Source organism: Vibrio fluminensis (assembly GCF_015278125.1).
Classification (GTDB): Bacteria; Pseudomonadota; Gammaproteobacteria; order Enterobacterales; family Vibrionaceae; genus Vibrio; species Vibrio fluminensis.
The window spans coordinates 115,344-171,214 of record NZ_JADILO010000006.1; the positions used below are offsets into that span (position 1 = coordinate 115,344).

The 55,871-nt window shown below is 45.6% G+C and carries 52 protein-coding genes and 1 pseudogene; 13 read left to right on the forward strand and 40 right to left on the reverse strand.

The genetic code is table 11. The features are described from left to right. Window positions 1-25 precede the first annotated feature (25 nt). Window positions 26-1,501, forward strand: a complete 1,476-nt coding sequence (locus tag IRQ95_RS06755) for a sodium-dependent transporter (RefSeq protein ID WP_194436226.1) — start codon at window positions 26-28, stop codon at window positions 1,499-1,501. After that, complete coding sequence (locus IRQ95_RS06760; protein WP_123783893.1) at window positions 1,498-1,593, forward strand: MetS family NSS transporter small subunit; 96 nt, start codon at window positions 1,498-1,500, stop codon at window positions 1,591-1,593. Before IRQ95_RS06755 ends, IRQ95_RS06760 begins: the two co-directional genes overlap by 4 nt. Before the next feature lie 74 nt (window positions 1,594-1,667). Here the strand turns inward: IRQ95_RS06760 and IRQ95_RS06765 are convergent, their stop codons facing one another. The 15 genes from IRQ95_RS06765 to yceD form a co-directional block, all read right to left on the reverse strand. Next, on the reverse strand, window positions 1,668-2,090 hold the full coding sequence (locus tag IRQ95_RS06765; protein ID WP_194436227.1) for a hypothetical protein: 423 nt from the start codon (window positions 2,088-2,090) through the stop codon (window positions 1,668-1,670). Window positions 2,091-2,330: 240 nt separating this feature from the next. Continuing rightward, window positions 2,331-3,761, reverse strand: a complete 1,431-nt coding sequence (ptsG, locus tag IRQ95_RS06770) for a PTS glucose transporter subunit IIBC (protein WP_194436228.1) — start codon at window positions 3,759-3,761, stop codon at window positions 2,331-2,333. A gap of 443 nt (window positions 3,762-4,204) precedes the next feature. Next, window positions 4,205-4,972 (reverse strand): TatD family hydrolase, encoded by a 768-nt coding sequence (locus tag IRQ95_RS06775; RefSeq protein WP_194436229.1) that lies wholly within the window; start codon window positions 4,970-4,972, stop codon window positions 4,205-4,207. Beyond that, a complete protein-coding gene (gene holB, locus IRQ95_RS06780) occupies window positions 4,963-5,925 on the reverse strand; it encodes a DNA polymerase III subunit delta' (protein WP_194436230.1) in 963 nt (320 codons plus the stop codon). The genes IRQ95_RS06775 and holB overlap by 10 nt, the downstream gene beginning before the upstream one ends. Further along, a complete protein-coding gene (gene tmk / locus IRQ95_RS06785; protein ID WP_194436231.1) occupies window positions 5,925-6,557 on the reverse strand; it encodes a dTMP kinase in 633 nt (210 codons plus the stop codon). The genes holB and tmk overlap by 1 nt, the downstream gene beginning before the upstream one ends. A gap of 5 nt (window positions 6,558-6,562) precedes the next feature. Then, entirely contained in the window at window positions 6,563-7,579 is a 1,017-nt protein-coding gene (gene mltG, locus IRQ95_RS06790) for an endolytic transglycosylase MltG (RefSeq protein WP_194436232.1), read from the reverse strand. Beyond that, window positions 7,576-8,379 carry an aminodeoxychorismate lyase gene (gene pabC / locus IRQ95_RS06795; RefSeq protein WP_194436233.1) on the reverse strand — a complete coding sequence of 268 codons (804 nt, stop codon included), beginning with the start codon at window positions 8,377-8,379 and terminating at the stop codon, window positions 7,576-7,578. The genes mltG and pabC overlap by 4 nt, the downstream gene beginning before the upstream one ends. Window positions 8,380-8,501: 122 nt before the next feature. Continuing rightward, on the reverse strand, window positions 8,502-9,743 hold the full coding sequence (gene fabF, locus IRQ95_RS06800) for a beta-ketoacyl-ACP synthase II (RefSeq protein WP_194436234.1): 1,242 nt from the start codon (window positions 9,741-9,743) through the stop codon (window positions 8,502-8,504). 93 nt (window positions 9,744-9,836) lie between these two features. Next, the gene (acpP, locus tag IRQ95_RS06805) at window positions 9,837-10,070 is read right to left on the reverse strand and encodes an acyl carrier protein (RefSeq protein WP_004406112.1); all 234 of its coding nucleotides are present in this window, start codon (window positions 10,068-10,070) and stop codon (window positions 9,837-9,839) included. Between the two features lie 236 nt (window positions 10,071-10,306). Beyond that, on the reverse strand, window positions 10,307-11,041 hold the full coding sequence (gene fabG / locus IRQ95_RS06810) for a 3-oxoacyl-ACP reductase FabG (protein ID WP_075648780.1): 735 nt from the start codon (window positions 11,039-11,041) through the stop codon (window positions 10,307-10,309). A gap of 36 nt (window positions 11,042-11,077) precedes the next feature. Next, the gene (gene fabD / locus IRQ95_RS06815) at window positions 11,078-12,001 is read right to left on the reverse strand and encodes an ACP S-malonyltransferase (protein WP_194436235.1); all 924 of its coding nucleotides are present in this window, start codon (window positions 11,999-12,001) and stop codon (window positions 11,078-11,080) included. A gap of 70 nt (window positions 12,002-12,071) precedes the next feature. Further along, window positions 12,072-13,022, reverse strand: coding sequence for a beta-ketoacyl-ACP synthase III (locus tag IRQ95_RS06820; RefSeq protein ID WP_075648740.1), 951 nt, complete (start codon window positions 13,020-13,022; stop codon window positions 12,072-12,074). 5 nt (window positions 13,023-13,027) lie between these two features. After that, window positions 13,028-14,053, reverse strand: coding sequence for a phosphate acyltransferase PlsX (plsX, locus tag IRQ95_RS06825; RefSeq protein ID WP_194436236.1), 1,026 nt, complete (start codon window positions 14,051-14,053; stop codon window positions 13,028-13,030). Window positions 14,054-14,062: 9 nt separating this feature from the next. Further along, window positions 14,063-14,233: a 50S ribosomal protein L32 gene (rpmF, locus tag IRQ95_RS06830; protein WP_004414666.1), complete on the reverse strand. Its 171-nt coding sequence runs from the start codon at window positions 14,231-14,233 to the stop codon at window positions 14,063-14,065. A 31-nt stretch (window positions 14,234-14,264) separates the two neighbouring features. Further along, the gene (gene yceD, locus IRQ95_RS06835) at window positions 14,265-14,792 is read right to left on the reverse strand and encodes a 23S rRNA accumulation protein YceD (RefSeq protein WP_194436237.1); all 528 of its coding nucleotides are present in this window, start codon (window positions 14,790-14,792) and stop codon (window positions 14,265-14,267) included. Window positions 14,793-14,940: 148 nt separating this feature from the next. Here yceD and IRQ95_RS06840 point away from each other — a divergent pair, with 148 nt between their 5' ends. Further along, the gene (locus IRQ95_RS06840) at window positions 14,941-15,522 is read left to right on the forward strand and encodes a Maf family protein (RefSeq protein WP_194436238.1); all 582 of its coding nucleotides are present in this window, start codon (window positions 14,941-14,943) and stop codon (window positions 15,520-15,522) included. Window positions 15,523-15,688: 166 nt separating this feature from the next. On the opposite strand, the gene rluC is transcribed toward IRQ95_RS06840, so the two are convergent. Continuing rightward, window positions 15,689-16,636: a 23S rRNA pseudouridine(955/2504/2580) synthase RluC gene (gene rluC / locus IRQ95_RS06845; RefSeq protein WP_194436239.1), complete on the reverse strand. Its 948-nt coding sequence runs from the start codon at window positions 16,634-16,636 to the stop codon at window positions 15,689-15,691. A gap of 553 nt (window positions 16,637-17,189) precedes the next feature. Between rluC and rne the strand changes: the two genes are divergently transcribed. Then, complete coding sequence (rne, locus tag IRQ95_RS06850) at window positions 17,190-20,330, forward strand: ribonuclease E (RefSeq protein WP_194436240.1); 3,141 nt, start codon at window positions 17,190-17,192, stop codon at window positions 20,328-20,330. Between the two features lie 293 nt (window positions 20,331-20,623). Further along, window positions 20,624-22,183 (forward strand): SulP family inorganic anion transporter, encoded by a 1,560-nt coding sequence (locus IRQ95_RS06855; RefSeq protein WP_194436241.1) that lies wholly within the window; start codon window positions 20,624-20,626, stop codon window positions 22,181-22,183. 124 nt (window positions 22,184-22,307) lie between these two features. On the opposite strand, the gene IRQ95_RS06860 is transcribed toward IRQ95_RS06855, so the two are convergent. The 9 genes from IRQ95_RS06860 to IRQ95_RS06900 form a co-directional block, all read right to left on the reverse strand. After that, window positions 22,308-23,852, reverse strand: a complete 1,545-nt coding sequence (locus IRQ95_RS06860) for a DEAD/DEAH box helicase (RefSeq protein WP_194436242.1) — start codon at window positions 23,850-23,852, stop codon at window positions 22,308-22,310. 207 nt (window positions 23,853-24,059) lie between these two features. Next, window positions 24,060-25,178: a ribonuclease D gene (rnd, locus tag IRQ95_RS06865; protein ID WP_194436243.1), complete on the reverse strand. Its 1,119-nt coding sequence runs from the start codon at window positions 25,176-25,178 to the stop codon at window positions 24,060-24,062. 71 nt (window positions 25,179-25,249) lie between these two features. Next, entirely contained in the window at window positions 25,250-26,953 is a 1,704-nt protein-coding gene (fadD, locus tag IRQ95_RS06870) for a long-chain-fatty-acid--CoA ligase FadD (protein ID WP_075648749.1), read from the reverse strand. A 204-nt stretch (window positions 26,954-27,157) separates the two neighbouring features. Continuing rightward, entirely contained in the window at window positions 27,158-28,003 is an 846-nt protein-coding gene (locus IRQ95_RS06875; RefSeq protein WP_194436244.1) for an alpha/beta hydrolase, read from the reverse strand. Then, a complete protein-coding gene (locus IRQ95_RS06880; RefSeq protein ID WP_194436245.1) occupies window positions 28,004-28,561 on the reverse strand; it encodes a Slp family lipoprotein in 558 nt (185 codons plus the stop codon). It abuts the gene before it with no gap. A gap of 73 nt (window positions 28,562-28,634) precedes the next feature. Beyond that, window positions 28,635-28,937 (reverse strand): chromosome partitioning protein ParA, encoded by a 303-nt coding sequence (locus tag IRQ95_RS06885; protein ID WP_194436246.1) that lies wholly within the window; start codon window positions 28,935-28,937, stop codon window positions 28,635-28,637. A gap of 42 nt (window positions 28,938-28,979) precedes the next feature. Beyond that, window positions 28,980-29,681 (reverse strand): tRNA (adenosine(37)-N6)-threonylcarbamoyltransferase complex dimerization subunit type 1 TsaB, encoded by a 702-nt coding sequence (tsaB, locus tag IRQ95_RS06890; RefSeq protein WP_194436247.1) that lies wholly within the window; start codon window positions 29,679-29,681, stop codon window positions 28,980-28,982. Window positions 29,682-29,689: 8 nt separating this feature from the next. Beyond that, window positions 29,690-31,621 (reverse strand): DNA repair helicase YoaA, encoded by a 1,932-nt coding sequence (gene yoaA / locus IRQ95_RS06895; RefSeq protein WP_194436248.1) that lies wholly within the window; start codon window positions 31,619-31,621, stop codon window positions 29,690-29,692. A 104-nt stretch (window positions 31,622-31,725) separates the two neighbouring features. Further along, entirely contained in the window at window positions 31,726-31,926 is a 201-nt protein-coding gene (locus IRQ95_RS06900; RefSeq protein WP_194436249.1) for a hypothetical protein, read from the reverse strand. A gap of 197 nt (window positions 31,927-32,123) precedes the next feature. Between IRQ95_RS06900 and purU the strand changes: the two genes are divergently transcribed. Together purU and IRQ95_RS06910 are read left to right on the forward strand one after the other, a co-directional pair. After that, entirely contained in the window at window positions 32,124-32,957 is an 834-nt protein-coding gene (purU, locus tag IRQ95_RS06905; RefSeq protein ID WP_194436250.1) for a formyltetrahydrofolate deformylase, read from the forward strand. A 231-nt stretch (window positions 32,958-33,188) separates the two neighbouring features. Continuing rightward, window positions 33,189-33,770: a hypothetical protein gene (locus tag IRQ95_RS06910; protein WP_194436251.1), complete on the forward strand. Its 582-nt coding sequence runs from the start codon at window positions 33,189-33,191 to the stop codon at window positions 33,768-33,770. An 85-nt stretch (window positions 33,771-33,855) separates the two neighbouring features. Here IRQ95_RS06910 and IRQ95_RS06915 read toward each other — a convergent pair whose 3' ends face one another. Next, window positions 33,856-35,868, reverse strand: coding sequence for an NADPH-dependent 2,4-dienoyl-CoA reductase (locus IRQ95_RS06915; protein ID WP_194436252.1), 2,013 nt, complete (start codon window positions 35,866-35,868; stop codon window positions 33,856-33,858). A gap of 311 nt (window positions 35,869-36,179) precedes the next feature. Here IRQ95_RS06915 and sppA point away from each other — a divergent pair, with 311 nt between their 5' ends. Next, the gene (gene sppA / locus IRQ95_RS06920; protein WP_194436253.1) at window positions 36,180-38,033 is read left to right on the forward strand and encodes a signal peptide peptidase SppA; all 1,854 of its coding nucleotides are present in this window, start codon (window positions 36,180-36,182) and stop codon (window positions 38,031-38,033) included. A gap of 145 nt (window positions 38,034-38,178) precedes the next feature. Beyond that, on the forward strand, window positions 38,179-39,195 hold the full coding sequence (gene ansA / locus IRQ95_RS06925) for an asparaginase (protein WP_194436254.1): 1,017 nt from the start codon (window positions 38,179-38,181) through the stop codon (window positions 39,193-39,195). An 83-nt stretch (window positions 39,196-39,278) separates the two neighbouring features. Here the strand turns inward: ansA and ompW are convergent, their stop codons facing one another. The 7 genes from ompW to IRQ95_RS06960 all read right to left on the reverse strand — a co-directional run bounded on the left by ompW (window position 39,279) and on the right by IRQ95_RS06960 (window position 46,116). After that, complete coding sequence (ompW, locus tag IRQ95_RS06930) at window positions 39,279-39,890, reverse strand: outer membrane protein OmpW (protein ID WP_194436255.1); 612 nt, start codon at window positions 39,888-39,890, stop codon at window positions 39,279-39,281. Window positions 39,891-40,266: 376 nt separating this feature from the next. Then, entirely contained in the window at window positions 40,267-41,145 is an 879-nt protein-coding gene (locus IRQ95_RS06935) for an EamA family transporter (protein ID WP_194436256.1), read from the reverse strand. Window positions 41,146-41,391: 246 nt separating this feature from the next. Continuing rightward, window positions 41,392-41,952 (reverse strand): sugar O-acetyltransferase, encoded by a 561-nt coding sequence (locus IRQ95_RS06940; RefSeq protein WP_194436257.1) that lies wholly within the window; start codon window positions 41,950-41,952, stop codon window positions 41,392-41,394. Window positions 41,953-42,062: 110 nt separating this feature from the next. Next, window positions 42,063-43,373, reverse strand: coding sequence for a serine--tRNA ligase (gene serS / locus IRQ95_RS06945; protein ID WP_194436258.1), 1,311 nt, complete (start codon window positions 43,371-43,373; stop codon window positions 42,063-42,065). 90 nt (window positions 43,374-43,463) lie between these two features. Then, complete coding sequence (locus IRQ95_RS06950) at window positions 43,464-44,813, reverse strand: AAA family ATPase (RefSeq protein ID WP_194436259.1); 1,350 nt, start codon at window positions 44,811-44,813, stop codon at window positions 43,464-43,466. Window positions 44,814-44,816: 3 nt separating this feature from the next. Further along, a complete protein-coding gene (gene lolA, locus IRQ95_RS06955) occupies window positions 44,817-45,413 on the reverse strand; it encodes an outer membrane lipoprotein periplasmic chaperone LolA (protein WP_194436260.1) in 597 nt (198 codons plus the stop codon). 88 nt (window positions 45,414-45,501) lie between these two features. Further along, on the reverse strand, window positions 45,502-46,116 hold the full coding sequence (locus IRQ95_RS06960; RefSeq protein ID WP_194436261.1) for an SEC-C metal-binding domain-containing protein: 615 nt from the start codon (window positions 46,114-46,116) through the stop codon (window positions 45,502-45,504). A 254-nt stretch (window positions 46,117-46,370) separates the two neighbouring features. On the opposite strand from IRQ95_RS06960, the gene IRQ95_RS06965 reads away from it, so the two are divergent. Both IRQ95_RS06965 and dusC read left to right on the forward strand, forming a co-directional pair. After that, a complete protein-coding gene (locus IRQ95_RS06965) occupies window positions 46,371-46,904 on the forward strand; it encodes a type II secretion system protein (protein ID WP_194436262.1) in 534 nt (177 codons plus the stop codon). Between the two features lie 62 nt (window positions 46,905-46,966). Further along, a complete protein-coding gene (gene dusC / locus IRQ95_RS06970) occupies window positions 46,967-47,920 on the forward strand; it encodes a tRNA dihydrouridine(16) synthase DusC (RefSeq protein WP_194436263.1) in 954 nt (317 codons plus the stop codon). A 55-nt stretch (window positions 47,921-47,975) separates the two neighbouring features. On the opposite strand, the gene IRQ95_RS06975 is transcribed toward dusC, so the two are convergent. The 6 genes from IRQ95_RS06975 to cysB form a co-directional block, all read right to left on the reverse strand. Then, on the reverse strand, window positions 47,976-48,287 hold the full coding sequence (locus tag IRQ95_RS06975; protein WP_194436264.1) for a DUF6506 family protein: 312 nt from the start codon (window positions 48,285-48,287) through the stop codon (window positions 47,976-47,978). 83 nt (window positions 48,288-48,370) lie between these two features. Then, window positions 48,371-49,165: an ABC transporter ATP-binding protein gene (locus IRQ95_RS06980; protein ID WP_194436265.1), complete on the reverse strand. Its 795-nt coding sequence runs from the start codon at window positions 49,163-49,165 to the stop codon at window positions 48,371-48,373. Continuing rightward, window positions 49,162-50,109 (reverse strand): ABC transporter permease, encoded by a 948-nt coding sequence (locus IRQ95_RS06985; RefSeq protein WP_194436266.1) that lies wholly within the window; start codon window positions 50,107-50,109, stop codon window positions 49,162-49,164. The genes IRQ95_RS06980 and IRQ95_RS06985 overlap by 4 nt, the downstream gene beginning before the upstream one ends. Before the next feature lie 64 nt (window positions 50,110-50,173). Continuing rightward, entirely contained in the window at window positions 50,174-51,142 is a 969-nt protein-coding gene (locus tag IRQ95_RS06990; protein ID WP_194436267.1) for an ABC transporter substrate-binding protein, read from the reverse strand. Between the two features lie 330 nt (window positions 51,143-51,472). Further along, window positions 51,473-52,669 (reverse strand): methyltransferase, encoded by a 1,197-nt coding sequence (locus IRQ95_RS06995; protein ID WP_194436268.1) that lies wholly within the window; start codon window positions 52,667-52,669, stop codon window positions 51,473-51,475. Window positions 52,670-52,740: 71 nt separating this feature from the next. Then, the gene (cysB, locus tag IRQ95_RS07000) at window positions 52,741-53,715 is read right to left on the reverse strand and encodes an HTH-type transcriptional regulator CysB (protein ID WP_194436269.1); all 975 of its coding nucleotides are present in this window, start codon (window positions 53,713-53,715) and stop codon (window positions 52,741-52,743) included. Window positions 53,716-54,106: 391 nt separating this feature from the next. Here cysB and IRQ95_RS07005 point away from each other — a divergent pair, with 391 nt between their 5' ends. Both IRQ95_RS07005 and miaE read left to right on the forward strand, forming a co-directional pair. Beyond that, the gene (locus tag IRQ95_RS07005; RefSeq protein WP_194436270.1) at window positions 54,107-54,871 is read left to right on the forward strand and encodes a DNA repair protein; all 765 of its coding nucleotides are present in this window, start codon (window positions 54,107-54,109) and stop codon (window positions 54,869-54,871) included. Between the two features lie 63 nt (window positions 54,872-54,934). Further along, complete coding sequence (miaE, locus tag IRQ95_RS07010) at window positions 54,935-55,705, forward strand: tRNA isopentenyl-2-thiomethyl-A-37 hydroxylase MiaE (RefSeq protein ID WP_194436271.1); 771 nt, start codon at window positions 54,935-54,937, stop codon at window positions 55,703-55,705. A 70-nt stretch (window positions 55,706-55,775) separates the two neighbouring features. Here miaE and IRQ95_RS22385 read toward each other — a convergent pair. Continuing rightward, a pseudogene (locus IRQ95_RS22385) lies at window positions 55,776-55,871 on the reverse strand (group II intron maturase-specific domain-containing protein); the annotation flags it as partial.

The following is a 55,871-nucleotide window of genomic DNA, read 5'->3' on the forward strand; positions in this document are numbered from 1 at the left end:
AGGGAGTTGTATACAGGAGTCAACTATGAAGCGAGAACAATGGGGATCCCGTGCTGGATTTATTCTAGCGGCAGTCGGATCTGCTATCGGGTTGGGTAACATTTGGCGTTTCCCATATATGGCCTACGAGAATGGCGGCGGCGCCTTCTTCATTCCTTATCTATTTGCCATGCTCACTGCTGGTATTCCATTTATGATTTTGGAATTCAGTATGGGGCAAAAATATCGCGGCAGTGCACCAAAAACGCTAGCTAAGATTCACTCTAAATTTGAGTGGCTAGGTTGGTTCCAAGTTGGCGTCGCGGCCGTTATTGCGGTTTACTACGTAGCCGTGATCGGCTGGGCGATTTCATACTTTGGCATGTCGTTTACCCAAAGTTGGGGCAGCGACACCAATGCTTTCTTCTTCAGTGAGTACCTACAATTAGGTGGTGACAACTCGCCAACGGCGCTAGGTAGCATTCAATGGAAAATCGCTATTGCGATGCTCATAGCATGGGCAATCACTTATGCTGCCATTGTCGGGGGCGTAAAAGCCGGTATTGAACGCGCTTCGAAGATCATGATGCCAATACTATTTATTATGGTACTGCTACTCATTGGACGTATGATTTTCCTTCCAGGTGCTCTGGATGGCGTGAACTATATGTTCGAGCCTGACTTTAGCAAGATCTGGGATGTGAAGGTTTGGGCTGCGGCATATGGTCAAATTTTCTTCACGCTCAGTATTGGCTTTGCCATCATGCTGGCTTATTCAAGCTACTTACCTGAAAAGTCAGACATTACGAACAACGCCTTTATGACAGTATTGATCAACTGTGGCTTCTCAATTCTTGCCGGAATCATGATTTTCTCCGTATTGGGGTATATGGCTCAAGAACAAGGTAAACCACTAACAGAAGTTGTATCAGCAGGCGTTGGTCTTGCATTTGTTACCTTGCCGGCGGCAATTAACTTATTACCTGCACCTTATGTCCTTGGTCCGCTGTTTTTCTTTGCGCTTGTTGTGGCAGGTCTAAGCTCACATATCTCAATCATGGAAGCGGTAACGTCAGCTATCATCGACAAGCTTAAGTGGAGCCGCAGAAAAGCTGCGAATATCGTAGTGGGTACTGGAGTCATTGTATCGATGGCGTTTGCGACCAATGGCGGTCTATTGCTTCTCGATCTCGTTGACCACTTTGCTAACAACGTTGGTATCATGGTTGGTGCGCTGATTGAAGTAGTACTCATGGCTTGGCTATTAAATAAAGTACCAAGCGTACGTGAATACGTTAACGCCAAGTCCGACTTTACGATTGGTCAATGGTTTGATGTATGTATCCGCTTTGTTACACCGGTAATGCTAGCCGTCATCCTAGCGACGAAACTACAAACCCTACTAACGGAAGGCTATGGCGGTTATGACCTAACGCTCGGTTGGGTAGTGATTGGCGCCCTATTCGTTTTCGGTTTTATTATCAACAGCACATCAAGCAAGCCACAGGAGGTGCAATCATGACAACAGGTGCAATTATTATGATGGTGATTGGACTAGGGATCACCTGGGGCGGTGCGGCAATCTGCATCAAGCGTGCAATGAACAAACAGTAAAATGTCCCACTAGACAAATGCCAGCAAATCGCTGGCATTTTTATTGCTGATTTCTAGCGCCAACATGTATAAAACTAAAAGTGATACTTTGCGCCAGCCGCAGCACCAATGCCTAACTCCCAACCTTTGTGCATATCGAGCTCTGGTTGAACTTGACCATAGATCTGCCAGCCTTGGCTGACTTGGTAGTTAACACCTAACGGCACACGTACACCAAAGCCATCATCCCACTCTCCCCAAGCCCCTAATCCAACATACCACTCGATCGGTTCTTCAGTATTGAACTGACCTGTTTTAGCGATGTAATCAAAGGCTGCTCCTTGATTACCAATAATAAAGCGATACTGATCATCCAGTTCAACCACCACACTTAATTGCTGGTCAACGGCCAGCCCCACAGCGAGATCGGTTGGCTTATCATTATTACTCGCATGCGCCGCAAAAGTTGCCGCGAGTAACACACTACCGATGGTGAACTTGTTCACTACTGTTTTCATTTATCCTCCAGTTAATCAATATTTCTTTGCTGTCTATTGTGTTGGCTTACAAACAGTGGAGGTCAGAGCAAAGTAAAGCGAGGGCTAAAATCGGGAAAGAAGAGAAGGAAACTTGAACTGATAATATGCAATTAGCTTTACCTTAAAGACGAACGCGAAACTAAACGTAAAGGCAGAACGTGAAAAAGGAGGCCGAAGCCTCCTTTGAATACCTATAGGGGAAGGTATAATTTCAATGTATTAGTGGTTACGAATCCACTCATCCATATCAGTTTTTAGGTTATCAGACTTAGTACCGAAGATTGCCTGAACACCACCAGCTACGACAACAACACCTGCTGCACCTAGCTTTTTAAGTTGGTCTTGGTCAACGGCTGCTGTATCAGCAACTGCTACACGTAGACGTGTAATACATGCGTCTAGACCTGTGATGTTTTCTTTACCGCCGAATGCTGCAACTAGTTCACCAGCCATATCTGAGCCAGAAGTTGCTACTGCTGCATCATCAGATTCATCTTCGCGACCAGGAGTCTTAAGATCAAGAGCTGTGATAACAGTGCGGAATACTACGTAGTAGATCACTGCGTATACTAGACCAACCGCTACCATTAGACCCATCTTCTGAGAGTTACCAGATAGAACTAGGAAGTCGATTAGACCGTGTGAGAATGAAGTACCGTGTACAAAACCTAGAGTGTTAGCAACAACGTATGCAGAACCAGCTAGTAGAGCGTGGATACCGTATAGGATTGGAGCAACGAATAGGAATGAGAATTCGATTGGCTCAGTAATACCTGTTAGGAATGAAGTCAGAGCTGCTGACGCCATGATACCCATTACTTTAGCGCGGTTTTCTGGTTTAGCACAGTGAGCAATAGCGATTGCTGCAGCTGGTAGACCAAACATCTTGAACATGTAACCACCAGCTAGCTGACCGAAACCGTTGCCCGCTGCGCGAGAAGCTTCGTCTGCTACTAGGTAACAAGTTAGTACGCCGTTTTGAGTTTCGCCTGCTGCGTTCACACAAGTACCAGCTTCGAAGAAGAATGGTACGTTCCACACGTGGTGTAGACCGAATGGGATTAGAGAACGCTCAACTACGCCGTAGATACCGAACGCAAGTTGTGGGTTTTGGTGTGCAGCCCAGTCAGAGAATGCAGAGATTGCACCGCCGATTGGTGGCCATACGATAGATAGAACAACACCTAGGATGATTGCAGCAAAACCAGTGATGATTGGCACTGCACGCTTACCAGCGAAGAAGCCTAGGTATTCTGGAAGTTGGATCTTGAAGAAACGGTTGAATGCCCAAGCAGCAACACCACCCACAAGGATACCACCTAGTACACCTGTGTCGATCTTCTCAACGCCCATGATGCCGGCCATAACGCTTAGCGTAGCAACCATGATGCCGTAACCAACGATTGCAGCAAGGCCTGCTACACCGTCGTTATTTGTAAAGCCAAGTGCAACACCCACAGCAAATAGCAGAGCCATTTGGCCGAATACTGAGCCGCCTGCTTGTTCCATTAGGTTAGAAACGATTTCTGGGATGAAGCTAAGGTGAGCTGCACCTACACCTAGTAGGATACCTGCTACCGGTAGCACCGATACTGGAAGCATCAGAGCTTTACCGACTTTCTGCAGGTTTGCAAAAAGGTTCTTAAACATGTTTATGCTCCTGAAAGATATTAGAGTTATCTGGGCTCTAACGGCACACCCCCGTAGCCTAAATGTTAGCACCCATTGAAAATGTAACCACTTGTAACGTTATATTTTCTGCCTCTAAATATATCTTGAGCCCACTCGCATTTGCTAGTGCGCGAGACACTTTAATTGCAAACTAATAGATAGATCACACGCAAAAACTCTATTTTATAAAGAAAAACATGCCATAAGACATTGATATAATTAAAAATAAACCAGCAAAGCATTAATTTCAGCCATCGAATAAAATAAGCTTCAATGTTATTTTTTATTACAAAATTACAAGTGCTTACTTGATGAGCAGATAAGTTAACAATAATGCCCATTGAGTAACATAAAAACGTTTACATCATATTTTGAACAAAAAAAAAGAGACTTTCGCCTCTTTTTTATACTCGAATGCTTTTTTATCTCAAAAAAAGATTTTTGAAGTTTTCGCTGGTTTTTCGCCCAACTTCTGACAGTGCTGCACCTTTGAGTTGCTCTATATATGCCGCAACCTCAACCACATATGCAGGTTGGTTTTGTTTACCGCGATGAGGAACTGGCGCTAGGTAAGGTGAATCTGTCTCAATCAACAAACGCTCGAGTGGCAATGCCTTTACCACTTCTTTCAGTTCAGTCGCCTGTCTAAAGGTGACAATACCGGAAATGGAAATATAAAAGCCAAGTTCCATTGCCGCTTCAGCAAAAGCGAGATCTTCAGTAAAACAGTGAATCACGCCACCACACTTCTCTGCTCCGCCACTGCGGAGGATATCAAGCGTATCTTGACGTGCATTACGAGTGTGAATAATCAGAGGCTTGTTCAACTCTACTGCTAGAGCGACTTGCTGTTCAAAGCGCTGTTGTTGCAGCGGCTTAGTCTCTGGCTGGTAGTGATAGTCTAAACCTGTTTCACCGATCGCGACCACTTTAGGGTGCTGGGCGTACTGACGCATTAAATCAAAACTAAAGTCACTTTCTACATCTAACGGATGAACACCACATGATGCATAAACGTTATCAAATGGTTCAATCATTTCGATCATATTCGGAAAAGCATCAAGAGTGACGCCTACCGACAATAGTTCATTTACGTTAGCTGCTTTTGCTTTAGCAACCACGTCTGCGATCCCTTGATGAAGATCTTGATAGTCCAACTTATCAAGATGGCAGTGAGAATCTACAAACATGCTTCCCCATTAAATTTAAATAACCAGTCTAAAATCAATAGCTCACGGTTAAGACCCGTGTGCTGTGTCAGTTGCTCAATCAACGCTTGCAACGCCTGCGTCTGTTGGTAAAGCAAGTTATACGTAATACGTTCGGCCATGACTTTTGCACCAGGCACCGCCTGTGGAAGTTCCAATCCAAAGTGCACTTTCTGCGTATCGGTAAGCAAATACCAAAGCCATAGCAATGACGTTTCAATATCACCACTCAGTTCTTTCGCTAGTTTTATTGCATCACCACGCTGTGCAGCGACATCGAGTAACTGTTGCTCTATCGTGAGGTAGCGTTTGTGTCCGTCACCTTCAATAAACTTAAGCGTATTAAGCGGCGAATTACCATTAATATGTGCAGCAAAACTCGGCACCGCTTGTTGTGTTTGTGTTGCGAGCCAGCCTGCCAATTGTTCGGCTTCAGGCGGTGCAATATGCCACTGCTGACAACGGCTAGTAATGGTCGGCAACAGTTGGCTCGCCGAGCTACTCACCAATAAAAACAAACAGCTTGGCGATGGCGTTTCTAGTGTTTTGAGCAACGCGTTCGCCGCCGATTCGTTCATCGCATCCGCAGGCTGAATCACAATCACGCGATACCCCGCCAATTGAGAAGACTCTTGAGCGATTCGGTTGCATTGACGAATTTGATCGACAGTAATCGCCTTGCCCTCTTTTTCTGGCTTAATCCAGTGAAAATCAGGGTGACTACTCGACGCCATCAATTGGCAACTGTGGCAAAATCCACAAGGTTCTGACGCAAAGTTGCTGCACATCACGGCACGGCTAAATTGCGTAACTAGCTGATCTTCACCAAAGCCTGGCTTAGCAATCAACAAGGCGGCATTTGGGAAGCGATCCGCTTCTAAATGAGCCTGCCATTGTTGCCACAACGGTGTTAGCCAAGGGTAAAGCTGCGCCATTATAGTGCTTCCAACCATTGTTCTAGTGCTGTCTGAATATCCGCAGCAACTTTGTCCATTGTCTGCTCTGCATTGATAATAACAATACTGTCATCGCTATTGGCAATCTCAAGGTAACGTTCACGAGTACGGTCGAAGAAACTCATGTCCATTTTCTCAATGCGATCGAGCTCACCACGACCACGAGCACGTTCAAGACCGACGCGCGGATCAAGATCAAGATAAAGGGTAAAGTCCGGCTTAAACTCACCTAGAGTGGTCTCACGCAACGCTTGCATAGTTTGGCGTGGAATTTGTCGACCACCACCTTGATAAGCTTGTGAGGACATATCATGACGGTCGCCCACCACCCAAGTATCACTTGCCAATGCCGGTTTAATCACGTTCTCAACCAACTGAACGCGTGAAGCATACATAAGTAGCAGTTCTGTCATATCTTGCAGAACTTCACCTTCATGTTCTTGCTTGACTAACTCGCGCAATTTTTCAGCTAACGCAGTACCGCCTGGCTCACGAGTATGCTTAATAGACTCAATACCTGCGCGCTTTAGTACTTCTAACACTGCGTTGATGGCAGTACTTTTACCAGCGCCTTCAAGACCTTCTACAACGATAAATTTAGCTTGTTTCATAAAAATTATTTGTTACTTCTTAGATGGCGTAAATAAGCACGAACCGCACGGTTATGATCGGCTAAGTTCTTTGAAAAAACGTGACCGCCTTTTCCGCTGGCGACAAAATAGTAATAGTTACTGTCTTCTGGGTTCAGTGCTGCTTTAATCGATGCTTCGCCTGCCATTGCAATTGGTGTTGGCGGCAAACCAAAAATCACATAAGTGTTGTATGGCGTGGCTGTACGCAGATCTTTCTTACGAATATTGCCATCATACTTATCACCCATGCCGTAAATCACGGTGGGGTCAGTTTGCAGGCGCATACGCTTATTCAAACGATTCACAAACACCGAAGCCACGCGTTCGCGTTCAGATTCTACCGCCGTTTCTTTCTCAATAATGGAGGCGAGAATCAAAGCGTCATATGGCGTCTTAAGCGGAAGTTTATCTTGGCGATTTTGCCAAGCCTCATCCAATACCGATTGCAGCTTATCCGCAGAACGCTGGAGAATATCTAAATCAGATGTCCCGTAGGTATAATTGAATGTCTCCGCAAGGAACAAGCCTTCCAGTTTCGTCTGCTCAATACCAAGCGCTTTGGCAATGTCAGCCTCACTCATCTCACTGGTTTTATGCTCAAGATAAGGGGCATTTTCTAAAATGGTACGCCACTCGCTGAAACGAGAACCTTCAACAAAAGTAATCGAGAACTGATGCTCTTTGCCCGTTTTAAATAACGCTAAGGCATCAGTTAAATTCATTTCCGGCGTAATTAAGTAAGTACCTGCGCGCAGCTGAGTAAGTTCAGGGTGGAAATGACGGATCACTTTCACCACATCACTGCTGGTGATCAGTTTCTGCTCATTAAGTTGAGCTAAAACGCGCTGAAAGCTCGAACCCGGTTTGACAGTAAAAATTTGTTCTTGAGTCAACTGCAAAGGCTGAGTAACAAACTGCTCAACTTGCTTAGTTAAATAGAAAAAAGCGCCGGTAGCTAACGCAGCTACCAAAAGCAACAACAAAGTGATCTTCTTAATCACGGGGACAACATCTCCTGAATACTTCTTGTCTGCTTTCCTATCTGGAAAGACTGACCTTCAATCCCCTTAATTGGGGCCACACCTAAAATCGAATTAGTGATAAAAACTTCATCCGCATCCAGTAAGTCCGTCAACGCAAACTCACCAACATGCAGATTAATCTTTTGCTGCTGCGCAATGTCCAAGACTCTTCGTCTTGCGACACCTGCAACACCTGACATAGTCAAATCTGGGGTATACAGTTCTTGCTCTTTCCACCAAAACAGATTCGCCATACTGGTTTCAACGATATGTTCCGATAAATTGAGCACCACACCATCACTCAGTTGGCGTTGGTCGAGCTCCGCTTTCACCAGCACTTGCTCCAAGCGGTTATTGTGTTTGTGCCCAGCGAGCAAAGGATTCAACCCTAAACGCGTCTGACATACCCCAAGCTCAATCCCTTCTTGTTGCCACTGATAATAGTGAGCAGGAAAAGCAAAGTCGCTAATAGTAACATTAGGAGCACTCACTTGAGTAGCGCTATAGCCTCTCCCCCCTTCCCCGCGGCTAATATGAAGTTTAAGCCCTGCGAGTGAGTCGTGATTTGCCGCCTGTTTAAGCCACAATTCGACTTTTTGCCAATCGGGATGAGGTATCGCCAACGCATCTAAACAAGCTTGCATGCGCTGTAAATGATAAGACCAACATTCGACTGCACCATCTCGAGTGAGCATAGTAGTGAAACAACCATCACCATATTGGAAAGAGCGATCGAGTAGAGAGATAGAATCGGTCGGTTGTCCGTTGAGCCAATACACAATTTTTCCCTAGTTAGCTTGCCAAACTGAATGCGTTTTACTGAGTTGTCCCAATTGGCAAAAAAAAGGCCTGATAACAAAGTATCAGGCCGTTTTATCACAGATTCGGATCAGTTTCTTGCTTAAATCTTCTTAAATACAAGAGAACCGTTAGTGCCACCGAAACCAAAAGAGTTACAGATAGCGTATTCCATATCAACTTTTTGCGCCACATGTGGAACAAGGTCGATATCTAGGCCTTCTTCTGGGTTATCTAGGTTGATCGTTGGTGGAACGATTTGGTCAACAAGAGACAGAACAGTAATGATCGCTTCAACTGAGCCCGCTGCACCTAGTAGGTGACCAGTCATAGATTTAGTTGAAGACACTTTAACCTGTTTAGCACCCTCTTCACCAAGAGCACGTTTAACACCTTTGATTTCCGCTACATCGCCCGCTGGAGTCGATGTACCGTGAGCGTTTACGTAACCAACTTGAGTACCAGTGATACCCGCGTCACGCATTGCCGCTTCCATCGCTAGCGCACCACCTGAACCGTCTTCACTTGGTGAAGTCATGTGGTAAGCATCGCCAGACATACCAAAGCCAACAAGCTCTGCGTAAATCTTAGCGCCACGCGCTTTTGCGTGTTCGTACTCTTCAAGTACCATCACGCCGGCACCGTCACCTAGTACGAAACCGTCACGATCTTTGTCCCATGGACGAGAAGCCTTTTGTGGCTCATCGTTACGAGTTGATAGTGCTTTCGCAGCACCGAAACCCGCCATGCCTAGTGGCGTAGAAGCTTTCTCAGAGCCACCCGCTACCATTGCATCAGCATCACCGTAAGCGATCATACGTGCAGCATGACCGATATTGTGTAGACCTGTTGTACACGCTGTTGAGATAGCGATGTTAGGACCACGAAGACCACGCATGATAGATAGGTTACCTGCAACCATGTTGACGATGGTTGATGGTACGAAGAATGGGCTAACTTTACGTGGGCCTTTGCTCACTAGAGCTGTGTGACCAGTTTCGATTAGGTCTAGACCGCCGATGCCAGAACCGATAGCGACGCCGATGCGCGCTGCGTTCTCTTCGTTAACTTGTAAGCCTGAATCGTCTAGAGCTTGAATACCAGCTGCAATGCCGTACTGGATAAATAGATCCATTTTACGAGCATCTTTCTTAGACATGTACTCTTCGCAGTTAAAATCTTTAACAAGACCTGCAAAGCGAGTAGAGAAATTAGTAGCATCAAAGTGTTCGATATTAACGATACCACTTTGACCTTCTAGCAGGGCCTTCCATGATGATTCTACAGTGTTGCCTACCGGTGACAACATACCCATGCCAGTGACAACAACACGACGCTTGGACACGATTTTATTCTCCGGAAATGAAATGATTCTATGAGAGATATAGATGAGTTATAAAAAAACGCAGGCGGCCAGAAGGCCGCCTGGGGGGAGAGATTACTGAGCGCTGTTCACGTAGTCGATTGCAGCTTGAACAGTAGTGATCTTCTCAGCTTCTTCATCTGGAATCTCAGTGTCGAATTCTTCTTCTAGAGCCATTACTAGTTCAACAGTGTCTAGAGAATCAGCACCTAGATCATCAACAAATGAAGCTTCGTTTTTAACTTCTGCTTCGTCTACACCTAGCTGTTCAACAATGATTTTCTTTACGCGTTCTTCGATGTTGCTCATTTTTTCTTTTCCTTTACAGATTTCGCTCAATGCGATGATTCCGTAGTTTATTAGAACTATTGAAAGTTGCAAGGGGGACCTTGCTGGTCAAACCACAATTTTAGCGATTTTAACCGAAATTCAATACATTTTTGACTTATATCATGCACAAATCTTGTGCAAGCTAATAGCAAGTTTTACAGATTTGTCGCGAGAAGCAAGCAAGTTCCTCACGTATCCATGTAGAAACAGTGCTATTAAACCATATACATGCCGCCGTTAACATGCAAAGTTTCACCTGTGATGTATGCCGCTTCTGGCGATGCTAAAAATGCAACAGCCGACGCAATCTCACGAGGGTCACCTAAACGTCCTGCAGGAACGTTCGCTAACGTTGCTGCACGTTGGTCATCATTTAGTGCCTTAGTCATATCAGTTTCGATAAAACCAGGTGCTACTGTGTTAACAGTCACGCCACGTGAAGCCACTTCACGTGCCATAGATTTAGTAAAACCAATCACACCCGCTTTTGCTGCAGCGTAGTTAGTTTGACCAGCGTTACCCATAGTACCCACTACTGAACCTACGTTGATGATGCGACCTGCGCGTTTTTTCATCATGCCACGTAGAACCGCTTTAGACATACGGAAGATTGGCGTTAGGTTAGTATCGATGATGTCATTCCACTCATCATCTTTCATGCGCATCAGTAGGTTATCACGCGTGATACCAGCGTTGTTCACTAGAATATCGATCACACCAAACTCATCATTGATGGTTTTTAGCGTCGCTTCGATAGACTCAACGTCAGTCACGTTTAGTGCAAGACCTTTACCGTTCTCACCCAAGTACTCACTGATTGCAGCTGCGCCGCTTTCAGACGTTGCAGTACCGATTACTGTTGCGCCACGCTCAACCAAAAGCTCAGCGATTGCGCGGCCAATACCACGGCTAGCACCAGTTACTAGGGCAATCTTGCCTTCTAGATTCATCATTATTTACGTTCCTTTTGCTTAATCGACAGCAGATTATTTAGCCGCTTCAAGAGAAGCAATGTCGTTTACTGCTGCTGCATCTAGCGTTTTAACGATACGTTTAGTTAGGCCAGTAAGAACTTTACCAGGACCAACTTCAAGCAGTTTCTCTACGCCTTGCTCGCTCATTAGCTGCACACTCTCAGTCCAGCGTACTGGGCTGTATAGCTGACGAACGAGTGCATGTTTGATCTTAGCCGGATCAGTTTCTGCTGCTACATCAACGTTATTGATAACTGGTAGCTGAGGCGTGTTAAATTCGATCTCTTCTAGTGCAACCGCAAGCTTGTCTGCTGCTGGTTTCATTAGTGCACAGTGAGACGGAACAGAAACAGGAAGTGGTAGCGCACGCTTGGCACCCGCTTCTTTACATAGTGCGCCAGCGCGCTCTACTGCTTCTTTGCTACCTGCAATAACAACTTGACCAGGAGAGTTGAAGTTTACTGGTGAAACAACATCACCTTGAGCCGCTTCTTCACAAGCTTTTGCAATTGACTCATCATCTAGACCGATGATTGCGTACATTGCACCCGTACCTGCAGGTACTGCTTCTTGCATCAGTTGACCACGTAGCTCAACTAATTTGATTGCTTGTTTAAAATCGATAACACCCGCACATACTAGCGCTGAGTATTCACCTAGGCTGTGACCCGCTAGGTTTACAGGCTGCTCAAGACCAAGCTCTTGCCATACACGCCAAATAGCAACAGAAGATGCAAGTAGAGCTGGTTGAGTACGGTGAGTTTGGTTTAGATCTTCTGCTGGACCATTTTGAACCAGCGCCCAAAGGTCGTAACCTAGAGCATCAGAAGCCTCGGCAAAAGTTTGTTTAACTACGTCATATTGTTCGCCAAGCTCTGCAAGCATACCTACTGCTTGAGAACCTTGACCTGGAAATACGATAGCAAACTTGCTCATGTTGTTTTCCTTAAAACAAAGAGAAGAAAGAAAGATGCACCTAAGTGCATCTTAAATTGGAATCCTGTACTTAGAACTTAACCAGTGCTGAGCCCCAAGTGAAACCGCCACCAAACGCTTCTAGTAGAAGAGTTTGACCACGTTTAATACGACCATCACGAACTGCTTCATCCAATGCTGTAGGCACGGTTGCCGCAGAAGTGTTGCCGTGTTTATCAAGGGTTAACACCACTTGATCAAGCGACATAGAAAGCTTCTTCGCTGTCGCAGAAATAATGCGATAGTTCGCTTGGTGTGGCACCAACCAATCTAGCTCAGACTTGTGCATGTTGTTTGCTTCAAGCGTGTCTTTCACTAGTTTAGAAAGCTGAGTTACTGCCACTTTAAACACTTCGTTGCCTGCCATATGCAGCCACTTGTCCGCGTCTTTGCCACGCTCAGGAACAGGAAGACTTAGCAGATCACCAAAGGCGCCATCCGCATAAATATGCGTAGAGATAATGCCTGGCTCTTCACTTGCACCTAGCACGACTGCGCCCGCAGCGTCACCAAACAAGATAATGGTTGAGCGGTCCGTTGGATCGCACGTTTTCGACAGAGCATCAGCACCAATCACTAGTACATTTTTACACATACCCGTTTTGATATGCTGATCAGCCACTGACAGCGCGTAAACAAAACCTGAACACGCTGCTGCTAAATCAAATGCAGGGCAGCCTTTAATGTCCAGCTTCGCTTGAACCTGACATGCCGCTGAAGGGAAAGTGTGGCTACTACTCGTTGTCGCAACGATGATCAAATCGATATCGTTCTTATCAATGCCCGCCATATCAATCGCGTTCACAGCAGCATGATAACCCATGTCGGCAACGGTCTCGTTTTCAGCAGCGATACGGCGCTCTTTAATGCCCGTACGTGCAACGATCCACTCGTCGGTTGTATCTACCATTTTCTCTAAGTCTGCGTTAGTACGCACTTGAGATGGCAAGTAGCTGCCAGTACCTAAAATTTTGCTAAACATGAAGACTAATAATGCCTCTCGAGTAAAACCGCTTCCAAACGATCGCTTATACGGCTTGGTACCTGTCGTTTGACCTCGTGTAGGGCTTCGCCGATGGCATTCACGACCGCCTCTACATCTGCACTTCCGTGGCTTTTTATTACAATGCCGCGCAATCCTAGCAAACTTGCACCGTTATACTGGTCGGGGTTCAATGTTTTTAGTTCATTAATTAACCCAGAAAACAATTTTCTTGCTATCCAACCCTTTATAGATGAGGCCATCATGTAGTTTTTCAACTTATCTATAAAAAGCTGGGCTGTGCCTTCACTGGTCTTAAGGCAGATATTGCCAACAAAGCCATCACACACCACCACGTCGGCATAGTCATTAAACAACTGATTACCTTCGATATAGCCAATAAAATTTACCGACTCAGTCTGTGATAACATTTCTGCACAGCGTTTGACAAGATCATTGCCTTTAATTTCTTCCGCACCAATATTTAAGATAGCCACTTTTGGTGGTCTGCCTAAATACTGCTCGGCTAACGCGCTTCCCATCACCGCAAACTGGAATAGTGAGTCTGCATCGCTTGATACATTCGCGCCCAAATCTAGCATCCAAGTACGATTGCCAGAAATGGTTGGCAATGCCGAAATCAATGCAGGACGTTCAATACCCGGTAACAGTTTAAGACGAAAACGTGACAGAGCCATTAACGCGCCAGTATTACCTGCGCTAACACATGCGTCTGCCTGACCGACAGAAACAAGATCAATGGCTTTACCCATAGAACTGTTTTGTCCGTTACGAAGCGCGAGGGAAGGTTTTTCCGAATTGGAGATCACCCGGTCACAGTGTTTAATACTCAAGCGAGTATCTGGCTGATAACCAAGAGAGGATAATTGAGTTGTGATCGAAGTCCGATCACCTAATAAGATCACTTTTAGCTCTGGGAAATGCGACAGTGCCTGCACGGCGGCAGGCACTGTTACGCGAGGACCGAAGTCTCCGCCCATTGCATCAAGTGCAACGGTAATATTTTGCAAAGGTCAACCTTACTTGTTGATAACCTTCTTGCCGCGGTAGTAACCTTCGGCAGTCACGTTGTGACGTAGGTGAGTTTCACCTGAAGTTGCGTCTACAGATAGTGCAGCTGTAGTAAGCGCATCGTGTGAACGACGCATGCCACGCATTGAACGTGATTTCTTGCTCTTTTGTACGGCCATTGACCCTACTCCTATGTAAATTCTTAAAGAATTACTTCTTCAAGCTTTTTAAAACGTCAAATGGATTCGGTTTTTTCTCTTCCTCAATTTCTTCAGGAAGTTCACCAAACACCATATTATTTGAGTTAACGCTACAGTCCGCTTCGTCGTGCATTGCTACTTGTGGCAATCCAAGGATGAACTCGTCTTCAACTAGTTGAATCAGGTCTAACTCACCGTACTCGTTTAGATCTACCAAATCGTACTCTTCCGGTGCTTCCTCTTCACTCTTCTCGCTGTAAACAGGAGTATAAGTGAATTGGACTTCACACTGATGTGCGAAAACCTCATTACAACGTTGACACTCTAAATCAACTTCGACGTTAGCTTTACCAGAGATAACGACGAGTCGCTGTTCATCAAGCCCAAATGACAATGAGACTTGCGCGTCACGTTTTACGCCTTCAGTTGCTTCGCTTAAACGCTTGAAAAGACTGGTCTGAATAATACCTTCATAATCCAATCGTTTTTTAGCTTCTCGTGCGGGGTCAACCGTTCGCGGTATTTTTACCTTTTGCATAGGGCGCAAATTCTATCTTCCAAATTGTTTAGAGTCAAAGAAAAAGGGCAAAAAGTTTTACTTTTTTTCCTTTCGATTACTAAGGCTAGGCGAACAGTCATAACTTCGATTAAGCTGTTTTCCAAGCAAGCTACAATTGTAAATTAAAATGACAAATTACCAACTAGTTTTAGCCTCCACTTCGCCATTTAGGCAGCAACTGCTCAATAAACTAGCAGTCTCTTTTATCACCGCAACGCCAGATTGTGATGAAACACCGCTGGTTAACGAGCAACCAAGCGAGCTAGTGCTGCGCCTTGCCGAGGGCAAAGCCCAATCATGCCACATTGAGCAAGATAGCCTAGTCATAGGTAGTGACCAAGTGTGTGTCATCGATGGCGAAATTATTGGTAAACCCCACACTCGAGACAAAGCTATCGAGCAATTAACTCGTCAAAGTGGCAAAAGCATCACTTTTTATACTGGTTTAGCTTTGTACAACTCTAAAACAGCGACGGTTACCTCTAAGTTGGATACGTTCACGGTCCATTTTCGCCAACTAAGCCAACAGCAAATCGAAAACTATGTCGACAAGGAACAACCTTTCTACTGCGCAGGCAGTTTCAAGAGTGAAGGTCTTGGCATTGCCCTGTTCGAACGCTTGGAAGGTAAAGACCCAAATACGTTAGTCGGGCTACCGCTGATTGATTTGATTGATATGCTAGAAGCGGAAGGTTTTAGGGTTTTGTAAAAAGAAAGGTCGCTTGATGCGACCTTTCTTTTTGGATGCGGGAAGACAGAACGCTTCACTACGGAACACTTCGTTACGGGTAAGACACTATCAATTCCGTTGTCCGTGAGTTAGCATGATTGCTGACGTTTCGTAAGCCAGCGCCAATGCGCTGAGCGTTCGCTAATCAAGCAAGCTTTCTCAACCCAACCAACACTTTCTCAAGCTTGTCGCCCATTGGCGCGTTGATTTCCATCTGCTCTTCAGTGCCAGGGTGAACAAACTTGATGTTTGCTGCGTGCAAGAACAAACGGTTAAGCCCTACTTTACCTGTGTAGGCATCAAAGCGGCGGTCACCATAACGATCATCCCATGCAATTGGGTGGCCGGTATATTGGGTATGCACACGAATTTGGTGTGTACGACCGGTAATTGGGCTCGCTTGGATTAGAGTTGCATCTGCAAACTTTTCCAACACTTTAAAGCGCGTTTCTGACGGTTTGCCATTTGGGTTAACACGCACAATGCTATTGACTTCATTTTTCAACAGCGGCGCGTTGACCACTTTACAGCTTGGTTTCCACTCGCCCATCACTAATGCAAAATAGTATTTCTGTACGGTTTTTTCGCGGAATTGAGCTTGCAGATGACGTAGAGCTGATCGCTTTTTCGCCACTAACAAAATGCCTGAAGTGTCTCGGTCAATGCGATGAACCAATTCTAAGAAACGGGCTTGTGGACGCAATGCGCGTAACGCTTCAATCGCACCAAATTTCAAACCACTGCCACCATGCACAGCCGTGCCTGAAGGCTTGTTCAGAATCAACATATGTTCATCTTCATGGATAATCATATGTTCTAACTCTGCCACCTTATTTAGCTTGGTACTTGGCGCGACTTCCTCTGCTTTTTCTTCCATTGTTACTGGTGGAATTCGTACTAAATCACCCGCTTGTAGCTTGTACTCAGCTTTAACACGTTTTTTGTTTACACGAACCTCTCCTTTACGAAGGATGCGGTAAACCATGCTTTTAGGGATACTTTTTAAATGATTGCGTAGAAAATTATCAATACGCTGACCAGCCATGTCAGAATCAATATCGACAAACTGGACTTGGGTTCTTATTTCACTCATGCGGCTATTCTATCACTCAACGCTGCGCAAAATCACATTTTCTTGGCAACAAACAGTCAGTTTACTTGTTTTCAATCGAACTACGAACTGTTTTTCTATTGCCCATTTATAAAACTAATGTTATCTCAATCAAAAGTATTACAATACAGTTGGTTACGAAAAATAAAACTCGATTCTTTAGCGATTTGCTATAAAGCAGATTGCTGTGTTAGGTGGGTACTGCTATAGTTCACACCTGCGATGATTGATTTGGTTGACTTTTGTACTAACCGAAACAACAAAGCAATAAAAGAGTAGATTGCTGATAAATAGAAAGTGCAGCACACGGCGTAAGACCTTTCGAACATTGGCTAACTTGTTGCTCTACTCGTCACCTTTCATGTTGAGTAAATTCCGCCGATATCGCGGCTCACAAGCAAAGTTTTGTGAGAACTGGAGTGCCCCAGAGCATCCCTCCAGCCGGGAGGCTGCACCGTTCAAACCATGGGATCTGGCACCGTGAAAAGAGAAAGCTAAGCAACAAGCACATAAAAAATGACAACGAGATTTTTAAATGAAAAGAATGCTAATCAACGCAACTCAAAAAGAAGAGTTGCGCGTTGCTTTAGTGGATGGTCAACGCTTATTCGATCTTGATATCGAGAGCCCAGGCCATGAATCCAAAAAAGCAAACATCTACAAAGGACGTATCACTCGAATCGAACCTAGTCTTGAAGCTGCCTTCGTAGACTACGGCGCAGAAAGACACGGTTTCCTCCCTCTAAAAGAAATTGCTCGCGAATACTTCCCTGAAGGTTACTCTTATCAAGGCCGTCCAAGCATTAAAGAAGTGCTTACCGAAGGTCAAGAAGTAATCGTCCAAGTGGAGAAAGAAGAACGTGGCAGCAAAGGTGCTGCACTAACCACGTTTATTTCTTTAGCGGGTAGTTACCTTGTATTAATGCCAAACAACCCTCGTGCTGGCGGTATTTCTCGCCGTATCGAAGGTGATGAGCGCACGCAACTAAAAGCGGCACTAAGTACTCTAGAACTGCCTCAAGGCATGGGTCTTATTGTTCGTACGGCTGGCGTTGGCAAAAGTGCAGAAGAGTTAGAGTGGGACTTAAATGTTCTTCTAAACCACTGGGGTGCAATTAAACAAGCGTCTGATTCGAACCCAGCACCTTTCCTAATTCACCAAGAAAGTAACGTTATCGTTCGCGCGATCCGCGATTACTTGCGTCGTGATATCGGCGAAATCCTGATTGACAGCAACACAATGTATGAGCGTGCGCTCGACCACATTCGTCTAGTTCGTCCTGATTTCGTAAGCCGAGTTAAGAAATACGATGGTGAGGTTCCACTATTTAGCCACTACCAAATCGAAAGCCAGATCGAGTCTGCGTTCCAACGCGAAGTTCGTCTGCCTTCTGGTGGCTCTATCGTAATCGACCCAACTGAAGCACTAACCTCAATCGACATCAACTCTGCTCGCGCGACGAAAGGCGGCGATATCGAAGAGACCGCGCTTAATACCAACCTAGAAGCAGCCGATGAAATCGCTCGTCAGCTACGTCTACGTGACCTTGGTGGTCTAGTGGTTATCGACTTTATCGATATGACACCAGTTCGCCACCAACGCGAAGTTGAAAACCGTCTACGTGACGCTGTCCGTATGGACCGTGCACGCGTACAAATCGGTCGCATTTCTCGCTTTGGCCTACTTGAGATGTCTCGTCAACGTCTAAGCCCTTCTCTAGCAGAAGCAAGCCACCATATCTGTCCTCGCTGTACAGGTACTGGCGTTATCCGTGACAACGAATCTCTTGCACTTTCTGTTCTTCGTCTGATTGAAGAAGAAGCACTAAAAGACAACACTTCACAAGTTTTAGCTGTTGTACCTGTGCCAATCGCTTCTTACCTATTGAACGAAAAACGTCGCTCTGTAAACCATATTGAGCGTAACCAAGAAGTGAAAATTACGGTAGTTCCTAACTCTGATATGGAAACACCGCACTTTGAAGTGATTCGTGTTCGTGAAGGCGAAGAAGTTGATCTACTTTCTTACCTACTTCCTAAGAAGCTTGAAGCGATGAAGGAAGCAGAAGGTAAAGAAACGCCTGATACAGAATACAAACCGAAAAAGATCGAAGAGCCTGCACTTAAAGGCTTTGCCGCTCCTGCACAATCTGCTCCAACCCCAGCACCAGTTGTTAAAGCTCCAGCAGCCAAGGCACCGGTAAAAGCGGAAGAAGCAAAAGATGAGCAGCCAGGTCTATTCGGTCGTTTCTTTAAAGCTCTAGGTAACTTCATTTTCGGTTCTGACAAGACAGAAGAACCAAAGAAAGAAGAAACTGTTGAGAAAGAGAAACCAAATCGCAATAACCGCAATCGTCGCAACAACCGCAACGAACGTGGTGACCAGCGTCGCCGCAACAACCGTGATGGTAACCGTGACGGAAATCGCGACTCTAACCGTGACAGCAACCGCGACAATCGTGAAGACAAACGCGACAACAAGCGTAAGCCAGCACGCGATGAAGCAAATACTGAGCAGAAACAAACTGAACGCAAACAGCAGAACCGCAAGCCGAAGCAAGAACGCCGTAACAAGCGTGAAGATGCGAAGCCAAGCAAAGTTGCTGAAGAAGGTCTAAAACTTGCAGCAGAAGCGCAAGTCGACAAGCCTGAGACACGCGCTGAAGAAAAAGCAGTGAAAGTCAAAGAGCGTCGTCAACGTCGTAAACTAAGCAAAAAAGTGCGCGTTAAAGACCAACTAGCAAATGCTGAACAGATTGATGAAACAAATGTTGAGCAAGTTGTTGAAGCTGCCGTTGCAGAGGCTACTGTTGTAGACACTCAAGCGCCTGTGAAAGCGCAACCAGTCGTTGAAGCGGTTGACACTGACAATGACGATGCACAAGAAGGCAAGCAACGTCGTAACCGTCGTTCTCCACGCCATCTACGTGCAAGTGGTCAACGTCGTCGTCGCGGCCGTGATCGTCGCCCTAACCCTTTCCGCCTGCGCAAAGGTGGTGTTGCATCTCCAGAGATGGCGATGGGTAAGGTAATGCCTCGCTACGATCTTTCTAAGCCAGCGCCTCGCTCTCAACAAGCAAAAGAGCAACAACCAGCGCTAGTGACAGAAGCTGTCGTTACGGAAACTGTAGCAATTGAAGCAGCAGTAACAAACGTGGCAACTCTAGGTGGTTACGCTTGTCCTGAAATGGCAATGGGTAAAGTCATTATCCGTCGTGAGCAGCCTACTGTGGTAGAAGCGCCAGTTGAAACGGTCGCTGAGCCAATCGTTGCTGAAGTTGTAGAAACAGCACCAGTGGTTGAAGCGCCAGCCGTTGAAATCGCTCAAGAAGTGACTGAAACAGAAACTGCGCCAGTAGTAGAAGTAACAGAAACTGTTGTTGAGCAAGTAACTGAAGTTGTCGCAACAGAAGCGGTTGTTGAGCAAGTAACTGAAGTTGTCGCAACAGAAGCGGTTGCACCAGCAAAAGTTGCTGTGGCGAAAGCTGTACTAGCAAATGCAGTGAAAGCTCACGCAAGTGCACCAATGGCCAAAGCGCCAGGTACACAAGAGCTTAAAGAAATCACTATCAATGCAGCACCTTTGCGCACTGAACGCTACCAGCCAAAAGGCGCAGGTAGCCAAGTCGCTAAGAGCCAAGCAGGTTCGGGAATGACGAAGCCTTCAGGCTTCTAATCTCACAGCCCACTCTGAAAGGCTGCTAGTAATAGCAGCCTTTTCTTTTACTAAAAAGTCTCTTTCTCGATAACAAATATTTAGCATTTTTATCGGTTTACATCTGGTTTATTCTTGAACTTAATCACAGTTTTCGGTAGCATGCGCCGACTCGAACTGAATCATGATTTAGTCACTTTGCTCTTTTATATTCCAACTTTGCTTCAGTGACTTATCAAGAAGAGATTCTCCATATACCCGAGTAACGTTTAGATACTTGGATATAAATTAACACTTAGCCTAACTGAGCAAATATGTTTGAATTTCCACAATTTTCAAAACACTCTGTAAAAAACGACGTGTTGTCAGGCTTAACGGTTGCACTTGCTTTAGTTCCTGAAGCAGTAGCCTTTGCCTTTGTCGCTGGTGTTGACCCTATGGTCGGCTTATACGCGGCATTTATCGTAGGTCTTGTAACCTCAATCTTTGGTGGTCGCCCTGGTATGATTTCTGGCGCAACAGGCGCGATGGCTGTTGTGATGGTTAGCCTAGTTGCGACTCACGGCGTACAATACCTTTTTGCGGCAATCTTGCTTGCAGGTATTCTGCAAATTACCGCTGGCATCTTTAAATTGGGTAAGTTTATCCGTATGGTGCCGCACCCAGTAATGATTGGTTTCGTAAATGGTTTAGCGATCGTTATCTTCTTAGCTCAACTTGGACAGTTTAAAGCGCCAGACCTCAGCGGTGCGCTAACATGGCTGCCAAACGACCAAATGTTCCTAATGCTTGGTCTAGTTGCGTTAACTATGGCAATCATCCATTTCCTGCCTAAACTGACGACAGCTGTACCTTCTTCATTGGTTGCGATCGTGACAGTGACCGCGCTCGTGGTTGGCTTGGATCTGGATACTCGCACGGTTGTAGACTTCCTACGCACTATGTCAGGCGACGAAGCAGCTACTTTAGCAGGCTCTCTACCTACCTTCTCTATTCCTGAAGTACCGCTAACACTAGAAACGCTGCAGATCATTTTGCCATACGCGATTATTCTAGCGGCCATCGGCTTAATTGAATCACTATTAACATTGACCGTATTGGATGAAATGACCAATACACGTGGTCAGTCAAACCGTGAATGTATGGGACAAGGTCTCGCGAACATAACTTGTTCGGTATTCGGTGCGATGGGTGGTTGTGCGATGATCGGTCAATCGATGATCAATGTGAACTCCGGTGGTCGTGGCCGCCTGTCTGGTATCGTTGCGGCGGTAATGCTGCTGGTATTTATCCTGTTCGCATCATCACTGATTGAAATGATTCCTCTAGCTGCGCTCGTTGGCGTTATGTTTATGGTGGTCATCGGTACCTTTGAATGGGCTACCTTTAAGCTTGCTCGCCGTGTGCCAAAACAAGACTTCTTCGTTATCGTACTAGTAACAGTAGTCACTGTACTGACTGACCTTGCAGTGGCTGTGGCAGTGGGTGTGATTGCTTCGGCACTGATGTTCGCTTGGGAACACGCGAAACATATCTATGCTTCAAGCAAAATCAATGAAGATGGCTCAAAAGAGTACAAAGTTCATGGTCCTATCTTCTTTGGTAGTGCTGCAAACTTCCTAGAGCTATTTGATGCGAAAAATGACCCAAGTGATGTGATTGTCGACTTCGCTAATTCACGCGTCACCGACCACTCTGCGATCGAAGCGATTGAAACGCTAGCTGAACGCTATGCTGCGGTAGGTAAAACGCTGCACTTGCGCCATCTGAGCCAAGATTGCCGTGCCCTGCTACATAAAGCAGGCAGCCTAGTGGAGATCAACGTTAAAGAAGATCCAAGCTACAAAGTCGCGACCGATGTTCTCGCGGGTTAACTAGCAGCTCAGATTTAAAAGGCTTCCCTCGGGAAGCCTTTTTTGCATATGCGCTCTTGCGAAATAAAAACAAAAAGCCCTGTGATATCACAGGGCTTTCTCAATCGAAGTTCGTCGCTAATCGTTAGCCGCGATTTGCGCTTGCTGGGCGCGGCTTACGGTTTTGTGCTGGCTTACGCGTTGCCTGACCATTTGGTTTGCCGCCATTGCGTGAACGGTTACCACCATTATTATCCGTTGATTTCGCTCGGTTAGCTTGCCCGTTATTATTACCTTTACCTTGCGCATTACCTTGGCCAGTTTTGTTAGCAGGCTTGCCCTGTCCTTTTGCTTTAGGCTTACCACTATTGGCATTTGGCTTTTTACCTTCGCTCGGTTTATCACCAAAATGGCGCTTGTTCTTGCTTGCAGGCTTATGACCGCGAGCGTTGTCACCTGAGCGTTGACCATCTGCATGCTCTGATTTTGGTTTCTTAGGCTTCTTCGGTTTTTTTGCTTTAATTGGACGTGTATCCAATACAGATTCAGGCAATTCGTTTACCGCTTTATAGCCATCTAATTCAAGACGAGGCAGAACTTGTTTAATCAAACGCTCAATACCAAATAGCTCAGCGACTTCCTCATTACACACTAATGAAATTGCTTTACCCACTTCACCAGCACGGCCAGTACGACCAATGCGGTGCACGTAATCTTCAGAAACATTAGGCAATTCAAAGTTAACCACTTGCGGAAGTTGCGGAATGTCGATGCCACGTGCGGCGATGTCTGTTGCAACTAATACTCGCACTTCGCCCGATTTAAAATCAGCCAACGCTCGAGTACGCGCTCCTTGGCTCTTGTTGCCGTGAATTGGAGCCGCGGTAATGCCTTCACCATTTAAGTAAAATGCAAGACGGTTGGCACCATGCTTGGTACGACAGAACACTAACACTTGACGCCAGTCACCATCGTTAATTAGCTTCACCAACATTGGCGCTTTTTTGCGCTTGTCTGCTGGGTAGATAAATTGCTCGATCGTTTTCGCCGTCGAGTTAGCTGGGTTAACTGAGATCTCAATTGGGTTGTTGACTAAGCCTTTGGCTAGATCGCGAATTTCATTAGAGAACGTCGCCGAAAATAGCAAATTTTGGCGATTTTTTGGCAATAAATCGAGAATTTTACGAATATCGCGGATAAAGCCCATATCAAGCATACGGTCAGCTTCATCCAATACCAACACTTCTAGCTGGTCAAATTTAACCGCCTTTTGGTTGTAAAGATCCATTAGACGCCCCGGCGTTGCCACCAGCACATCCACACCACGAGTCAGTTTTAACATCTGTGGGTTGATTTTAACCCCGCCAAATACCACTGCAGAATTAAGATCAAGGTAACGGCTGTAGTTATGCACGTTCTCATGCACCTGTGCCGCAAGTTCACGGGTTGGGGTTAAGATCAGTGCACGAATATGATTGTTCTTAACACGTGGACCATTATTAAGGCGCTCTAGAATTGGTAGCGTAAAGCCTGCGGTCTTGCCTGTCCCGGTCTGAGCTGCTGCCATGACGTCGTTGCCTTCAAGAATCGCTGGAATCGCCTTAGCTTGAATTGGCGAAGGAGTATCGTAGCCTTGTTCTTTGATGGCTTTAAGAATTGCAGTAGAAAGAGCGAGTGAGGTAAAACCCATAAATTAGTTTCTCAATATAAAGTGGTTCATACCAAGCAAAACGATGAAATCTAGCTCGGATTGAAAAGTGCGACATTCTGAGGCTTTTGCCTGCTTGCCGCAACTATTGTTTTGGCTCGTTAATACGAATCAACAACATAAAAAATAAAAGGCTGGGAGTTTGCCCAGCCTTTCCATGTGCAGAGTTAATTAACCTAAATTGGTTCTCTATTTAATCAGCTTATCGAGCTTTTGACCGAGTAACTCTAAACGCCAACCTTGCATTACATCTGGCAGTTTGTTCTCGTCTCGGTTGCGTTTCCAAACCCAACTGATCACACTGTTAAGCTGTTTTTTCGATGCCAAAAATTCGCTGGCTAAACCACTGCTATCTGATGCTTTCTTCACTTCATCTTTCAGCACTTTAAACAGCTGCTTGTAACCAGGCTTGTCCATCAAACGAACAATCTTCTCGGGATGTTGTTCTGTTGGCGTCATTTTTGCTGCTTTCACTAGCGCGATGATGCGCGCACTATGTCGCTGCACAGAACGAGGATCCATGCCCTCTTGTTCCATTTGGTAGCGGTTAGTGAGACCTAAACGAGCAACCGTCAGCAAATCATTCTCTTTAAACACAAAGTTAAGCGCTAAGTCACGACGTAACGCTTCTTTATAGCGCCATGTCGCCAACGGTTTTAGAATCGCTAACTCACGTGGTTTAAGCTGCCACGCACCTTTAATATCAAGATAGACATTATCGGCATCCACAGTTTTGATACGTTTAGCCGCAATCAGTTCACACTCTTGTTTAGCCGCTTGCCACCAGCCAGCTTGTTCAACTTCGGTAAGTAACTTCTCATAAAGCGGTTTTAGGTAATAAACATCTGCCGCGGCATAATCAAGCTGCTTTTGCGATAGCGGACGCGCCATCCAGTCAGTACGCGACTCACTCTTGTCCAATGCCACGCCAAGGTTTGCTTCGACTAACGCCGCAAAACCCGTAGACAAACCGTTGCCAAGGAACGCCGCCATGATTTGCGTATCAACCATTGGCTGCGGTAAGCACTTAAAGCTATTGAAGAATACCTCAAGGTCTTCACCACAAGCATGTAAAACCTTCATTACCGAAGTATCTTTCAATAGCTCAACAAACGCGCTCATATCTTCGATTTCGAGTGGGTCAATCAAAGAGAGTGTTTCACCGTCAAACAACTGGATCAAACCTAGTTGTGGGTAATAAGTACGGGTGCGAACAAACTCAGTATCAAGCATTACAGCTTCAACAGTTCGCGCTTTTTTGCACACAGCTTCTAGCTCTGCACTTTGAGTAATAATCTGATAGTTCACTTAATTCTCGCATTAAAAATGCCGGCATGGTCTGCCGGCATTCTATCATTATTTATTCAGGGCTGCTTGGCTTACTCAGCGTTCGCTTCTGCCTTCTGCGCTAAAATTGCATCATTCTCTTCACGAAGAACGCGACGCAGGATCTTACCAACGTTCGTTTTTGGTAGATCATCCTTAAACTCAACCAGTTTAGGGATCTTGTAGCCAGTTAAATGCTGACGACAATGCGCGATCACTTCTTCTTTGGTTAGGCTTGGGTCGCGTTTCACAACGTAAAGCTTAACGATTTCACCTGAGACTTCATGAGATTGACCAATCGCGGCAACTTCTAACACTTTACCATGCAGTGAAACCACATCTTCGATTTCATTCGGGTAAACGTTAAAGCCTGACACAAGAATCATGTCTTTCTTACGGTCAACAATGTACAGCAAACCTTCATCGTCAAACTTAACGATGTCGCCCGTCGATAGCCAGCCATCTTCAGTCAAGACTTCTTTGGTCGCTTCAGTACGCTGCCAGTAGCCCTGCATTACTTGAGGACCACGAACTTGAAGCTCGCCCACTTCCGTATTTGGTAATGGGTTGCCTTCTTCATCAACAATACGTACTTCTGTTGATGGTACTGGCAGACCAATTGCACCAGTGTAATCAGTCAAATCGTATGGGTTACCGGTTACTAGCGGTGCGCACTCGGTTAAACCGTAGCCTTCGAGTAGATGCACACCCGTGATCTTTTTCCAGCGCTCAGCCACACCACGTTGTACAGCCATACCGCCGCCTACTGAAAGCTTCATCTTGCTGAAATCTAGCTCATGGAAGTCTTCATTGTTTACTAGCGCATTGAACAGAGTGTTTACCCCTGTCATGGCTGTGAATGGGTATTTTTGCAGCTCTTTAATAAAACCAGGGATATCACGTGGGTTAGTGATAAGCAGGTTGCGGCCACCGATCTCAATGAACAATAAGCAGTTCACTGTTAGCGCGAATACGTGGTAGAGCGGCAACGCGGTTACAACAAGCTCGCGACCTTCAGACAATACAGGACCATAAGCCCCCTTCGCTTGAAGTACGTTTGCGACCATGTTGCGGTGCGTCAAAATTGCCCCTTTAGCAACACCTGTTGTACCACCGGTGTATTGCAAGAAGGCAATATCATCGCCAGTCATAAATGGTTTCACGTACTGTAGACGACGACCTTTGTGCAGTGCTTTACGCATTGAAATTGCACCCGGTAGATCGTACTTAGGCACCATACCTTTAACGTATTTCACCACGAAATCGACGATGGTTCCTTTAGCACGAGGTAGCATTTGACCAAGACTAGTCAGAATGACGTGCTTAACTGGCGTATTATCAACGATTTGCTCAAGGGTATTGGCAAAGTTAGAGACGATAACAATCGCTTTTGCACCAGAGTCATTCAATTGATGCTCAAGTTCACGTGGCGTGTATAGTGGGTTAACGTTTACCGCAATAAGACCAGCACGCAAGATACCAAACAGCGCTACCGGATATTGCAGCAAGTTTGGCATCATTAATGCCACACGGTCGCCTTTTTGTAATTTGAGATCGTTTTGTAGGTACGCGGCAAAAGCTCGGCTGCGCTCTTCCAACTTACGGAAGGTCATTACCGAACCCATATTCATAAATGCAGGCTGATCAGCGTATTTCTGTACTGATTGCTCAAACATTTCTACCAATGATGGATATTGGTCTGGGTTGATGTGCTCAGGCACTTCGCTTGGATAACGAGATAACCAAGGTTTATCCACGATACTACTCCTCGAATTAGACAGGTGTTGTAATACGTTACTCTATCGCCGTAACGGTGCCACATACTCGATAAATCGGCATGCTTCATCAGTATGCAACATCACAATATTGCACAAGGGGTTACCATGCTTTTTATGGCACGTCATTCATGCTGTATTACAACACAGGCTGAGTGTTCGAGCACCTAAAGCTCAAACACTTGTTTAAATTTTGTTAACTAAAGCAAAAATCTGTTGCGCTGTTAAGGCAGGTTGCTGCAAATGGCAATGATGTCCACCTGCGATGTAGGCAACGTTGGCTAAGTTGTCGCTATCTTGCGTTAAGTGAGGGTAACCTTGCTCACCTAAAATCAGCCAATTGGGACACTCAATTTGCTGGCGAATTTGCTCAGCGTGTTGAAATGACATTCGATACAGAGAGTCACTTTGCAACTTAATATCATGTCTTAAGCGCCACCCTTTTGGGCTCACTTCGCCACCACGCCACACGATCGGAGCAATTTGCTCTGCTGTAACATGATTTACCGAAGCTCTGCGTTCAATGATCTCGTCAATCGAAGCAAATTCACGTGCTGGTTTGTGGCGGACTCGACGACGTTTAATCACGCCATCACGTAGCCTTTGCACGGTTTTTTCACTCGATTCTGCCAGTGGACCATTGCCTTCAATCTGCACTAAAGCAGAGACTTGCTCAGGAAAGGCGGCACTATAGCAACTTGCAATCAAAGCACCAAGCGAATGTCCTACTAACACTAACTTGTTTGGCGAAAGATTAAGCAAAAACTGATAAAGGTCATCAATATAGTCATGAAATGGGTAGTAATTACCATCACACTTATGTTCGGACAAACCATGACCAGGTAAGTCAATCGCGCATTGGTGTATGTGAGGAGCAAGCTGATGTAGCTCTAACATTACCGTCTCAAAGCTAGCCGCATTATCTAACCAGCCATGTAAGTAAACAACCGTCAAGCCTGTTTGGTTGGCGTGGCCAATTTCTCGTGCTGCCAACCTCGTATCTAGCAGTTGGTAATGAGTCTCTTGAAACATTTATTTGACGTCTTGAATGATGCGACCTTGACGGGTGCTGTAGTGGATATCGCGACAATAGATACCGCGACAAGGATAAATGTAACTGCCAGTTTCATTGACAATGACACGCTCCTCAATTTTCCATAAACGGTAGCCTTGCGCATTCATAACGGGAAAATCGTAATCAAATTCACCAACAGGTGATACTTCCGTGCCATTTGATGAGCCTAAAAAGGTAATTAAGCGTCCAGGTGCAAATGCCACTGGATCTTCGAAACCTTGTAGGTAAACGACAAAGCGACCTTTCGGCTCTTGGTCAAGATCGGGCTTGCCTGCTGAGTCAATGGGCAAATTGACAACTTCAATACGAGTGCGCTCGGTTTGATTGTCGACACTGGCAATTACGCCACCTAAACGGACTTCTGAGTTGAGGTTAGGCGCTTGTTGCCAAGCCGCGTAGTCGGTAACTACATTGGGATTATCTGAAGCTAATTGCTCCGGAAGTGAAGAACAAGCGGTAAGAGCAAGCAAAGCAGTCGCGCAAATGGCTGACTTAATAAAACGCAGATTTTTCATAGTTTGGGTCTACTCATCTGATCGGTTATCTAAAGTATAGCGAAACGAATCACGAAGCCCGTTGGGCCAAAACTTATATATAGATATCGACACCCAGCATCTGAATCAGTTCATCGCGTTTTGCCTGATTCATCACCCTCATGTACTCTTCCATTGCTTTGCGACCACGACCTTCAGGAAGATCGTACTGAATTTGCGCCTTATGAATGTCAGATTCTTGTACATGTCGAATAGTATGGGCAACCGCATTAGCCACCTTAGAAGGTTGGGATACATCCCCTTTCTGTTGGGCTTTTTTTACCCCGTTCTTTTTATTGACTCGATTGGTTTTACCCGAGCCCGGTATAGAAGGAGGTAATCCGTTAATTGACACCATACTATTCACCTATCATCCGTAGACTATGAATTAGCTAATCAGTTACTCACGACCCGGCAACTTTTTCCATGCCACATTGTCACGTAGATAAACTGGGCTAGACTCTTCTACTGGTACTGTCTCGCCTTTAGCAAACATGTGCTTGGCTACCTGCACAATATCTTGTGCATCTGGGAACAATACATCGCCTGCTACGCGCGTTAGTGGCAATGCTGCCAACTCATCTTGATACGCATCCCAACCTGTACCCGCAGTCGTCCATTGCAGCTCATCTGCCGCAATTTGCTCACACAGTGTAGCTGGCGGAATCACACATTCAGCATCAGTCGCTAGCCATTCACCAGTCTCTTGGCGGCTGTAACGACCCCAGTATACTTCATTCATACGCGCATCAATTGCCGCTGCTACATGGGTTGCGCCATTCACACGATACGTACCCTGCGCCATTGCCTCTAGTGTTGATACACCAATCATAGGTAAATCAGCACCAAATGCTAAGCCTTGCGCAATACCGATACCAATGCGCACACCAGTAAAGCTGCCTGGTCCGCGACCAAATGCCAAAGCATCAAGCTCTGCTAGGGTAACACCCGCTTCTTTAAGCACTTCGTCGACCATTGGCAGAACCAACTTAGTGTGGTCACGTGGTGCTACTTGGCTACGTGCATAGACTTGGTCGTCGACAAGTAGTGCAACTGAGCAGTTCTCAGTTGATGTATCTAGGGCAAGAATCTTTGCGCTCATTGAATTCTCTAATCTTGATTATTTGTTACTGAAATTTGGTGTAGAAAGTCCTCGATCACCCCTAAATCACGAGTGCGAGGTATGGCGGGTAAACTGGCAAGAAATACTCCACCATATTCACGTGTCACTAATCGATTATCACAGATGATCAGCGCGCCTTTGTCTTTCTTATCACGAATCAATCGCCCCACCCCTTGCTTTAAGGTAATTACCGCATCGGGCAATTGTACTTGAGCAAATGGATCGCCCCCTTTCAGGCGACAATCTTCGATGCGCGCTTTTAACAGCGGGTCATCGGGTGCGGTAAATGGTAATTTGTCGATAATAACACAGCTCAGGGTGTCACCTCTAACATCAATCCCTTCCCAAAAGGCGCCAGTCGCCACCAGCAAGGCATTACCTAGCTCCATAAATTCCGCTAAGGTCTTTTGTTTACTGGTTTCACCTTGCATCAACACTGGTACGCTCAACACTTCACGAAAGCGCTCACCAAGCTCACGCATCATGCTGTGAGAGGTACAAAGGAAGAAACAACGCCCTTGGTTTTGCTCGATTAGCGGAGCAAGCATAGTGACGAGCTTATCCGCCAGCCCAGGACTGTTTGGCTCTGGCAAATAGCGCGGCACACACAACCGAGCTTGAGTTGGATAATCAAAAGGGCTAGGCAAGGAAAATTGTGCCGAAGGCTTTAGCCCTAATCGCGAAGTAAAGTGCCCAAAATCATCGTTTACCGCCAAGGTTGCCGAAGTAAAGATCCACGTCCCTTGCTTAAGCTCGATCTGCTCATGGAATTTATCTGCCACGCTCAGTGGCGTAATGTGCAAACTAAAATGGCGCGGGGTGGTATCAAACCAGTAAGAGTAACCCGTGATAGAGACATCACACACGCGATCAATACGCCCTTTGATGGTATGAGCGCGTTCAAACGCCACATCCAGCAATTGACTTCGCCCCAGTACCAACTTGAGCACTTCTATCGCAAAATCAATCGCTTCACGCACGCGCTCAACTTCTCTAGCGATGGAAGGAGAATTGATTGCCTCACGCCAGTTACCGCGAAAACCTGGTTCGCCCAAACAAATGCGCAAATCGCTTGCTGACTGAACCAGTTTATCGGCCACTTTTTGTAATTGACGCATATCTTTCGCTTCGGTGCGATAGCCAATTTCGATATCTTTGGCAAGCTCCTGAATTTGGCGGCTTGATAGCGATTGCCCAAAGTATTGGCTGGCAATATCAGGAATTTGGTGCGCTTCATCAAAGATAAACACCTCGGCTTCAGGGATAAGCTCACCAAAGCCTGTCTCCTTAATCGCCAAATCGGCCATAAACAGATGATGGTTTACGACCACTACGTCTGCATCTAAAGCTTTCTTACGTGCTTTCAGAACAAAACATTCGGTGTAGTTCGGGCAATCTTTACCTAAGCAGTTATCGTTGGTCGACGTGATTGTTGGAATAACTGGGCTATCTTCTGCAATCGCATCACATTCTCCCAAATCACCGCTTTTACTCTCTGATGCCCATGAGCGCACTTTGACCAATTGAGTCAGTAACGTCGGATCGGTATGCGTGCCATGGCTTTCAATCATCTGCCGACCCAGTCTTTCAATACAGAGATAGTTTGCTCGCCCTTTTAATAACGCTACTTGGCCATAAAAGCCCAACGCAGAAGTCATTAATGGAAGATCGCGGTGAAATAACTGCTCTTGAAGGTTTTTCGAACCCGTACTGATAATGGTTTTTTTACCACTAAGCAATGCAGGCACTAGGTAAGCAAAAGTTTTGCCGGTACCTGTTCCGGCTTCGATCACCAATTGGCTCTGATCTTTAATGGCTTTACGTACCGCTTCCGCCATATCAAGCTGCGCTTGACGAGGCTGAAAGCCCGGTATCGCTTTCCCGAGAGCGCCTTCTTGTGAAAAAGTTTTTGTGATCATTGGAATGCAGAGTTAAGCAATTTAGTTAGAACTGATTATACCTCGATAGCAAAAAAAAACGCGACCTTGAAAAGTCGCGCTTAAGTTCGATATCAGTGTAACGGTTAACGTTTATTAAGATAACGCGATAACCATGCTGGCCCATCAAACTCATTTTTACTCACTAGCATAGCGTGTGCGGCGTCACTTGGTGATGCCTTTGATTCCCACATTTCGGTCAATATAGATTCATCTAACTGGCAGTCACCGAGTAGGCTAGTGACTCTTTCGCTATAAAGTTTACGGGCTAATAGTTCTTTATCCATAACAACCACCTTAAGACGCTCAATGAGGGAAGAAAACTTCAACATTGTCTAACCAACTCTGTTTTAAGTAGATTATTTGTTGAATTCCACTCGATATTAGTTTAATTGTTAAGCTATTATTGCGGGTCAGCTCACCCTTCAGAAGCGCCGAAAAATTTCAGAATACGAAAAAAATAATTCACGGAAGTAAATACGAAATGGAAAAGAAAACACTGCTTACGCACTGTACTGATGCCCCTGGACTTATCTCCAAGATCACCAATATTTGTTATAAACATCAACTAAATATCATTCATAACAGTGAGTACGTGGATAACTCAAGCGGTCACTTTTTTATGCGCACCGAGTTAGAAGGCTACTTTAACGATCATACCTTTCTGGCAGACTTAGATCAGGCATTACCCACTGGGGCAAAACGCAAGCTAGTCGATTCAAGTCGTAAGCGCGTAGTCATTTTGGTCACCAAAGAAGCGCACTGCTTGGGTGATATCCTAATGAAGAATTTCGACGGCAGCTTAGATATTGATATTGCAGCAGTCGTCGGCAACTACGACACACTGCAAGGGCTAACCGAAAAATTCGATATCCCTTATCACCATGTGAGTCACGAAGGCTTGTCACGCGAAGAGCATGAACAAGCGATGCTAACCGTGATTAACCAATACCAAGCAGACTATCTGGTGCTCGCTAAGTATATGCGTGTGCTAACACCAGGCTTTGTTGAGCAGTACCATCATAAAATTATCAACATCCACCACAGTTTCTTACCTGCATTTATCGGTGCAAAACCTTACCAACAAGCCTTTGACCGTGGCGTTAAAATCATTGGTGCGACGGCACACTTCGTGACTAATGATTTAGATGAAGGACCAATCATCAAGCAAGATGTCATTCCGGTCGACCATACTTTTACAGCTAAAGACATGGCACAAGCAGGACGAGATGTAGAGAAAAACGTATTGAGTAAAGCGCTCAATAAAGTGGTGAATGACCACGTGTTTGTCTACGGCAACAAAACGGTCATTCTGTAAGGCTAAGGCTCTGCTAAATAAGCTGATTCCGCTTTGGAATCAGCTTTTTTTCATCTCAAGAGAAATAATTACATTTAGTTAGTGAAACGATTGCGTTCTCTCCTTATTATTACCGCTCGTGATACCAGTCTCACACGTAAGACAAGCCTATTCGCTCGCCCACTGAAAGCGATACGATGGCATAACTCGGTGACTCACCGAGTTCAATTAACGACAATAACGAGCAACAACATGAAAAAAACATTGGTATTGGCTGCAATCTCTGCGGCACTTTCTTTCCCAACTTTCGCATCGGCTGCTGATCCAGTTGAGTTTCAAAAAATCCCACAAATTATGCAGCAATTCGAAAGTGCAGAATTGTATGTAAAAAAAGCGCCAACTTTAGGTCGTTTACCAACTCAGCAGGAGCTGGGACAAGACTTCCCAACTTACGTATCTGACGGCAAAGGTGGCTACTCGCTGGAAACACGTAACGTAATGACCGATAACGTGGTAGTGGCGAGCATGAGCAAACCAATTGTGGGTGATGTCTACAACCAATGGTTAGTACCAAAAGATGTTTGGACAGGTACTTACGGTGAACTGCCAACCTCAACGGAATTTAAGCCATTCAAACGCATCGCAACCATCAAAGCGATTAAAATCGATAGTGAGATGCTAGAACTACTTGGCTCAACCGACGGAAAAACCGCGGTGATCAAAGTGAGCTGGGATGACAAAGGTATGAAGGTCTACAAAGACGGTTACCTTGCTGATTACGAGTACGGTATTGCACCACAAGAAATGCAAGAAAACTACGAGCTCGCGAAATAACAACCGATACCGCTTGGCAGAAAATAGCAAATAGCCCTCCACTGGAGGGCTATTTCTCTTAGGCTACTCAAATCACTTTCACCAACTACAATTTAAGACCTAATTCGACACCTTGACGAATTGCTCTGACCGCATCGAGTTCTCCAGCATGATCTGCACCGCCGATAACATGTAACTTATCGCCAAGTTGCGTCCATTTATCTTCAAATGGTCTGACAGAGACTTGCCCAGCACAAATCACAATGCTGTCAGCATGGATGGTGGTTGTTTCACCTTCATACTTAATTTTTAACCCTTCATCAGTCACGGCTTGGTACTCAACACCGCCAAGCAAATTCACGCCACGCTTTTCCAATGTTCGCTTATGAATCCAACCTGTGGTTTTACCTGGGCCTTTACCAACGCGCCCTTGGCGACGCTGAAGTACCCACACTTCTTTATCGCTAAGAGAATCAGGATAAGGATATAATCCACCCGGATGGGCAATGTCTTTATCAATGCCCCACTCATGTAACCAGTCATCAAGCTGATGATTGGTCGGCTCGGTGATCATCGTCGCGACATCAACCCCAATGCCGCCGGCACCAACAATCGCAACTTTGTCACCCAAATAAGTCTTCTCTTTAATTAGCGTTTGATAATCAATCACTTTTTTCGAGTCTTTACTACCCTCTAGTGCAATTTTTCTCGGTTCAACTCCTGAAGCCATGATCACTTCATCGTACTCTTTGAGTAAGTCAAAATTCGCTTCGGTTTCAAGGTGCAGTTTGACACCAGTTTCGTCGATTTGATTAGCAAAGTAACGAATGGTCTCACGGAACTCTTCTTTGCCTGGGATTTGCATCGCTAAACGGAACTGACCGCCAATGCGATCATTACGCTCGAATAGATCCACTTGATGGCCACGCTTTGCTAGCGTTGTCGCACACGCAAGCCCTGCAGGTCCTGCACCGACAACCGCAATATTTTTGCTGTCATGTACTGGTTTTTCTAGCAATTCTGTTTCACGACACGCGTAAGGGTTAACCAAGCAACTGGCAGCCTTACCTTTAAATACATTGTCGAGACAAGCTTGATTGCAACCAATACAAGTATTGATCAATCGCGATTCTTGCTGTTCCGCTTTGGCGACAAAATAAGGGTCGGCTAAGAAAGGTCGCGCCATGGAAACCATATCCGCCTGACCGGATGCAAGGATCTGCTCCGCTTCTTCAGGCATATTAATCCGGTTGCAAGTAATGATAGGAACAGAAACATGAGGGCGAACTTTTTCTGTCACCCAAGTAAATGCGCCACGTGGTACCTGAGTGGCAATCGTCGGGATACGTGCTTCATGCCAACCAATACCGGTATTAATTAGCGTCACACCTGCTTTCTCAAGCGCTTGCGCCAACTCAATCACTTCATCAAAAGTGCTGCCTTGCTCAACCAAATCCAGCATCGATAAGCGGAAGATGATAATGAATTGCTCACCGACTTCATGACGAATCGCTTTAACAATTTCCAATGCGAGGCGAATGCGGTTCTGGTAACTGCCACCCCATTCGTCATAACGAGTATTGGTACGCTGACAGATAAACTGATTGATTAAGTAACCTTCTGAGCCCATCACTTCAACACCGTCATAGCCCGCTTGTTGTGCGAGTGACGCGCTGTTGGCAAACGCTTTAATAGTTTTATTGATCTGTCTAACGCTCATTTCACTCGGCGAAAAACGCGCGATTGGCGCTTTAATCGCTGACGCACTTTGCGCAAAGGGATGCATCGCATAACGACCAGCATGGAGCAATTGCAGTGCAATTTTGCTGCCATTATCGTGAACGGCTTGGGTAACCACCTTATGTGCCTGAGCATGCTTTGGCTTACTAAACTCTGCGCTAAACGGATGTAGGCGACCACGCAGATTAGGAGAGAAACCACCCGTTACGATAAGCCCAACTCCACCTTTGGCGCGTTCTGCATAAAACGCCGCAAGTTTCCCGAGCCCTTGTTTGTCCTCTTCCAGCCCAGTGTGCATTGAGCCCATCAGCACGCGATTTCTCAACTGGGTGAAACCTAAATCTAACGGTTTAAGTAAATTTGGGTACATGGCAGACATCACTTCATTATTGTTGTTGTGGTCTGACCAGATTACGTTCTAATTACACAAAAATCAAACATGCGTTTACATATTCGCAACATTGCTCACTTTTCTGGTTTAAGACGTAGATAGTAGGGAGGCAATATCATATCGCCACCACTCTATTGATTGCCGGAAATCCAATTGCTCCGAGCAATAATTGGGCGGCAGAGAGTGGCTTTGGCTAGATTTAATAATGAATAGAATGAAAGGCTCTGGTGATACTCCTTAAGATTCAGTAGGATGTGAGGTTAGTCGTTAGAACCTGTGGGGAACACAGCGGAGAAACAATGAAAACCATATTTAAATACATAGGGCTGTTTTTCAAAGGCATTTGGAAAACCATCACTTTTGTTCGCGTAGCTTTAGCAAACCTACTTTTCTTAGCGTTTATCGGCTTAGTGTATTTTGCTTACACTAACGTGGACTCGGCCGTTACTCCGCCAGCCCCTCAAAAATCGGCACTGATCGTCAATATCTCAGGGCCTATTGTTGAACAATCTAGTTACCAGAACCCAATGGATTCCCTAACAGGATCTTTATTTGGACAAGACCTTCCGCGTGAAAATGCGCTATTCGATATTGTTAGCACAATTCGCCACGCCAAAAACGACGACAACATTACAGGTATCGTTTTAGCCTTGCGCGACATGCCAGAAACGAGCCTGACAAAACTACGTTATATCGCCAAAGCACTCAACGAGTTTAAAGCTTCAGGAAAACCAGTATATGCGGTAGGCGATTTCTACAATCAGAGTCAGTACTATTTAGCCAGCTATGCAGACAAGATTTATCTAGCACCGGATGGCGCAGTAATGATCAAAGGTTACAGCGCTTACTCTATGTACTACAAAACTCTGCTTGAGAAGCTAGACATCAACACACACGTATTCCGTGTTGGTACGTACAAATCCGCTATTGAACCGTTTATTCGTGATGATATGTCGGCAGAAGCAAAAGAATCAGCATCACGTTGGCTTGGACAACTGTGGGGCGCCTTTGTCGATGATGTTGCGACGAACCGCTCTATCGACGCTGAAACACTGAACCCCAATATGGACCAGTTCGTAAAACTGGTCAAAAGTGCCGATGGCGACCTAGCAAAACTTTCACTGCAATTAGGCCTTGTTGATGAGTTAGCAACACGCCAGCAGGTACGCAACGAAATGATTGATGCGTTTGGTAGTGATGGCGAAGATAGTTACCCATACGTTGGTTACTACGACTACATGGCATCCGTACCTCCTAGCTTCGATATTAATGACAACGATGTCGCTGTGGTTGTTGCAAGTGGTGCAATTATGGATGGCTCTCAGCCTCGCGGCACTGTGGGTGGCGATACCGTCGCTTCACTTCTGCGTGAAGCTCGCAACGATAATAAAGTTAAAGCTGTCGTGCTGCGTGTAGACAGCCCTGGGGGCAGCGCCTTCGCTTCGGAAGTGATTCGCAATGAGGTCGACGCGCTTAAGCAAGCCGGCAAACCTGTGGTCGTTTCAATGTCGAGTGTTGCTGCCTCTGGTGGTTACTGGATTGCGATGGGCGCTGACCAAATTGTCGCACAACCAACGACTATCACCGGCTCAATTGGTATCTTCAGTGTCATCACTACCTTTGAGAAAGGGCTCAATAATATTGGTGTTTATACTGATGGTATCGGTACTTCGCCACTCTCTGGCATTGGTATGACTACAGGCATTCCAGATAAAGCTGCCGATGCGATTCAACTTGGTATCGAGCATGGTTACAGCCGCTTTATCAACTTAGTGAGCAACAACCGTAATATCCCATTAGATCAAATGGAAGGTATTGCAGAGGGTCGTGTATGGACAGGTCAAGATGCGATGAACCTTGGCTTAGTCGACAAAATGGGTGACTTTGATGACGCCATCGCGTTAGCCGCAGAGCTTGCTGAGCTGGATAGCTACAATATTTATTGGGTTGAAGAACCGCTTACGCCTGCGCAGCAATTTGTACAAGATTTTATGAATCAAGTACGCGTGTCGTTAGGACTTGATATCTCTGCATTTGTACCAGCGGCTCTACAACCAGCCGCCAAACAAATCACGCAAGACATGGGCTTGCTACAGAGCTTTAACGACCCTAAGGGTCAATATACGTTCTGTCTAAATTGCCAAGTTTACTAGCATTTAAACGCGATATTTTCGCCTGATAACCTACAATTGCGCTTCCCTAGGGGCATCTCATCAGGAGATGTCCCTTTTTATTCCATATAGCATCTATTATAATCCCCGCCTCTGTTCCCCCCTACAACAAAACTGGTTTCAAGCAATGGCAAGAAAACACATCTACATCGCTTACACTGGCGGTACCATTGGTATGCAGAAATCCCATGACCACGGCTACGTACCGGTGGCAGGTTTCATGGAGAAACAGTTAGCAAGCATGCCTGAATTCCATCGTCCAGAGATGCCGGAATACACCATTCATGAATATGAGCCTCTGATCGACTCTTCTGACATGACGCCTGCTGATTGGCAACAGATCGCCGACGATATCCGAGATAACTACGATAAATACGACGGTTTCGTGATCTTACATGGTACAGACACCATGGCATACACTGCGTCTGCACTGTCCTTTATGCTAGAAAACTTAGGCAAGCCAGTCATCATTACGGGTTCACAGATACCATTGGCCGAGCTGCGCTCGGACGGTCAAGCTAACCTGCTCAATGCGCTACACCTTGCGGCGAACTACCCAATTAATGAAGTCACACTGTTCTTCAACAATAAATTGATGCGCGGTAACCGTAGCACCAAATCACACGCCGACGGTTTTAATGCCTTCACTTCCCCAAACCTTCCACCACTTTTGGAAGCTGGCATCAACATTCAAGTGAGCAATCATGTGAGTGTTGGTGAAATGCCACAAGGTGAGTTCAAAGTCCATGACATTACACCGCAGCCGATTGGCGTGATCACCATGTACCCAGGCATTTCGCACGAAGTGATTCGCAACACGCTACGTCAGCCAGTTAATGCAATGATCTTGCTAACCTTTGGCGTCGGTAATGCACCGCAAAACCCAGAGTTACTGGCGCACTTAAAAGAAGCCTCAGAGCGTGGCGTGATTGTGGTGAACTTAACTCAATGTTTAGCGGGCAAGGTCAATATGGGCGGCTACGCGACAGGTTGTGCACTCGCGGAAGCAGGCGTGATCAGTGGCTATGACATGACACCAGAAGCGGCACTGGCGAAGTTGCATTACTTACTCAGCCAAAACCTGAGCTACGAGCAGATCAAAGAAAAAATGCAGCAAATCCTGCGCGGTGAAATGAGCATTTAACACTTGCACTCATCAGCACCCAACGTTAAAAAAGCCGACATCGTGTCGGCTTTTTGTCAATCTAGCTTTCGAGCAAAAAGCGTTTAGAATTTGTAACCGCCCGAAATCATGAAGATCCACGGGTCAATCTCGACATCAACATTTTCATTTACCGCACCGCGGAATTTTGCTGTTGTATCAATGTCAGCATACCAAATTGAGCCATTCACAAACCAATCATCATTCAACATGTAATCAAGGCCTATGTTTGCTGCTAGCCCCCAAGAATCATCTAGAGATAAAGACGTGCCAGCAATATCGATTTTCTCATCAAAAAATGTCGTATAGTTTACGCCCGCACCGACATAAGGACGAAAATCACTTTCAGAGGTGCCAAAATAGTACTGAACCATAAAGGTTGGTGGTAAATGCTTAGTCTCTGCCACATCATCACCTTGCAGCGAGATATCATGGGAAAAAGGCGTGGCTGCTAAGACCTCAAAGCTAATGTTATCGGTAAACATATAACCAAAGGTTAAGCCAAGCTGGGTATTAGAACCGACTTCCAGTTTCGCGCCTAAATCTTTACCACTATCATCATTAGGCACAACCGATGCCAAACCGGCACGGACGATAAAATCCCCTTCTTTATGAGCAAATGCTGAGGCTGAAGTGAGGGCTGTAAGTACGGCTAAACTGATTATTGCTTTTTTCATTGTTATTTCCTTGTAGGGCGTGTTTTTAGTCTTAATTGCATGAGAAAACACCACTGCCTTATGCATGCAAATTAGTGCTAATTGCGACCAACTTAACACAGTAAAACCCTACAAATTTGATGGAAATCAATTGTTCACTTTTCGCTCATAACTCAAACATCACAACAAAACGTTGATCACTTCACACTGCAAATATTGCAACAATCATGTAATGCGTATTTTATGTGCATCACACAAATGCCAGATAGAACTCCAAGAAAATTCCAATATTAGTTTTAAATTTCAATTAGACTTATTTAGCTGGAAGAAATAACTTTAACAAAAGAGAGAGCGAGCTTAAAAAGTGTACTAAGTAAAAATTGGAGTGAATCGTTATTTAACTGCGTCGCAACAATGTGGCAAACTTACCATCAGTGCGGTAGAGGATCAGCGCGAATAAAATCAAACTGCAGCCAATCATCTTATTCAACGAAATTTGTTCACCATACCAAGCGATACTCAAGAAAACCGTCCAAACAGGTTCGAGGATCATGATTAAGGCTGCATTACCAGGAATGATCTGTTTTTGCGCCGTGGTTTGCATTACGTAACGCAATGCCGTGGCTAGAATCGTACTAGCAGCAAACCATCCCCAAATCGAAGGTTCCACATGTACAGGGACCGATTCAAAAATCGCACTGGCCGTCAAACCAATAACACCCGTCACAAACAATTGAATACAGGTAAGCAGCAGAATCGGTAAGGTTTGTGAATACTTACTGTTTACATTGAAGTGCAATGCCAATACGACGGCATTGAAAAGAAACCACAATTGACTGGTCGAGCTCTGCCAGCCATCTTTTAGTGAAAGAAACGCTAAGCCACTCATCGCGACAGGCAATGACACCCAGAAAATACGTTTCGGTCGTTGCCCAAATAACACCCAAGCAACAAAAGGCACCATCAGCATCGAGAGGCTGAGGATAAACGCCCCTTCCCCCAGCGTATCACTAATTGAAATCGCGTGAATCCAGCTCATTAATGCCGTAGCAAGTAAACACCCCACCATCGCCGCAGAACGGATATCATGCCAACTTGCTCGCTTTAGCGCACCAAAACAGAATGGGAGCAAACATAACGACGCGAGCAAAAAGCGCAGTCCAACAAAACCAAACGGCGGTAGACCTTGAATGGTTTCTTTAGAAAAGATCCAACCAAAGGCCGATAAAATGGTGGCCAGTATTAAAATGGTTGCCGCTTTTCGTTCTGATTTCACTATCGGTTGCTCTTTATTTTTGAGGAGTCACTGACTGAGTAACGCCAGTGACTAATAGAATTAGGTCATCTAAGAAATGATGCCATTTCAACCAAGCATGCGCGAGCCAGGTCCTGCCAAAATTCTCACCAAGCGAGAAATAGTTCACTATTCCGCTTCGCAGTTATCCTTGCACTCGAATCAGTGGCAATGCTCTGAATCCAGCATCTTGAAGTCACTTGAGTATATAGCGTGACCAACTCGAAATTATTGCTGCGCTGATTCTAGGCGACGAATCAGTTTCGCTGGCGTGCCACCATAGAGACAATCGGGCTCTACGTCCTTAGTGACTACCGAGTTAGCCGCAATGACTGAGCGAGCACCAATGGTCACGCCTTGGTTAATCACTACGTTGCCACCAATCCAAACATCATCTTCGACCACAATTGGCTTGCAGAATGTTTCCCAGTTACGGCGGCTCATATAATCCAATGAGTGCCCCGCAGTATAAAATTGGGCATTCGGTCCAATCAGTACATGATTCCCAATGGTAATTGGCGCGCCATCTAAGAATGTCGCATTCATATTGATAAAGGTTTTTGCACCAATCTTAATCGTTTGGCCAAACTCGCATGAGAACGGTGAGCGAATAATACTGCCTCGACCATACTGAGCAAACAGTGCTTGATAGAGTACTTCACGGCTGTCCTCAGCGGTGGCTTTGTTCAAATCCGCCAATAACAGCGCGGCGCGATCACGAATTTGATTAATAGACTCATCACCACCATCAAATGCCAAACCCGCTATCATCTTTTCAAATTCGGTCATATTTTCTTTCCTGCGTACAATCACACGCTAAATAACACAACTAACAATATTAGAACCAAGCTACAAAAAAACCGGCTCGCAAGCCGGTTTTCAAATTCATTTGTCGCTGATTAGCCGCCGATGTACTCAGCACCCGCCATGTACTTCTGAAGTACTGTTGGGATACGGATACGACCGTCAGCTTCTTGATTGTTCTCAAGAATAGCAACCATAGTACGACCAACTGCTAGACCAGAACCGTTTAGCGTGTGTACAAGTTCAGGTTTCTTCTCGCCTTTACGACGGAAACGAGCTTGCATACGACGTGCTTGGAAGTCCCACATGTTTGAACATGAAGAGATTTCACGGTAAGTCTCTTGAGCTGGAACCCACACTTCTAAATCGTAAGTTTTGTGTGAACCGAAGCCCATGTCTCCAGTACATAGCACTACTTTACGGTAAGGAAGCTCTAGAAGTTGTAGAACTTTCTCAGCGTGACCCGTTAGCTCTTCAAGCGCAGCCATTGAGTCTTCTGGTTTAGTGATTTGTACTAGTTCAACTTTGTCGAACTGGTGCATACGGATCAGACCACGAGTATCACGACCGTAAGAACCTGCTTCTGAACGGAAACATGGAGTGTGCGCCGTCATCTTCAATGGCAGATCTGCCTCTTCAGAGATAGTGTCACGTACTAGGTTGGTTACTGGTACTTCCGCTGTTGGGATCAGTGATAGTTTACGAGGTTCTTCGTCGTTCACTTTCTCAACTAGTGGCTCAGTGTGGAATAGGTCTTTACCAAATTTTGGTAGCTGACCTGTACCAAACAAGCTGTCTGCGTTCACTAGGTAAGGCACGTACATTTCAGTGTAGCCATGCTCTTCTGTGTGAAGATCTAGCATAAACTGAGCGATAGCACGGTGTAGACGGGCAAATTGACCTTTCATTACGATGAAACGTGCGCCAGTGATTTTAACTGCGCTAGCAAAATCAAGACCGTCACCCATTTCGCCTAGATCAACGTGATCTTTTAGCTCGAAGTCGTATGACTTAGGCTCACCCCAACGAGAAATCTCTACGTTGTCGTTTTCGTCTTTACCGTCTGGCACTTCGTCCGCAGGGATGTTTGGTAGAGATAGCGTGATTTCATCAAGCTTCGCCATTACTGCTTCTAGTTCTACTTTTTTAGCATCTAGATCGCTACCAAGCGTACCAATTTGCTTCTTAATCTCTTCAGCACCCTCTTTATCACCAGCCGCCATTTTTTGGCCAATTTCTTTGGAGATCGAGTTACGCGTGGATTGTAAATTTTCAACTTCTACTTGAATGGACTTGCGTTGTTCTTCAAGTGTACGGATTGTCTCTACGTCTAGCTTAAAGCCACGACGCGCTAGTTTAGCAGCTGTTTCATCCAGCTCTGTACGAAGTAATTTAGAATCCAGCATTGTTAATCCTATGCTTTGAGTTGTGAAATCGCGTGCTCGCATCATGCGTGCACACTAAATAATTAACCGAACAAATGTATCCAAAATTCACTACTTTTCATAGCGCTTTTGTGGGCTATTTGCGTCTAAATTAGCCAAGTAATCTAACTTTTCACCAATTTTAACTTCTAGCCCGCGATTAGACGGTTGATAGTAACGGGTTGCTAACATTTCTGGCGGTAGATATTGCTCACCAGCAGCATACGCACCAGGTTCATCATGAGCGTAACGATAGCCTTCACCATACCCCAAATCTTTCATTAAGTTGGTCGGTGCATTGCGCAGATGATGAGGCACTTCATATTCGGGTAAGTTATGCGCATCCGTCAGTGCTTGCTTCCAAGCGGTATAGACAGCATTACTTTTGGGCGCGCAAGCAAGATAAACAATAGCTTGGGCAATCGCTCGCTCCCCTTCTGCAGGCCCTACGCGTGTAAAACAATCCCATGCCGATAATGCCACCTGCATCGCTCGCGGATCAGCATTGCCGACATCTTCCGATGCAATGGCCAGCAAGCGACGTGCGATATAAAGCGGATCACAACCCGCGGCAATCATGCGCGCCGCCCAATAAAGCGCGGCATCCGGATTGGAACCTCGGATCGATTTGTGCACCGCGGAAATTAGGTCATACCAAATGTCGCCTTTGTTATCAAAGCGCGAGACCTTCTCGCCGGCGACTTCCGCTAACAATTGCAAAGTGATTTGCTTTTCACCCTGCGCATTGTCTTCTGCCATATCGTAAAGCAGTTCAAGGTAGTTAAGTGACATGCGCGCGTCGCCATTCACTAACTCAGCTAAACGATCGAGCACATTGTCGACAAACTGAGCGGCAACATTACCCAAACCACGCTCTTTATCATTGATCGCTTGTTGCAATGCTTGTTGGATATCTGCGGTTGCTAAAGAGGTTAGCTTGTACACGCGAGCGCGTGACAACAGTGCATTATTAAGCTCAAAAGACGGGTTTTCTGTCGTCGCACCAATAAAGGTGACCGTACCATCTTCAATGTGTGGCAAAAACGCATCCTGCTGAGATTTATTAAAGCGATGCACCTCATCGACAAACAAAATCGTGCGTCGACCAGCTAACTTATTCTCGCGCGCACGCTCAATCGCTGCACGGATCTCTTTCACCCCAGATGTTACCGCAGACACTCGTTCGACTTCCGCGTTTGCGTAATTCGCCGCCACTTCCGCGAGGGTGGTTTTACCGGTACCCGGCGGCCCCCACAAGATCATCGAGTGAATATGTCCCGCTTCTAACGCACGGCGTAACGGCTTCCCTTCACCGAGAATATGTTGCTGACCAATATATTGGTCTAGCGTTTGTGGGCGCATTCTAGCAGCGAGGGGACGAAAATCTTCGTCCCCTGCAAAATCAAACGAGTAATTACTCACTTGTTAATTCCTTTGGTCATCAACCTCTACACCTTCAGGAATAATAAAGGTGAAGCGATTAGCCTTTGGTTTACTTAAATCAATATTAGAGAAGGTAAAGGCACTTGTTTGACCATCTTGTTCAATCACACTAAAGCCTTTCACCGCACCTTTATCGTTGATCTCTAATTTAAACTGACCTTGATTGCTATCAACCGCTGTTGGCGTCAAGGTAAAGATGTCACCTTGCTGCACCACATTGTAGTTATCCCAATCGCTAGCACGGTTGCGAGTCAGCAAAACAAATGGCGTTTGCTCTGTCGCTTGCTCCTGCCAGTAAATACTTACTTGCTCAATAAACGGGCTGTAGTACCACAAGGTTTTGCCATCTGAAACCAGCACATTCTCATCCGGTAGTGTAGTCGTCCAGCGGAACAGACTCGGGCGAGCGATCTCGACCTCACCTTGGCCTTCCATTACCACATCACCTTCTGGGCTAGTGACACGTTGTGCAAAATCGGCACTGAAGCCTTCTGTTTGCTGCAAACGCTCGCTCAGTTCTTGTTGAGGAGAAGCCCAAACTGAAAAACTCGCCAAAAGTAGTAATAGTGCTTTTTTCATTAATTTTGTTCCTGAATCTGTTCGATGATGACTTTATATCTTGTTATCTAAGAGGTTATGACCGAGCAAAGTCAACTTAGTTGCAGAGCTACTTTCCGCAACACTGTTTAAATTTCTTGCCGCTGCCACAAGTACAAGGGTCATTACGCCCAACTTCTTTATATGGGTTAACACTTTGACCTTTTGCACCAACTAAAGCTTCATCAGCCGCTTGAGCCACTTCATTGATCATCAAATCTAACTGTTCAATAAAATCTGCCAGAGATGGAGGCGTCTCAATGCCCGCTTGCTGCATTTCAGTGCGCGTCTGCTCTTCATCAATAGCCAACATAAACGTCGTCAACATGGCATGCAGCATGCGCAACGTGCCATCACTAATATTGGTCTCTAGCCACTGATTTTCAATCGTTGGCCATAGCGACATGAAGCCTTCTGCAAAATCCGCTAAGTTTTCAGCTTGGTTGTCACCGGCAACTAAATCAAGCAATGAGTATTCATTGCGTTTTAAAAAGCTGTATTGGTGATTAATTTGTCCAACCACTCGCTTATTTAGCTGCTCAGCATTATCACCAAACACTTGCTCTAGCCATTCTTCTGGCTGCAAAGGTTTCGTCGCCATATTAGCAGCGAGGGTAACCCCTTCAATAAACAACTGAGATTCTTGGCATTGTGTGTCAGTTAAAGCAATAAGTTGGTAATTCATGTCGCAATCTATCTAAAAAATTAAGGCACGGATTATACCCCGACAAAGGTTTGGGGTCACTGACAATACCGAGCAATGAATTCGACTCTTATGTTACAGCGCCTGCACCTAGCGAATTTCAGACTAACACTTTGTTAATGAATTCAATATGAATCTGCAAAATTGACACAAATATCACTGTGATGTGCGTCGCAATTGCTGCATAATCAACCAAGAAACATTTACTTACATTTACTTGTTGCTGATTAGATACTATGAAAAACAATAAAAATTTTGGTTTTACTTTAATCGAGCTCGTCGTTGTTATCGTGATCTTAGCGCTATTAGCGATTGTCGCGATGCCAAGGTTTATGAGCTATCAGCGTGACGCGCACGAAGCTCGTGCCGATGCGGCATTTTCAAGTTTTATCAATGCCGTTCAGATGTATCACTCAAAGTGGTTAACTGAAGGAGAGCCCACTGGCGTAGTTGACTACGCGACAGGCAATATCTACCCATCAGTGGCTGGCTACCCATTAACTCTGCGATCAGGGAATAAACCTGACCATCTAGAAGGTGATGACTGCATTGATTTGTGGCGCTCACTGCTCAATACCGATCTAACCGTTGACCGACACGGCACGCAAGTATACGGTCGCGAAGCCAATATCATCACTTGGTACACTGGTGAACAGCAATGCTATTATCATTACACCGATGGATATGAGGTTGGTGAAAAGTTGCCTACCTTGTACTACGACCCAAAAACAGGGCTATTTAACAAGGTCGTTGAAAAACCTTTTTCCTAGCATTCGTGACATTTGTCGCCCATCGCTCTAAAATCACGCCTCCCTAATTGGAGGCGTTTTTTATGCGAGTAGTTTTGGGCCCTATGGAGGGCGTTTTAGATCACCTAATGCGTGAGATCCTTACAGACATCAATGACTACGACTTGTGTGTCACTGAGTTTGTGCGCGTGGTCGATCAACGTTTACCAGAACACGTATTTAAACGTCTTTGCCCTGAGCTCGACCAAGGTTCTCAAACCAAGTCAGGTGTACCTGTACACGTGCAATTGCTTGGTCAAGATCCACACTGGATGGCAGAAAACGCGGTAATGGCAGCTGAGCTGGGCGCGAGAGGCATCGACCTTAACTTTGGTTGCCCGGCAAAACTGGTGAATAAGAGCAAAGGTGGCGCGGCGCTATTGCAACACCCTGAATTAATTCATCGCGTCGTCAAAGCGTGCCGTGATGCAGTCGATGATACGATTCCAGTAACAGCGAAAATTCGCCTTGGCTGGGAAAACCCAGATGACTGTTTTGAAATCGTAAGTGCTATCGAATCAGCAGGTGCCAATGAGCTGACGGTTCACGCTCGCACTAAAGAAGGCGGTTACAAGGCAAGTGAAATCAAATGGGATTACATCAACCAAATTCGCCAACGCAGTTCCATTCCACTCATCGCCAACGGTGAGATTTGGAATTATCAAGATGGTCAGAACTGCATTGCCACGACTGGCGTCGATTCACTGATGGTATGTCGCGGCGCATTCAATGTGCCAAACCTTGGCAATGTGGTGAAACATAATGCTACTGTGATGCCATGGTCAGAAGTCGTTGAATTGATGCTGGTCTACTCTCAGTACGAAATCAAAGGCGACAAAGGGCTCTACTACCCGAACCGCATTAAACAATGGTTCGCCTATTTGCGTAACCAATACCCTGAAGCTGCCGAGTTGTTCCGTGAAATTCGCACCTTCAATAAAGCTGCGCCGATCGTTGAGCATCTGCACCGCTACCGTGATGCATTGCAAGCAGCCTAAAACTTGCGAATAAAGTAATAATAAAAAGCGACGATTGTGAATCAAACGCCGCTTTTTATTGCTTTCTACTCTTAGAAAGTACGCTATCCAGCTTACGTTGTTCGTCTTCATCGAAGCGGACATACCCAATCGGTACATCGGTAGCTAACGCTGCAACAATATACTCAGCACTCTCTTTGCCAAAACCACCGCATAACTCAATCACTTCAATACCATCGGCAATCATTTGATTAGCGACGGCTATTGCATCCTCATCACTAGTGACTCCTACCATATTGGTGGAAAAACCAGTTGTTGCCATATTACTGCTATCAGAAAGATAATCATAACCTTCGGCTTTAACGATAAAGCCGTAACGTTGAAACATCCCCCCCCCTTCTAAACTATGTTCGACAAAAACCGTTTGTGGTGACAAAATCAACCGACAAACGGCGGCATATGTTACGGCAATCAGTTTAGCAGCAGACTGTCATCAGCCAACTCTTCCCCACGCACTTTAGAGAACATCTCTAACAAATCAGGCACGCCCATATTGGTCCGTTGTTCGCCGGCGACATCAAGGACAATCTCACCTTGGTGCAACATCACCGTACGGTCGCCACAAGCTAACGCATCTTTCATTGAGTGAGTGACCATCATCACCGTGAGATTGAACTCTTTCACAATTCGTTTAGTCAGATCGATGATAAAGGCTGCCATTCTAGGGTCGAGCGCGGCTGTATGCTCATCAAGCAGCAGTAACTTACTTTCTGAAAGCGTCGCCATCACCAAACTTACCGCTTGACGTTGTCCGCCAGACAATAAGCCAATGTTGTCACCCAAACGATCTTCTAGACCTAAGCCAAGAATACTGATGCGTTCTTGAAATAACTTACGACGATTAGAGGAAAGTGAATGACTCCAACCACGACGCTTACCACGCATGTAAGCCAATGCCATGTTCTCTTCAATGGTTAAATCACCGCAAGTACCCGCAAGTGGGTCCTGAAACACCCTTGCACATTGCGTTGCTCGCTGGGCGACGGTTTGTTTAGTCACATCTTGTTCGTCAATCAGTACTCGCCCGCCGACCATAGGGGTTTCTCCCGTCACGGCACCTAATAGTGTCGATTTACCGGCACCATTAGAGCCAATCACGGTTAGAAACTGATGCTCTGGCACTTCCAAATGAACACCTTTTAGTGCTCGATTCTCCAAGATCGTACCGGGGTTAAAGGTCACTTGAATATCTTCTAACCGAATCATACCGCTTCTCCTGATCCTTTATTTTGGCTACTACTCTGACGATTTGAGGCGTTTGCCTTAATCGGCTTTTTTGCTCTAAGGTGACTCCTCACTTTTGGCGCAATCAGCGCAAACGCGACCAAGACGGCGGTGACTAAATTCAAGTCTGAGGCTTGCAGACCAAACATTCCGGTACTGAGCGCAAACGCTACTGCGAGACGATACAGCACTGACCCCACGATAACCGCCACGACGGCCACCCAGATCTTACGACCAGGAATCAAGGTTTGACCTAAGATAACCGCTGCAAGGCCAACTACTATGGTCCCTACCCCAGAGGTCACATCGGCAAAACTATTGGTTTGCGCAAATAGCGCTCCAGCAAAGCCAACAAATCCATTGGATAAAGCCAAGCCAAAATAGGTATAGAAGGAAGTACTCGCGCCCTGCGCCGAAACCATGCGCGCATTAACACCTGTGGCACGTAAGCCTAAACCAAAGTCACTGTTAAGTAGGCGCACCACAAACCAAGCGGAAATCAGCACCAATACCCCAACCACTAGCGGACGAATAAATACCGGGTCACCTAAAGTTTCAAAGGGGGTTAGGATGGTTTCTTCGCCAAGCAACGCCATATTGGGGCGCCCCATAATACGAATATTGATAGAAAATGCCGCGATCATGGTGAGAATTGAGGCTAAAAGGTGCAATATTCCACATTTTACTGCAAGAAACGCCGTTACCCAGCCCGTCATTGCGCCAGCAATAATTGCCATGCCAGTGGCGACCCAAGGGTCAATACCTGCAACAATCGCAGTCGCAGCAACCGCAGCACCCATGGGGAAACTCCCATCGACGCTCAAATCAGGAAAATCAAGTACGCGAAACGTTAGGTATACACCCAACGCGACCAAGCCATAAACCAGACCTATCTCAAGCGCACCGAAAAAAGCAAAAGCAGACATACAAACTCCCTTTTCTGCTTAATAACTAGGCCAGCAGATACTGCCCTAGTTAACCGATGACAACTTATTTAACGCTTTTAGTTGCGCGATCCAGTACGGATTGTGGGATTTCAATACCCAGCTTGTTGGCAGCACCAGTGTTTACCACTAAGTCGGAACCTTTAGCCACTTTAACGTCCAATGTGCCCGGCTGCTTGCCTTCAATAATTGCCGCTACATAGTCTGCCGTTTGCACACCTACTTGGTAGTAATCAAAACCTAAGCTTGCGATCGCCCCTTTTTCGACATAAGAAGTGGCACCACCAAGTACCGGAGTCTTCGCTTGGTTGGCAGCAACGATCATGCCCTCAATCGCACTGGCCACTGTGTTATCCGTAGGCGCGTAAATCACATCCGATTTTGCAGCAATCGCTTGAGTGGCCGATTGCACATCAGCACTTTTCAGCGCAGTGGCCTCAACGACTTCTAGACCTTGCTCTTTCGCATGTTGCTTGAGCAAATCAACTAAAGTCACAGCATTGGCTTCACCTGGATTGAACACCACACCAATTGATTTAGCATTAGGTAGGATTTCTTTAATCAGTTCGACGTGCTGTCCCACTGGCGACAGATCCGAAAGACCCGTTACGTTCTTACCAGGCTGATCCAATTGGCTCACTAGCTTGGCGCCAACCGGGTCGGTAACCGCCGTAAATACTACTGGAATATCGCGAGTTGCCGAGACCAATGCTTGCGCTGTCGGTGTCGCGATGCCAACTAAAACGTCCGGTCTTTCACCCACATATTGACGCGCAATTTGAACGGCAATCGCTGGATTGCCTTGCGCAGTCTTATAATCAAACTCGAGATTTTTACCTTGTTCGTACCCTTTCGCCTTTAAGCCATCAACGAGACCTTGACGAGTCGCATCCAATGCTGGGTGTTCGACAATTTGAGAAACAGCCACTTTAGCTGTTTTCGCCATAATGCTGTTGGAAGATAGTAGTGCTACACCTGCAAGAACGGCGGTTGCAATTGCTTTGCCTGCTTTCATCTTAACTCCTTGATTTAAGCAATGATGGGGGGATGTTGTGAGTTGCCTACGCCCTGTGGGCAACGGCTAGTTTTAATTTTTATACGTACACTTTTTGTGCACTTCGTCCATTATTACCAATTCGTAAAACAAATGGGAAGTAGGTTTTAACATCAAAGCAACAAAAGCAGACTTGCAACAGAGAGGGGTGGAAAAGTAATAAACGTAGTTTTGTCATTCAGATGGGGAATTACTCTAAATAGAAGCCGCACTATTGGTGAATAGAACCGAGATTTTGAACGCAGTAAGCGCATCTCACTACGCTTACTGCTAAAGAATTTATCTATCGATTTAGCTGTTCTTTTTTGCCTGCAACAATATATTGCGCGGTGAGACTTCTCGGCTACAAAACTCGCTAACAGCAACATTATAACCATGCTGTTCGAGATAAAGCGCCTTATCGAGAACTAACCATAGCTCAATACCACGCTTAAACAGTTGCTGAATTAAACTGAGCTTTTCCATTCGCCAAAAGCGCGCCTCCCCCTTAGCCAAAAACTCATCAGCATCAAACTCGGGTAATACGAGTGATTTTTGCTTTGCCGCCCAGAGGCAGAACGCAGCAAAACCCTCACCAAGTTGCGACTTCTTAATACTTGGAATTGGCAGGTAATGCTCATAACCCAGCGTTTCGCGCAGCAAGATATCGAAAGCGAGACGATAACTCATCTCCTCAAAACGATGGCGCTTAACTCTCTCACCGCCAGTAACTAACTCTTGCAAAGGAATGCGCAACTCTTGTTTCGTCAGATTTAAAACCGATTGTTTTGCCGCATTCGAGAGGGCTTGATAACGCTCCGCTTGAATGAGATGGTAACAGCAAGGTGATATGCTCATTGCTGGTAAATGATGCTTTACAGCTTTGTTTATCAGGCTGACATGAAGGTCGCCACACGCGTGTAAGGCAACCGCATGTTGATGAGCGTTAAAGACTTGCTCTGATTCAGTGGCAAACGCATCACCTTGCACAAATTTCATTGGCAAACCTTGCTTGTCCGCCTCAATCTGTCCCGCTTCACACAGCGCTTGCTGATACTCAAAACTGGTGACCTTTTGTTGGCTTTGGCTGGCAAGAATTCGCCCAAGAAAACCTTTACCCGAGCACCACTCAAGCCACTCACTACCACTCGCTGCTTGTAAGGCGGACTCGCCCATAGCAATGATTTGCTCAAGCTTGCGTCCCGGTACACCCGAATCAATTCCACGCTCTAACTGCAAACCAGCCAGCGGTACCGTATTTAACTCTTGTTGTTCAAGAAAGGCATTTAGACTTGGAAAAAATGGCTGGCACGCCAATGCGAGTCGATCAAAGTGCTGCTTATACTCTTCAATTTGTTCAGGAGTGAGAGAGTCTAACCACTGACACAATGCAGCCTGTTCTGATAACCAAGGAAGTTGCAACTGCTCGGAAACCAAAAATGGCTCAAAGCGCCAGAATTTCTGGTGTTCAGTCAGGTAGGAATCAATAAATTGAAATGATGTGAGCATACTTCCCTCAGTTTAGCTGCGCGCATAGCGTGCGCCAATTCTAGAAGGAAGTAAGCCATTTGAGTAGTGAATTATCGCACTGGCAAGACGATGTCCTTAAACATCTCTTCAATCTCGGTATTAGATTTTAGCGAGAGTGCTTGTTCCACCACTGGACGGGTCAAATGCGGAGCAAAACGCTCCATAAAGTCGAACATATAAGAGCGTAAAAAAGTACCGCGGCGGAAACCGATACTGGTGGTACTCGCGCCAAAGATATGGCTAGCGTCGATGGCGACCAAATCGTCATCCTGATCTTTATCAATCGCCATACTGGCAATCACACCGACACCCATCCCCATACGTACATAAGTTTTAATCACGTCCGCATCCGTGGCTGTAAAGACGACTCGAGGGGTTAAACCTACCTTATTAAACGCGGTATCTAACTCTGAGTGACCCGTAAAGCCAAATACATAAGTCACCAGCGGATAGCTGGCAAGATCTTCAATAGTAATGCGTGATTTTTGCGCCAAAGCATGATCTTTAGGCACAACAATTGAGCGATTCCAATGATAACAAGGCAACATCACGGCATCTTGGTAAAGGTGCAACGCTTCGGTAGCAATAGCAAAGTTTGCCGTACCTTTCGCAATCGCTTCCGACATTTGACTTGGCGTACCTTGATGCATGTGTAGTGAAACTTTTGGATAACGTGTGGTAAAACCTTTGATGACATCAGGCAAGGCATAACGCGCTTGCGTGTGCGTCGTCGAGATATTTAACGTGCCCATTTCAGGATGGGTATGCTCACCCGCAACAGCTTTTATGCTCTCAACGCGCGCAAGGATCTCTTGCGAGATTCGAATGATATCTTCTCCAGCAGACGTGACTTGAGTGAGGTGTTTACCACTGCGCTCGAAAATCTGGATGCCTAACTCATCTTCCAGCAAGCGAACTTGCTTACTGATACCAGGTTGCGAAGTATACAAACTCTCAGCGGTTGCTGAGACATTTAAATTGTGGTTGACGACTTCAACAATGTACTTCAGTTGTTGTAACTTCATTCTTTGCCTCGTAATCCCTTATCGATATGCTGGTATATGGCTATACCCAAGTAACCTATCACAGTTTCGTGCAGTAAAAAGGTCGCTTGGGTATAAGCACTACTTTAAGCTTAAAGCATCATTACATACTTTATAATATTTAGTTATAACGCCTCTTTGGTTAAATTGGTAGTGAAATTGGTAATTTAGCCGCAACACAAAGCACAATTTGAGTTTACAAATAGAAATTTTGCTAGCGAAAGCTCAGTTTCTAGCCAGAAATCAGCTTTTCAATACAAATCGAACAGCCAACAAGTAATAATGTTGGGATGTTGGAATATTTGGTGCCGTCGCTCTAAAGAATCGTGTATCCTTAAGGGCTTGCCGTCGTCAAACTAAGATAATGGAATTTATGAATATTGGTTTAATCATTGCTCTGGTCGCAATTTTGTTGGTACTCGTTTTGGGTTACAACATGATCCTGCAATACAACGCGAAAGTTGCCACAGCCAAAAAGCAAGAAAGTGCGCGATACATTGCCATTATCGATGCCACTGAAGAGTTGATCGGCCACGCTCATCACATGCCGTACAGCAAGAGTCTTTTGTTGTGCCTAAATAACCGTATTCTGGATGCCGTACAAAATATGTACGAGCTTGATCCTAAAAATAAGCAGCTCGAGCAGCGTGTTGAGCACGTAAAGCAACAAATCGAAACGTTGAAAGAGAACTTTCAAGGTGGAGATAGCGCTGTATTCAAAGCACCAAGTAATGATAAGCAAGCAATCGTAATGCTAAAGCTGGTTAAGCGACTGCGCGACACCATTCGTAACGAACACAATAAAGGCCGTTTTGATACTGAAGCTTACGTTGCAGAAAATGCGCGTCTGGAAACTATTCAATTACGCATCAATATTGAAAACGTTATTAAACGTTCAAACGATGCCATTGTACGCGGTCAACCTGGCACGGCTATTCAACTATTGCGTAAAGGCCTTCAAGTCCTTAGCACCAAAGAAGACCCTTATTCAATTCAGGCGCGAGAGAAACTTCAAGCGATGTTTGATGACCTAGAGAAGCGTCGTCAATCTCAGAGCGCATCAGAACAGCAACAGATTGTCGACAAGCAGCGCGAAGAAGATATGGATGCGCTCTTTGGTGAAAAGAAAAAGTGGTAATATTGTACCAATAACCCTGTTAAAAGGTCGCAGTTGCGACCTTTTTTGTTACCAAGTAAAGTCATGCTAGAACAATACCAACAATTACTCGAACCCATTAATCACTTTCTGCAGTGTCCAACACCAGATGAATGGATTGAAGAAGCGCGCAAACCAGAAAACCTTGCGACTGTTTTAATTGATCACTTACTTTGTGAGCTCAAGGCAGGTCAATCAGCTATGTACCTGATCCGCAAATATGCGGTGGATAAAAACAGCACTCACAATCTGTTGAATTGGTTTAAGCCATATGAAGATTTCGCGTACCGTGACATCGGTTCGCTTGAAACCTTGAAAGGCAAAAGCAACATTTCTAAATCCATTATGGCGAAATCAGGTTCCCCATACAGCCAAGATTTGATTGATAAAATGGTGCTATTAATCAAAGAAGAGCTACATCACTTCTATCAAGTACTCGAAATCATGGATAGTCGCAAAATTGAATACCGCCCTATTCCTGCCAGCCGTTACGCAAAAGGCTTACTGTCAAAAATGGCCACCCATGAGCCGCAAACGCTCATCGATAAGCTGATTATTGGCGCTTATATTGAAGCGCGCTCTTGTGAGCGGTTTGCTAAGCTGGCGCCGTATATGGAAGAAGACATCGCCAAGTTCTATATCTCGCTACTGCGTTCAGAAGCAAGGCATTATCAAGATTACCTCGTATTGGCTGAAGAAATTGCGGGTAAGGATATCTCTGATCGCGTTGCGATGTTCGGCCAAGTAGAAGCAGAACTTATCTCCAGCCCTGATCAGGATTTCAAGTTCCATAGTGGCGTCCCAACGACGGTTTAAGCCACAAAATTAAATGGTTTATAGTAACGAGACCAATCGAGTAGGAGGAGGCCTCACGGCCTCCGTCCTCTCACACCACCGTACAAGCGTGGGTCGCATACGGCGGTTCCGAATATACTTTTAGTGACTCATACCCATTTCGCAACGAGTACAGACCCAACTCCTC

Excerpts from the sequence above, each read along its gene's own strand:
- tsaB (WP_194436247.1), bottom strand. The coding sequence starts at position 29,681 with ATGAGCGCAAAGATTCTTGCCCTAGATACATCAACTGAGAACTGCTCA.
- IRQ95_RS06940 (WP_194436257.1), bottom strand. The coding sequence starts at position 41,952 with ATGACCGAATTTGAAAAGATGATAGCGGGTTTGGCATTTGATGGTGGT.
- IRQ95_RS06975 (WP_194436264.1), bottom strand. The coding sequence starts at position 48,287 with ATGTTTCAACGTTACGGCTTTATCGTTAAAGCCGAAGGTTATGATTAT.
- rpmF (WP_004414666.1), bottom strand. The coding sequence starts at position 14,233 with ATGGCCGTACAAAAGAGCAAGAAATCACGTTCAATGCGTGGCATGCGT.
- purU (WP_194436250.1), top strand. The coding sequence starts at position 32,124 with ATGGAAAAGAAAACACTGCTTACGCACTGTACTGATGCCCCTGGACTT.
- cysB (WP_194436269.1), bottom strand. The coding sequence starts at position 53,715 with ATGAAGTTACAACAACTGAAGTACATTGTTGAAGTCGTCAACCACAAT.
- ptsG (WP_194436228.1), bottom strand. The coding sequence starts at position 3,761 with ATGTTTAAGAACCTTTTTGCAAACCTGCAGAAAGTCGGTAAAGCTCTG.
- IRQ95_RS07005 (WP_194436270.1), top strand. The coding sequence starts at position 54,107 with ATGAATATTGGTTTAATCATTGCTCTGGTCGCAATTTTGTTGGTACTC.
- fabG (WP_075648780.1), bottom strand. The coding sequence starts at position 11,041 with ATGAATCTAGAAGGCAAGATTGCCCTAGTAACTGGTGCTAGCCGTGGT.
- ompW (WP_194436255.1), bottom strand. The coding sequence starts at position 39,890 with ATGAAAAAAGCAATAATCAGTTTAGCCGTACTTACAGCCCTCACTTCA.
- lolA (WP_194436260.1), bottom strand. The coding sequence starts at position 45,413 with ATGAAAAAAGCACTATTACTACTTTTGGCGAGTTTTTCAGTTTGGGCT.
- yceD (WP_194436237.1), bottom strand. The coding sequence starts at position 14,792 with ATGCAAAAGGTAAAAATACCGCGAACGGTTGACCCCGCACGAGAAGCT.
- sppA (WP_194436253.1), top strand. The coding sequence starts at position 36,180 with ATGAAAACCATATTTAAATACATAGGGCTGTTTTTCAAAGGCATTTGG.
- dusC (WP_194436263.1), top strand. The coding sequence starts at position 46,967 with ATGCGAGTAGTTTTGGGCCCTATGGAGGGCGTTTTAGATCACCTAATG.
- serS (WP_194436258.1), bottom strand. The coding sequence starts at position 43,373 with ATGCTGGATTCTAAATTACTTCGTACAGAGCTGGATGAAACAGCTGCT.
- IRQ95_RS06885 (WP_194436246.1), bottom strand. The coding sequence starts at position 28,937 with ATGGTGTCAATTAACGGATTACCTCCTTCTATACCGGGCTCGGGTAAA.
- IRQ95_RS06855 (WP_194436241.1), top strand. The coding sequence starts at position 20,624 with ATGTTTGAATTTCCACAATTTTCAAAACACTCTGTAAAAAACGACGTG.
- rluC (WP_194436239.1), bottom strand. The coding sequence starts at position 16,636 with ATGAGTGAAATAAGAACCCAAGTCCAGTTTGTCGATATTGATTCTGAC.
- yoaA (WP_194436248.1), bottom strand. The coding sequence starts at position 31,621 with ATGATCACAAAAACTTTTTCACAAGAAGGCGCTCTCGGGAAAGCGATA.
- IRQ95_RS06995 (WP_194436268.1), bottom strand. The coding sequence starts at position 52,669 with ATGCTCACATCATTTCAATTTATTGATTCCTACCTGACTGAACACCAG.
- acpP (WP_004406112.1), bottom strand. The coding sequence starts at position 10,070 with ATGAGCAACATCGAAGAACGCGTAAAGAAAATCATTGTTGAACAGCTA.
- IRQ95_RS06840 (WP_194436238.1), top strand. The coding sequence starts at position 14,941 with ATGACAAATTACCAACTAGTTTTAGCCTCCACTTCGCCATTTAGGCAG.
- IRQ95_RS06880 (WP_194436245.1), bottom strand. The coding sequence starts at position 28,561 with ATGAAAAATCTGCGTTTTATTAAGTCAGCCATTTGCGCGACTGCTTTG.
- tmk (WP_194436231.1), bottom strand. The coding sequence starts at position 6,557 with ATGAAACAAGCTAAATTTATCGTTGTAGAAGGTCTTGAAGGCGCTGGT.
- IRQ95_RS06990 (WP_194436267.1), bottom strand. The coding sequence starts at position 51,142 with ATGAAAGCAGGCAAAGCAATTGCAACCGCCGTTCTTGCAGGTGTAGCA.
- ansA (WP_194436254.1), top strand. The coding sequence starts at position 38,179 with ATGGCAAGAAAACACATCTACATCGCTTACACTGGCGGTACCATTGGT.
- IRQ95_RS06965 (WP_194436262.1), top strand. The coding sequence starts at position 46,371 with ATGAAAAACAATAAAAATTTTGGTTTTACTTTAATCGAGCTCGTCGTT.
- holB (WP_194436230.1), bottom strand. The coding sequence starts at position 5,925 with ATGGCGCAGCTTTACCCTTGGCTAACACCGTTGTGGCAACAATGGCAG.
- IRQ95_RS06915 (WP_194436252.1), bottom strand. The coding sequence starts at position 35,868 with ATGTCTGCCATGTACCCAAATTTACTTAAACCGTTAGATTTAGGTTTC.
- IRQ95_RS06760 (WP_123783893.1), top strand. The coding sequence starts at position 1,498 with ATGACAACAGGTGCAATTATTATGATGGTGATTGGACTAGGGATCACC.
- IRQ95_RS06765 (WP_194436227.1), bottom strand. The coding sequence starts at position 2,090 with ATGAAAACAGTAGTGAACAAGTTCACCATCGGTAGTGTGTTACTCGCG.
- rne (WP_194436240.1), top strand. The coding sequence starts at position 17,190 with ATGAAAAGAATGCTAATCAACGCAACTCAAAAAGAAGAGTTGCGCGTT.
- IRQ95_RS06820 (WP_075648740.1), bottom strand. The coding sequence starts at position 13,022 with ATGTTTAGCAAAATTTTAGGTACTGGCAGCTACTTGCCATCTCAAGTG.
- IRQ95_RS06775 (WP_194436229.1), bottom strand. The coding sequence starts at position 4,972 with ATGTTTGTAGATTCTCACTGCCATCTTGATAAGTTGGACTATCAAGAT.
- fabD (WP_194436235.1), bottom strand. The coding sequence starts at position 12,001 with ATGAGCAAGTTTGCTATCGTATTTCCAGGTCAAGGTTCTCAAGCAGTA.
- IRQ95_RS06860 (WP_194436242.1), bottom strand. The coding sequence starts at position 23,852 with ATGGGTTTTACCTCACTCGCTCTTTCTACTGCAATTCTTAAAGCCATC.
- IRQ95_RS06875 (WP_194436244.1), bottom strand. The coding sequence starts at position 28,003 with ATGTTTCAAGAGACTCATTACCAACTGCTAGATACGAGGTTGGCAGCA.
- IRQ95_RS06985 (WP_194436266.1), bottom strand. The coding sequence starts at position 50,109 with ATGTCTGCTTTTGCTTTTTTCGGTGCGCTTGAGATAGGTCTGGTTTAT.
- IRQ95_RS06910 (WP_194436251.1), top strand. The coding sequence starts at position 33,189 with ATGAAAAAAACATTGGTATTGGCTGCAATCTCTGCGGCACTTTCTTTC.
- IRQ95_RS06960 (WP_194436261.1), bottom strand. The coding sequence starts at position 46,116 with ATGAATTACCAACTTATTGCTTTAACTGACACACAATGCCAAGAATCT.
- IRQ95_RS06900 (WP_194436249.1), bottom strand. The coding sequence starts at position 31,926 with ATGGATAAAGAACTATTAGCCCGTAAACTTTATAGCGAAAGAGTCACT.
- miaE (WP_194436271.1), top strand. The coding sequence starts at position 54,935 with ATGCTAGAACAATACCAACAATTACTCGAACCCATTAATCACTTTCTG.
- IRQ95_RS06980 (WP_194436265.1), bottom strand. The coding sequence starts at position 49,165 with ATGATTCGGTTAGAAGATATTCAAGTGACCTTTAACCCCGGTACGATC.
- IRQ95_RS06755 (WP_194436226.1), top strand. The coding sequence starts at position 26 with ATGAAGCGAGAACAATGGGGATCCCGTGCTGGATTTATTCTAGCGGCA.